Here is a 43,290-nt window from a genome sequence, read left to right as displayed (position 1 = left end):
CCGCGCCCAAATCGCTCAACTAGAGGTCCAGCAGCGCGGTCTCCGGCGACTCGATCAGCCCACGCAGATCGGTCAGGAAAGCCGCCACCTGGGCACCGTCGGCGATGCGATGGTCGAAGGCGCACGTCAACGTCATTGTCGGACGGGCAACCACGGTGTCGTCGACCACCACGGCGCGCGGCTTCAACGAGCCCATGCCGAGGATCGCGGCCTCCGGGTGGTTGATCACCGGGACGCCGTCGTCAAGACCGAGCGCGCCGAAGTTCGACACCGTGAACGTCGAACCGCCCAACTGCGCGGGCGTCAGCGTGCCCGCCCGGGCCCGCTGCACAACATCGTCGACGGCCGCGGCAAGTCGCCTGGTGGAACACCCGCGGGCGTCGACGACCGGAACCAGCAGGCCGCGCTCGGTAGCCACCGCGATACCGAGGCGGACGTCGGGATGAAGCCGGATCTCTGGTTCGGCTCCGGATTCCATCCAGGTGGCGTTGAGCATCGGGTGCCGGCCCAAAGCAATCACCAACATCCGCAACGTCAGCACGAAGGGCGCCACGTCCAGCGTGTCCCGAAGCCGCAGCAGCGCGGTGCCATCGACCTGGACACTGGCGTGTGCGTCGGGGATCTGGCTGCGCGACAACGACATCTGGGTAGCCATGCGGGCTTGGACACCGCGCACGGGGACCGTCCGCGGTGGCGCTGCCGGCTCCGACGTACCCGCCGCGGCCAGCACGTCGTCGCGGGTGATGATGCCGTCGGCGCCCGAACCGCGCTGCAGCCCCTGAAGATCCACCGCGAGATCGGCCGCGAGCTTGCGAACCTTGGGCGCGGCGCGTGCTCTTCTGCTGCGGTCCAATCCGTCGTCGACGCCGTAGCCGACCAGAACCGGCGATCGCGCCTCGGTTTCGATGCGCACCAGCAGCGTGCCCACCGCGAGCGTCTCCCCCTCCGCACCGCCTAGTTCGACGACCCGCCCGACATAGGGGCTCGGGATCTCCACCTCGGCCTTGTTGGTCTCGACCGTGCACAAGGTCTGGTTGAGTTCGACGACATCGCCGACGCTGACGGCCCAGCTGGTGATCGTGGCGTCCTGCAGCCCCTCACCGAGATCCGGAACCAGGAAGTCGCTCATGGCCGTTGCATCGTTCTCGCGACGCAGTCCAGCAGGCGGTCCACCCCGGGCAGCCACAGTTTCTCCAGCCGGGCCGGCGGATACGGTGTGTCGAAGCCGGTGGCCCGCTGCACCGGCGCCTCGAGGTCGTAGAACAGTTCTTCGGAGATCCGCGCCGCCAACTCAGCGCCGAACCCCAGCGTCCGCGGGCCTTCATGCAGCACCACCGCGCGACCGGTCTTGGCGACCGACGCCGCAACGGTGTCGAAGTCCAGCGGGCTCAGCGATCGAAGGTCGACGACTTCCAGGCTGCAGTCGGCGATCTCGGCCGCGTGCAATGCGGTGCCGACCAGCCCGCCGTAGGTCAAGACCGTGACGTCCGCACCTGCGCGGCGGATCGCCGCCGTGCCGATCGGCGGGGCGGGTACCGCCAGGTCGACCACCTCGCGCCCCCAGTAGCGGCGCTTGGGTTCGAGGTAGATCACCGGATCCCGGCCGGCGATCGCATGCCTCAGCAGCCAGTAGGCGTCCGACGGGGTCGAGGGCACAACGACTTTCAGCCCGGCAGTGTGCACCCAATAGGACTCGGTGGACTCCGAATGGTGCTCGACCGCGCCGATGCCGCCGAACGACGGGATTCGGACCGTGACCGGCATGTCGACCTGACCACGGGTCCGCATCCGATACTTGGCGAGGTGGCTGACTATCTGGTCGAACGCGGGATAGGAGAACCCGTCGAACTGGATCTCCGGAACCGGCACGAAACCGCGGATGGCCAGGCCCACCGCGATCCCGATGATCGCCGATTCGGCCAGCGGGGTGTCGAAGCAGCGTTGCTCACCGAACGTTTCGGCCAAGCCCTCGGTGATCCGGAAGACGCCCCCCAAGGTCGCGACGTCTTCGCCGAACACCAAGACGCGCTCGTCGCCGGCCATCGCGTCGTGCAACGCACGGTTGATCGCCTGCGCCATGGTCAGCGCGGTGACGTGGGGCAGCTCGGTCAGGACGGGCCGGCCCGGCTCACCCGTCCCGTCGCCGCGCGTCGGGGGTCGGTCGATGATCTGCGTCATCTCATGCCTCCTATGCCAATTCGGCGCGCAGTTGGGCGCGCTGGGCGGCCAGCACCGGGGTGATCTCGGCGTACACGTGGTCGAACACCTCGTCGACATCGACGTCGGGCGCACCGACCACCCCGTCGCGCAGCTCGGCGCGCAGCCGCGCCGAGCGTGCCTGCACCCGCGCCTCGAGCCGCTCGGTAAGCGTCCCGGTGCGCTGCAAATAGGTGCGGTAGCGCGAGATCGGGTCGCGGGCAGACCATTCGGCGAGTTCGCCGGTCGTGCGGTACCGGGTGGCGTCGTCGGAGGTGGTGTGCGGTTCCATCCGGTAGGTGACCGCTTCGATCAGGGTCGGCCCGCCACCACCGCGGGCCCGCTCGGCCGCTTCGACCATCACCGCGTAGCAGGCCAGGATGTCGTTGCCGTCCACTCGGATTCCCGGCATTCCGTACCCGGCCGCCCGGTGCGCGATGGTGGGCCCGGCATATTGGCGGCTGGCCGGCACCGAGATCGCCCACTGGTTGTTCTGGATGTAGAAGATGCACGGCGCCTTCTCGACGGCCGCCAGGTTCATCGCCTCGTGCGAGTCGCCTTCACTGGTGGCCCCGTCACCGAGGAAGGCCACCGTGAGCGAATCCTCGCCCAGCCGTTGGGCTGCCATCGCCGCGCCCACCGCGTGGAGTGCATTGGTGGCGATGGGGATCGCGATCGGTGCGCAGCACTTCGCGGTGAAATCCAGGCCACCGTGCCAGGCGCCGCGCCACACGGCGGCCAGTTGCGTGGGAGCGATACCGCGCACCAGGAACACGCCAAGCTCACGGAACTGAGGAAACAACCAGTCGGTCTTACGCAGACAGGCCGCCGCACCGACCTGGGCGGCCTCCTGGCCACGGCACGATGCGTAGAGCGCGAGCTCACCCTGACGCTGCAAGTTGACGAATTCGACGTCGAGATCGCGGGTGACGACGAGATTCTCGTACAGCCAGGCGAGAGTTTCCGGCGGCAAGTCGCGACGATAGCGCGATTCCGCAGTCGCGGTTCCATCCTGCGCGACGAGTTGAACCGGTTGATCCATAACCGCCTCCTCTGCCGGTGCAGAGGCGGTCGGAGCAAACCTGTTGTGGCAGGCTCCAGCTAGCGGCCGGGGTCGGGCGCTAGCTGGACGATGCGCTCTGCTCGCCGAAGCACCGGTGCATCCACCATTATGCCCTCGAATTGGAAGACACCGCGTTCATCGCGGGCCGCCTCGAGGACGTGTCGCGCCCAACCTACCTGTTCAGGGCTAGGAAGGTAGGCCTCCCTTATCGCCGCGATCTGACTAGGATGGATCGCCACTTTGGCGTCGAAACCGACCGCGACCGCATCGTCGGCCTCGGCCCGCAGACCGTCGAGATCCTTGATGTCGAGGTACACCGAATCCAGCGCGAGCCGCCCGTATGCCTTGGCGGCCAGCAAGCTCTGCGAGCGGACGTGCACCGCGACGTCGCGGTAGGAGCCGTCGGGGTGCCGGTTGGCGGTGCCGCCGAGAACGGCGAACAGGTCCTCGGCTCCCCACATGACGGCCAGCGTGTTGTCGGCCCGGCTCGACTCCACGACGTGGAGCGCACCCAGCGGGGTCTCGATCAGGACGACGACATCCAACGGAGCCAGGGCGGCCACTTGCGCACCCGATTCGGTCTTGGCCAGCATCACCGTGGTGTACGGCGTGCGGGCCAGCGCCTCGAGGTCGAGCCGATGATCGGCGGTGGTCGCCGGGTTTATTCGCACCACGGTGCGCCCGGGGTCGAGCTGGGTTGCCACCAACGCCTCGCGGGCGGCGCCGCGGTCCTTGGCCGCCACCCCGTCCTCGAGATCCAAGATCACGACATCGGCTGCAGCGGCAGCCTTTTCGAATCGCTCCGGGCGGTCGGCGGGGCAGAACAGCCAAGCCGGCCCCGGATTGTCGAGTGCCATCAGGCCGGCCTCTTTCGCACCATCGTCTTGCGGGTGGCGGTCGCCACCACCTCACCGTGCTGGTTACGCGCGGTGTGGGCGAACGTGACGATGCCCTCCCCGGGCCGGCTCCGAGATTCCCGCTTGTCGGTGACGACGGTCTCGGCATACATCGTGTCGCCGTGGAACAACGGCTTGGGGAATGCGATGTCGGAGAAGCCGAGGTTGCCGACGATGGTGCCCTGGGTCAGCTGCGTGACAGACAGACCCACCAATGTGGACAACGTGAACATGGAGTTGACCAACCGCTGATGGAACGGCGGCAACGCATCGGAGAATGCCGCATCCAGATGCAATGCCTGGGTGTTCATCGTCAGCGTGGTGAAGAAGACGTTGTCGGCCTCGGTGATGGTGCGGCCGGGCGCGTGCACGTACCGCACCCCGATCTCGAATTCCTCGAACCACAGGCCGCGCTGGACGACGACCTTCTCCTCGGTAGGATCGCTCACCTACAGCCCCATCTGCCGGGCGATGATCATCAGCTGCACTTCTGTTGTCCCTTCCCCGATTTCGAGGATCTTGCTGTCCCGGTAGTGGCGGGCCACGGCGTATTCGTTCATGAAACCGTACCCGCCGTGGATCTGCGTAGCGTCACGGGCGTTGTCCATGGCCGCCTCGCTGGCCACCATCTTCGCGATCGCCGCCTCCTTCTTGAACGGCTTGCCGGCCAGCATCAACGCCGCCGCGTCGTAGTAGGCGGTGCGTGCCGCGTGCGCGCGGGCCTCCATGCGGGCGATCTTGAACTCGATCGCCTGGTACTTGCCGATCGGCTGACCGAACGCGGCACGCTCGGCGGCGTATTTCGCGCTCTCGTCGACACAACCCTGCGCTGCGCCGACCGAGAGCGCCGCGATCGCGATCCGGCCCTCGTCGAGGATCCGCAGGAAGTTGGCGTAACCGCGGCCCCGTTCGCCGAGCAGGTTCTCGGCCGGAACCCGCACGTCGTCGAAGGTCAGCGGGTGGGTGTCCGACGCGTTCCAGCCGACCTTGTCGTAGGCCGGTTCGGCGGTGAAGCCGGGCGTCGGCACCGGCACCAGGATCGACGAGATCTCCCGGTTGTCCCCGGAGCCGCCGGTGACCGCGGTGACCGTGACCAGCCGGGTGATGTCGGTGCCGGAGTTGGTGATGAACTGCTTGGAGCCGTTGATGACCCAGTGCCCGTCGTCGAGTCGGGCGGTGGTCTTGGTGGCGCCGGCGTCGGTGCCACCGCCGGCCTCGGTCAGGCCGAACGCGCCGAGTGCCTGCCCGCTGGTGAGCTGCGGCAGCCATTCCTGCTTCTGCGCCTCGTTACCGAAGCGGTAGACCGGCATCGCGCCCAACGACACCCCGGCCTCCAGCGTGATCGCCACACTCTGGTCGACCTTGCCGAGTTCCTCCAGCGCCAGACACAGGGCGAAATAGTCGCCGCCCATGCCGCCGTACTCCTCCGGGAACGGCAGGCCGAACAGACCCATCTCCGCCATCCCGGCGACGACCTCGTAGGGGAAGGAATGCTCGGCATCGTGCTGCGCCGCCACCGGTGCGACGACCGAGCGGGCGAAGTCACGCACCGTGTGGGCGAGCTGCTGGTACTCGTCGGGAAGCGTTCCCGTGGAAAGGAAGTCGGTCATTATTGTGCTTTCTGTTCATGAGCCGCGGTGACCTTCGCCAGCAGCTGCCCCACCTTGACCTGGTCGCCCACGGCGACATGCAGTGTGACCACACCGTCGACGGGCGCGGTCAGTGAATGCTCCATCTTCATCGCCTCGACGGCGACCACCACGGTGCCGGCAGTGACCTCGTCACCGTCGGACACGCCCACCGCCACAACCGATCCGGGCATCGGACTGACCAGTTCGGCGTCGCCACCAAGCTCGTCGCCAGGCCGCACGGGTGCCTCACGGACCTCCTCCAGCGCCACCGTACGGCCTTCACCGGCCAGCCAGATCTGGTGTACGTCGGTGGCCACCGTATAGGTGCCGCGCAGTCCGTCGATCGTCACGGAGAGGCCATCACCGGCCAACTGGGCTGACAGCGAACGAGGTTCGCCGTCCTCGATGCGGACAACCGCGTGATCGGGTGTACCGGTGATGTGGACGTGATCGGTTCGCTCGCCGCTGCGCAACCGAATGCTCGTCGGCGCGGGCGCCCCGATTCGCCAGCCGGACGGCACATCCCACAGGTCCGCCGGCTCCACCGGCCAGCGCTGTAGCCAGCGATAGGCCGCGGCGGCGATGAATGCGTCGTCGTCGACCGGCCGCCCGGCGAACGAGGTCCGGTCGATCAGGCCGGTGTCGAGCCGGCCCGCCGCCACGTCGTCGTCGGCCAGCAGGAAACGCAGGAACTCGACGTTGGTGCCGACCCCCAGCACCGCGGTCTGCGAGAGCGCACGGTCGAGGGTGCGCAGCGCGGCCGCGCGGGTGTCGCCGTGCGCGATCACCTTCGACAGCATCGGGTCGTAGTCGCTGCCGACCGTCATCCCCTGGGCTAGACCGGAGTCCACCCGGATCCCCACGCCCGAGGGCTCCCGCAGGGCCAGCACCGGCCCGCCGGTCGGGAGGAAGCCGGCGGCGGGATCCTCGGCGTACACCCGGGCTTCGATCGCATGCCCGGTCATCGTGATGTCGTCCTGGGCGACGGGCAGCTTCTCCCCCGCCGCGATGCGTACCTGCCACTCGACGAGGTCGTACCCGGTGACCAGCTCGGTCACCGGATGCTCGACCTGCAGCCGGGTGTTCATCTCCATGAAGAAGAACTCGTCGGGGTGATCGGCCGAGACGATGAACTCCACGGTGCCCGCGCCGATGTAGTCGACGCTACGGGCGGTGTCGCAGGCCGCGGCGCCGATCCGCGCGCGCGTGTGGGCGTCCAGCAGCGGCGAGGGTGCCTCCTCGATGACCTTCTGGTGGCGGCGTTGCAGACTGCATTCGCGTTCGCCGAAGTGCAGTACGGTTCCGGTGGTGTCGGCGAGCACCTGAACCTCGATGTGCCTGGGCCGCAGGACGAATCGCTCGAGGAACAACGTGTCGTCGCCGAACGCGGCAGCCGACTCGCGCCGAGCGGCGGCCAGCGCCGCCGGCAGCTCACCGGCGTCGTCGACGCGCCGCATACCTTTACCACCACCCCCGGCGGAGGGCTTGACCAGGATCGGGAAGCCGATGCCGTCGGCCGCCTCGATCAGTTCGGCGTCGGTCAGTCCGGGCCGGGCGATGCCCGGCACCACCGGCACCCCGAAGGCCGACACCGCGGCCTTGGCGGCGATCTTGTCGCCCATCGTGCGGATCGCGCCCGACGGCGGCCCGATGAACGCCACCCCGGCGCGTTCTAGAGCCGCGGCGAAATCCGAGTTCTCGGAGAGGAAGCCGTAACCGGGATGGACGGCCTGCGCGCCGGTGCGCACGGCCGCGGCCACCACCGCGTCGATGTCCAGGTAGCTCTGCCGTGCCGGCGGCGGCCCGATCCGCACCGCGACGTCCGCCTCGACGACATGGCGGGCACCGGCGTCGGCGTCACTGTAGACGGCGACTGTGTGGATGCCCATCGCCTTGCACGTGCGGATGACGCGAACCGCGATCTCACCCCGGTTGGCGACTAGGACACTGGTAAACATCGTCACATCCTGAAGACGCCGTAGGACACGGCCTCGACGGGAGCGTTGGCGGTTACCGACAGTGCCAGTCCCAGAACGGTTCTGGTATCAGCCGGATCGATGACGCCGTCGTCCCACAGCCGTGCGGTCGAGTAATACGGATTGCCCTGGTGTTCGTATTGAGCGCGGATCGGCGCCTTGAAGGCCTCCGACTCCTCGGGGGTCATGTCGCCGCGCACGGTAGCCAGCACCGACGCCGCCTGTTCACCGCCCATCACCGAGATCCGGGCGTTGGGCCACATCCACAGAAACCGCGGCGAATAGGCCCGTCCGCACATGGAGTAGTTGCCGGCACCATAGGAGCCGCCGATGACCACGGTCAGCTTGGGCACCCGGGCGCACGCCACGGCCGTCACCATCTTGGCACCGTGCTTGGCGATACCGCCGGCCTCGTAGTCACGGCCGACCATGAAGCCGGTGATGTTCTGCAGAAAAAGCAGTGGCACCATCCGCTTGTCGCACAGTTCGATGAAATGTGCTCCCTTGAGCGCTGATTCGCCGAACAGCACGCCGTTGTTGGCGACGATGCCGACCGGATGACCGTGGATATGCGCGAATCCGGTGACCAGAGTGGTGCCGTATTCGGCTTTGAATTCGCTGAATTCGCCGCCGTCGACGATGCGGGTGATCACCTCATGCACGTCGTAAGGCACTCGGGCGTCGACCGGGACCACGTCGTAGAGCTCGTGCTGGTCGGCGATCGGAGCGACCTCGGGTCGCACGTCCCACGGCCGCGGCTCGCGCGGACCCAGCGTGGCCACGATGCGGCGAACGATGCGCAGGGCGTCGCGGTCGTCGTGGGCGAGGTGGTCGGTCACGCCGGAGGTCTTGGAGTGCAGATCGCCGCCGCCGAGTTCTTCGGCCGTCACCACCTCGCCGGTGGCGGCCTTCACCAGCGGTGGGCCGCCCAGGAAGATGGTGCCCTGATTGCGCACGATCACCGCCTCGTCGCTCATCGCGGGAACGTAGGCGCCGCCGGCCGTGCACGAGCCGAGCACGGCGGCGATCTGCGGGATGCCGGCCGCGCTCATCGTGGCCTGGTTGAAGAAGATGCGGCCGAAGTGGTCGCGGTCGGGGAACACCTCGTCCTGGCGGGGCAGGAATGCACCGCCCGAGTCGACCAGGTACAGGCACGGCAGCCGGTTCTGCAGCGCTATCTCCTGGGCGCGCAGGTGCTTCTTGACCGTCACCGGGTAATAGGTGCCGCCCTTGACCGTCGCGTCGTTGGCCACGATCATGCATTCGCGTCCGGAGACCCGGCCGATTCCGGTGATGATGCCGGCGGCCGGGCATTCGTCGTCGTACATCCCGTCGGCGGCCAGCGGTGCGACCTCGAGCAAGGCGCTGCCGGGATCCAGCAGGCCGTCCACCCGGTCACGCGGTAACAGCTTGCCGCGCTCGACATGTCGGGCCCGCGCGCGCTGCGACCCGCCGAGCGCCGCCGCGGCCAGCTTGCCGCGCAACTGCTCGACGAGCTGCAGGTGCGCCTCACGGTTGGCGGCCGCTGCTGTCATCAGTCTCTGTCCCGTCGCAAATTGAGTTAATGACGACTAACTCGTGTAAGGTTAGTGAAGATTAACCGAAACGTAAAGACATGCCGCCGGAGACCCCCATCGAGACGCCCACCCGCCGCAGCAGGCAGAAGTCGGATCGCCGATCTGCCCTGTTGTCGGCTGCAGAACGGCTCATGGCGGAGAAGGGCTTTGCGGCTGTCCGGCTCGAGGACATCGGGGCTGCGGCCGGCGTCAGCGGCCCCGCGATCTACCGGCACTTCCCCAACAAGGAAGCGCTCCTGGTCGAACTTCTGGTCGGAATCAGCACCCGGCTGCTGGCCGGCGCGCGCAGCGTCGTCGCCGAAGCGGACGACCCGGTCGCGGCGCTGACCGGGCTGATCGAATTCCACCTCGACTTCGCCCTGGGCGAGTCGGATCTGATCCGCATCCAGGACCGCGACCTTGCACATCTGCCGGCCTCGGCGCAACGGCAGGTCAGGCGGGCCCAGCGCAGCTACGTCGAAATCTGGGTCACCGTGCAACGCGAGGTGCATCCCGATCTTGCGGAGGCCGACGCCCGGCTGATGGCCCACGCGGTGTTCGGTCTGCTCAACTCGACCCCACACAGCATGAAGCCCCTGGCGGCCAAGGAGGCCGACCAGGGGCGTTCACGCGACGTCCTACGGGCTATGACGATGGCGGCCCTGTCGTCCGCCGACCATCACACCCGGTCCGCTGTCGGTCAATACCAGTAGCGCCGGCCGGCGACCGGACGCCCGATGCTGCCCAACAGCCACAGAACCGCGCCGACCACCAGCAGGATGATGCCGATGGTCCACAGGATCTGAATCTTCAGGACGAACCCAAGGATGAGCAGGATTGCTCCGAGAACGATCATTGCTTCCTCCAGATAATCACGTGCCGAACAGTTTTCGTCGTTACTGGCTGGGCTGCGGCAGGTTGCAGCTTGCGACTACGGGATTGACTCCCGCATAGTTCAACGGGCCGGCCACCACCGTCAGGGCGATCGACCCAGCCGTGGCGCAGTTGGCTTGGCTGTTGGAGAAATATCCGCGCTGCCAGGTAGCGAAGACTCCAATCACCAGCCATACGATCACAATCACGCCCAGGATTCCGCGGCCTCGCATGGTGGATCCTCCTCGTTCGTCCGCAGCACTTGGCGCACAAGGTTTTACCCGCCCGAAATTTTCCTAAACATCACGACCGTCAAAAGCTGCGGCCAGCCAATCGGCCACCGCCCTGGCCAGCGCGGCATGGTTCTCGCGCTTGACGATCTCGTGCCCGTCGTCCTCGAAGAGCAGATAGCGCACGGCCCGGCCACGGGCGCGCAACGCCTCGACGATCTGCTCGGATTCGCTGACCGGCACATTGGTGTCCGTGCCGCCGTGCACCACCAGCAGCGGCGCCGTCAGCTTGTCGACTCGCTGCAGTGGCGACAAGGCCGCCAACAGATCGCGATCGGCGATCGGATGGCCGTATTCGGGATAGGACGCCGCCGCGATCCATGGCTCGGTGTTGCGGAAGAAGGTGTTCAGGTCGCTCATGCCGCAGATGCTGACCCCGGCCACGAACAGATCGGGGTGGAACGTCAACGCGGCCATGGTCAGATACCCGCCGTAAGACCAACCGGCGCAGGCGATTCTGCCCGCATCGGCCAGACCATGGGAGGCCAGATAGCGGGCGCAGTCGGCGACGTCGTCGATCGCGGCGAAGCGCTTTTCCTTGTCGTCGGCGTGGACGAACTCGCGGCCCTGACCGCCCGACCCGCGCACGTTCGGGGCGAATACCGCAATCCCCTCCTCGAGCAATCCCGGGAAGATCTCGCTGTGCGAGGGACGCGCCTGGCCTTCCGGCCCGCCGTGCAGGTAGATCATCGTGCCGGCCTGTTCGACACCCGGCGGCGGGCAATAGAGCCACCCGGACAGCGAACGACCGTCACGCGCGGCGAGGGTGTGCAAACGGGGGCGGCCGGAGACCGGACCGATGCTGGGTTTGCGGTCGATGCGTTCCCACTCCCGCGACCGGGGGTCCACCAACTCGACTGTTCGCGGCAGGTCGGGCCCCTGCAGCGTCATCGCGACCATGGATCCGCCGGCGCTGATCGACAATTCGCCGGCCACCAGGTTGGGTAGCGCGATGGGCTCCGACAGCGTGTTGTCGGCGTATTCGAGGATCTGTAATTCGCTGCAGCCGTTGATGTTCCACAGAAGTGCGACGGTCGACAGATCGTCACTGACCACGAATTCGTCGAGATCGTGACCGGGACGCTCGGCAACCACGTGGTACGCCACGCCGTCGGGGGTGACGGTCACCTCGAGCAGGCGGCTGTGCGCAGCACCGTTGTCGCTACGGATCAGCGCGCGCACATAACCGTCGGCGAGGTCTGGACCGTAGGTGTAGGCCGGGTGATACAGCGTGGTGTCCTCACCGTCCGGCCCCGATCGCAGCCGCCGCGGATGGTGGTCGTCGAGGATCACACCCATGTCGGTGCACGAACCGGGATCGGAAGGCAGCAGCGCGATTTCGGTGGATCCGGTCAGCATGATCAGTTCCCGGTAGCCGCGGGGGCCCACCCGGATCAGCGCCGAACCCGCCCACGCGTCAACCAGCCGTCCGCCGGTGCGGCGATCCAGGACCGTCACGGTACCGTCGGCCGGGTCGATCAGACTGGATTGCCCGATCCCGTCCTCACCGGTCAGGATCGCGCAGACCCGGGCGCCGTCCCACGCGATCAGTTCCGCCGTCCCATCCATCCCCGCCGAGCCCATCCCGTCGATCCGGCGGGCCATCCGATCGTCGGGGTCGGTGGTGACCACCCAGATCTGGCTGCGGGTGCTGCCCTCCGGGGCCACCTGACAGGCCAGCCAGTGCCCGTCGGCGGAGTGGATGACCCTGGTCACCGGCCCCTGCACGGGCAACTCGACGTCGCGCGACGAACTGGCCCGCCAGCCGCGCAGGAACCGCTGGACGGCGCGCGGATATCCCCCGTCGTCGACGATGTGGGCGAACGCCGTCGCGTCCGGCGACAGCGATGCCCCGTACGTCGCGCGCACGTCCTGTTCCACGCCACCTCACATTCTCCGGTCGTCAGGGCGACCAGTTACCCGGTAACACGTTCCACGTCGCTCACCAGTGGTAAACACGTTGCTGAGCTACAGGGCAACGACGGGGGCTGCCACGCGCAGGTAGCCTGGGCAACCATGAGGTGGGAATGAACGATCCGCGTCGACCGGAGTGGTCTGACCCGACGCAGTCGGCCGCGAGCGGCTATCCGCCCAGCACCGATCCCGCCTACTCCGGTCAGTATTCCGGACCCGGCTACGGTGCGCCCGGCTACGGGTCGCCGATGCAACCCACCGAGCAGCTGCCGTCCTACTGGCACCAGGGCGGAGGCTATCCGCCCAGCGAGCCGCCGCAGCCGCCGCCGGGCCCGCCCAAATCGCCCAAGTGGCTGTGGATCGCTGCCGGTGCCGCGGTACTGCTGGTGGTGGGACTGGTGATCGCACTCGTGATCGTGAGCAGTTCGGCCAGGGAGACGACGGTCGTCGCACCGCTGCCGCCGCTGTCGGAGACCACGACCGCGCCGCGGGCCACCACGTCGATACCGACGAGGACGCTGTCGCCGCTGCCGACCACCACCCCGGGCACGCCCACGGTGCCCGGTGGCGGCACCACCAGCCCGACCGGCACCGACACCGTCGTCTACAACGTCACCGGTGACGGCCGGGCCATCAACATCACCTACGTGGACACCGGCGGGGTGATGCAGACCGAGTTCAACGTGATGCTGCCGTGGAGCAAGGAGGTCAGCCTGCCTGCCCCCGCGCGCACCTCGGCCAGCGTCGCGGTCGTCAACGTCGGGCGCGACGTGACCTGCGACGTGTCGGTCAACGGCGTACAGGTGCGGGAGCGCACCGGGCGCGGACTGACGATCTGCACCGGAGCCGGCTGACCGCGACGCGCTACGGCCGGTGGTGCGGAACCTTCACAGCCAGCATCCCCAGCAGACCGACCGCCAGCACCACGCACAGCCCGGCCAGACCGGCGCGGTCGGCGTGGAAGGCATCCACGAACACGAAGAACAGCCACGGCGCCAGGAACGACGCCGCCCGACCGGTGGTGGTGTACAGCCCGAAGGCCACGGCCTCCTTGCCGTCACTGGCCATCCGCAACAGCACGGTGCGCGCCGAGGTCGTGATCGGGCCGACGCACAGGGCCAGCAAGAGCCCGCAGACCCAGAACACCCCCGGCCCGGACAGCGACAGCAGCGTCACCCCGACCGCGATCATCGCGGCCAGCGACACCACGATCACCGGCTTGCCGCCGATCCGGTCGTCGACGTGGCCACCCAGTACCGCGCCGAGGGCGGCCATGGTGCTGGCGATCACCCCGAAGATCAGCACGTCGGCCTGCGAGATCCCGTAGACGCTGACCCCGAGGACGGCCCCGAACGCGAACACCCCGGCGATGCCGTCCCGGAAAATCGCGCTGACGATCAGGTAGTAGACCAGGTTGCGGTCGCGCCGCCACTCCCCCCGCAGGTCGTTCCAGAGCCGTCGATAGCCGCCCAGCAGGCCGACCGCCTGCGACTCCGGGTCGCCGGCCGGGGCCAGCGTGTGGGCGGTGATCAGCAGCGGCAACGCGAGCACGACGAACCACGCGGCCGTCATCAGCATCGCAGCGCGCACATTCTGACCGTCGGCCACCGGGACGCCCAGCAGACCGCGGTTCGGGCCGGACCCGGCGATGAACGCGACGTAGAGCACCATCAACAGCGCGACGCTGCCGAAGTAGCCGGCCGCCGCACCCAGACCCGAGATACGCCCGGAATTCTGCGGCGTGGTCAGCTGCCGCAGCATCGCGTTGTACGGAACGCTGGCCAGGTCACCGCACGCGGCGGTGAACGCCAGCAGCACCAGGCCCGCGGCGAAGTACGCCGGGTCGGCCCGGATGAGGCTCATCGCCGTGGTGGACACCACCGCGAGCGCGCTCAGAATCGTCAGCGCGGCGCGGCGCCGATGCGGGGCCTGGACCAGGACACCGGTGAGCGGGGCCAGCACCGCGACGGTCAGACCGGCGATGGCCAGCGCCCGGCCCAGCCAGCTGGCCGGGGAGGTATCACCGGGCAGGTCCTGGCCGACCGTGCTGGTCAGGTACACCGAGAAGACGAATGTCGCGACGATGGCGTTCATGCCGGTGGAACCGCAGTCCCACAACGCCCAGGCGACCACCTTCGACCGGCCGGCGGTCGGGGCAACCGACGGGGGCCTGCTCATGCGGGTCACCCTACGATGGCCCCATGCCTGTACCCGCACCCGCCCCGGACAGCCGAGCCGTCGTCACCGGTGCCTCTCAGGGCATCGGCGAGGCGCTGGCCACCGAACTCGCCGCGCGCGGCCACCACCTGATCGTCACCGCGCGCCGCGCCGACGTGCTGCACACGCTGGCCGCACGGCTCACCGAGCGGTACGGCGTCACCGTCGAAGTACGGCCGGTGGATCTCGCCGACCCGCAGGCGCGGACCGCACTGGCCGACGAGCTGGCCGGCCGCGACATCTCGATCCTGTGCGCCAACGCCGGCACGGCCACGTTCGGGCCGGTGGCGAAGCTGGATCCGGCCGCCGAGCGGGCGCAGGTTCAGCTCAACGTGCTCGGGGTGCACGACCTGGTGCTGGCGGTGCTGCCAGGGATGCTGGCCCGCAAGGCCGGCGGGATCCTGATCTCGGGGTCGGCCGCCGGGAACTCGCCGATCCCGAACAACGCCACCTATGCCGCGAGCAAGGCCTTCGCCAACACCTTCAGCGAGTCGCTGCGCGGGGAGCTGAAAGATTCCGGCGTGCACGTCACGCTGCTGGCGCCGGGACCGGTGCGCACCGAGCTGCCCGATCCTGCCGAGCAGTCGCTGGTGGAGCGGTTGATCCCCGACTTCTTGTGGATCAACACCGAATACACGGCGCGGATCTCGCTGGATGGGCTGGACCACAACAAGATGCGGGTGGTGCCGGGGCTGACGTCCAAGGCCATGTCGGTGGCCTCCGGCTACGCCCCGCGCGCGATCGTCACGCCGATCGTCGGCGCGGTCTACCGCAAACTCGGCGGCGACTAACGCCTCCGGCGCCTTCTCGCCCAAACCGCCATTCCGCAGCAGAAGTGCGAGTAGATGCCGCCAAAACGTCGATCTCGGCGTCCGCGAACTAACGCCTCCGGCGACCCGTCCCGAAGATGCTGCGGGTGATCTCCCGGCCGATCACCGTGCCCGCCGACCGCATCGCGCTCTTGAAGGCCGGGCTGTTCATCACCTGATCCAGCACGCCCGGCTCGGCCTTCTGCGGCTTGGGCATCGGCGGCAGGTCGATACCGGTCGGCAACAGCGGCGGCAGATCGACCGGTTCCACCGGCGGCGGTGCCAACTTCGCGGCCAGCATCTCGTAGGCGGACTCGCGGTCAACGGTCTGTCCGTACTTGAGAAACAGCGGACTGGACTGTGCCACGGCCTTGATGTAGTCGGGTCCGATGGTGTCCATCAACGACTGCGGCGGGCGCATCCGGGTCCACGCCACCGGCGTCGGCGCGCCGCGCTCCGAAAGCACCGTGACGATGGCTTCGCCGATGCCCAGCGAGGTCAAATCGGTTTCCAGGTCGTAGAACTGGGTCTTGGGATAGGTGCGCACCGTCCGCGACAGGGCCTTCTGATCGTCCGGAGTGAATGCGCGCAACGCGTGCTGAACGCGCGCACCCAGCTGGGACAGCACGTTGTTGGGCACATCGGTGGGCAACTGGGTGCAGAAGAAGACACCCACACCCTTGGAGCGGATGAGTTTGACGGTCTGCTCGACCTGCTGCAGGAAGGCCTTGGACGCGTCGGCGAACAGCAGATGGGCCTCGTCGAAGAAGAACACCAGCTTGGGCTTGTCGATGTCGCCGACCTCGGGCAGGTAGGTGAACAGATCGGCCAGCACCCACATCAGGAACGTCGAGAACATCACCGGGCGGGCGGCCTGATCGCCGAGCTCGAGCAGGGTGATCACCCCGCGGCCCTGCGCGTCGACCCGCAGCAGATCGGCCGGATCGAGTTCGGGCTCCCCGAAGAACGTGCCGCCGCCATCGGCCTCGAGGTTGACCAGCGCCCGCAGGATGACGCCGGCAGTCTGCGGAGACACCCCGCCGATGGTCTTCAGCGTCTCCTTGCCCTCATCACTGGTCAGGTAGGTGATCACCGAGCGCAGGTCCTTCAGGTCCAGCAGCGGCAAACCCTGCTGGTCGGCCCAGTGGAAGATCAGCCCGAGGGTGGATTCCTGAGTAGCGTTGAGCCCCAAGACTTTCGACAACAAGATCGGGCCGAATGCCGAGATCGTGGCGCGCACCGGGACCCCGATACCGCCGGTGCCCAGCGACAGGAACTCGACGGGGAACGGCGCACCGGTCCAGCCGTCGTCTCCGGTGTCCTTGGCGCGCGCCAGGGTGCGTTCGCTGGGCTCCCCCGGCCGGGACAGGCCGGACAGATCGCCTTTGACGTCGGCCATCATCACCGGCACCCCGGCGGCGGACAGTTGTTCGGCGATCACCTGGAGGGTCTTGGTCTTGCCGGTGCCGGTGGCTCCGGCCACCAGGCCGTGCCGGTTCATCATCGCCAGCGGGATGGTGACCTGTGCGGCGGGGTCGACGACACCGTCGACGACGACCGAACCGAGGTTGAGTGCCTGCCCCGTGGTGGCGTAGCCGGCCGCGATCTGCTCGGCAGGAGTCGCTGTCGATTCGCTCGTCATGAGCGGACCTCCGTTGTCGCTCGGGTGATGGCCGATAGCACATTACTTGGCCCGCTGGGCTTACTGTTGAGCGCTGTGCGCGATGAATTGGTGTGGATCGACTGCGAGATGACCGGGCTGGACCTGCGGACCGACAAGCTGATCGAGATTGCCGCTCTGGTGACCGACGCCGAGCTCAACGTCCTGGGCGAGGGTATCGACGTCGTGATCCACGCCGGTGACGAAGCGCTGGACGGCATGATCGAGGTGGTCGCCCAGATGCACAGCCGGTCCGGACTCACCCAGGAGGTGCGCGCGTCGACCATCGACGTGCCGGCCGCCGAGGAACTGGTGATGGACTACATCCGCAGCCATGTAAAGCAGGCCAAGACCGCGCCGCTGGCCGGGAATTCGATCGCCACCGACCGCGGCTTCATCGCACGCGACATGCCGACGCTTGATTCCTATCTGCACTACCGGATGATCGACGTCAGCTCGATCAAGGAGCTGTGCCGGCGCTGGTATCCGCGGATCTACTACGGCCAGCCCGAGAAGGGCCTCGCACACCGGGCGCTGGCCGACATCAAGGAATCGATCCGCGAGCTGAAGTACTACCGAAGCACCGCGTTCGTCCCGCTGCCGGGGCCGTCTACCAGCGAGATCGCTGCCGCGGCCGCGCAGATCGACCGGCCCGACGCTGCGGATTCGGCTGAAGCGGCAGACAACGGCTAGTATCGACGACGCTGCTGCCGTCCTCACGACGGTATCCAGCGATGGTGGCTGTAGTTCAGTTGGTAGAGCACCAGGTTGTGATCCTGGCTGTCGCGGGTTCGAGTCCCGTCAGCCACCCGATGTCAGGGGCCCGAAAGGGCCCCTGATTTTTTTGCCTTCACTCACCTGCGCACCGGAATCCGCGATCAGCAGGCCGCATCCCCCTCAGGCGGAGCGCAACCGACGCCTCGGGCCCTTTCAACGACCGACAGGCCGCTTCCAAGCGTGACCGCGGCAGCTACCGACCAGGGTCAGGGTTCTCGGCGCAGCCGCCTTCCCGGCGCACGGCTCCACCGTTGCCGGGCGACCCGTCACCGCGACCGTCCGGGCACCAATTTCATTCCTTATGGAAATTAAAGCGGTGCGCACTATATGCAAAGCCCATCTACGCATTTCCTAAGAAATATCACCGAATTCAAATAAATCACATGTCCAGCCCAGTTAACTGTCCTTTCATCACGAAAGGCCGTTTCCACTGGAAGTCCCTCGCAGCGGTGCGAACCTAGCAACCCCACGACCGGGTCTGGCCGGGTCCTCATTTCCGCGTTCGCTGGCCGGAATCGGGCGGACGAAGGCAGAACGGGACTCCCGGCGGGCGGACGTCGCCGGGCAGCCCGCGACACGACCGCGAGACCATCACCGTCGACAGGCTGACCAACCGGCACACGCTGCAGAGATGATGCGAGGGCACAAGCGGTCCCACCTGGCGCGCGCCGGCGACGACAGCAAATCCCATCCGCAGGATCCCGCGGAATTCACACCGCGTTGAGGTTTGCCACCGCGGACCCGTGAATCTGGTCGCGCCGGGCTCCACCCCGTCAGTGCGCTGGCAGCAGCGCCGTGACCGGCACCTATTGCAATTAACCGGATCCGCCCCACCGATTTCGGCGTTCTTCCGCACGGTCGCGGTGCTGATCCCGCCCGTCGAGTGCGGAAAACCATGGTGATCACGTTTTGTTATCCGACTATGCGCGATAATTTAACAGCGCTGAGTTACCGTCGAGTAATGGCTCGCAGAGCTTAGCTGGGGAGGGCTGCAGTATGGATAGCGATCAGGTGGGGCTTGACCTATGGGTGGACAGGCTGGACGCGTTCATCCTGGCGATGGACGCGATCGACGCCGACGATCCGTTCGACTTCTGCGCGGACGCCTGGGAGATCTGGCAGAGTGCCGTCGCCGCGGATCCACCGCCTGAACGCAGCGCGGCGGTGCTCGTCGCCCTGGGCGGTCTGCAGGCGGTGGCACACGCCATGACGGCGTCGACACTCGACTTTTACCGCACGGCTGACGCCGGCCAGCGCGCCTCCGTCGCGACGGTGAACCGATCGCTCAAAGCGTGCCTTGGCACCCCGCGGCGGGAGTCGACGCGGTGGTTGTGCGACGGCGCGCCGGCCGCAGATGAGGTCAGCGCACGCAGCGCCACGCTGGTGGCCAGCCTGCAGACGACCAAGACGCCCGGTGCGGCGCCGATTTCAGACAGCGGGATCGTGTTCGACAAGGTGTGCGCGCTCACCGACACCGAGAACCGGCGTTATCGGGAGGCCTACGACCGGCTGCGCACGATGCTGGGCCGAGAGTCGTTGCGCCACATCGCCGATGAGAGCGACGTCCTGTCGGATGTGGTGCTCGGTATCGTGCTGGATCTACAGGCCAGCCGAGGGTCCACATTCGACGAACAGGTCATGGCCGAGCGCACGGACACACTTCGGTCGGCGGTGTTGTCGGTCACCGGGGCGATTCGCGCCCACCGCGAGCAGTCGGTGGCGGCCGCGAGGCGCACCTTCGGCCGCGATAGTGCGCCCGCCCGGACCGTCGAGGCACTGTTCGACGAGCTGGCGCAGACGTCGGACAGCTACCGCTGGCTGTCCGCACTGCACGAACCTCTGCAGCGCGGCGACACCGACGTGCTGCGCTACCACCTCACCGCACGCCGGCACGGCGCGCCGGAGGTGGATGTCCGAATGGATCGCAACTTCCTGGCGCACGCTGCGATGTCCACGGCGGGGACGTGGTTGCGGCCGGGCCGGCCGGTCACACCCTCCGAGGATGCCAGTGTTCTGGAGATGGTCAAAGCGGTTGGGCCCGTGCTGGATTCCGCACAACAGCGGCTGGACGCCATCCTGTACCCGGACGTCACCCGGGATGTCGTCGCAGTGCGCGAACTCGTCGCCCGATTCGGAGGTAAAAAGGGGCTCGACGCGCTGAACGCCGCCCCCGGGTCCACACACAAGCCATGGATGCCGCCACACCTGTCGCCGCGGGTGCTCTCCTTCGTGCGAACCTTCGACCAACCAGCGCACCTGGTGTAACGGACCTCACTGCGGGGTCAGCAAACTTTGGTGGTTCAAAATGCGGCCCGGCGGGTACAGGGTCGTATGCCGCGGAATTCCGCAGCACAAGGACTCGTCGTCCGGGGGGACGCGATGGCGAAGGGACGCAAGACCATGAGTGTTCGGGTAGTGGCAGACTCCGACGGATCGCTTCGTCCGGGCATCTGGGTGGACAGGCTGCGCGCGTTCATCGCGGCCCTCGACGCCATCGACGCCGACGAGCCGCTGAATTACTGCGAACAAGCCTGGGACATCTGGGAGTGCTCTGCCACGGCGGATTTCCCGCCGGCGTCACACCCGGCCATGCTGATCGTCCTCGGTGTGCGCCAAGCGCTGGCCAGCGTGATGGCCTCGGCCTACCGGACCACCGCCGAGGCCCGACAAGGATTCACGCTGGCCGACGTGCACGACTCGCTGATCGAAGAGTTGGGCGCCGTGCGGCGCGAGTGCGAGCGCTGGGAGCGCGAAGGTCTGCCGTCGGCCGCCGAGGTCAGGGCTCGCAGCGCCTCCGCTGCGACCGGTTTGAACGCGGCCACCAAGCGGTCGGCCTGAGCACTAGTCGTTGGCGTTGCCGGCTTTCCACTGCGACCACGGAATGTTCCAGTCGCCCAGTCCGTCGGTGCCGGGCAGAACCGAGCCGACGGTACCGCGCACCTCGACGATGTCCCCGCGTTTGGTGTTGTCGTAGAACCACTTCGCGTTGCTCGGGCTGGCGTTGAGGCAGCCGTGGCTGACGTTCGAGTACCCCTGCGCGCCCACTGACCACGGCGCCGAGTGGACATAGATGCCGCTGTAGGACATCTGGGTGGCCCAGTCAACCTCGGTGCGATACCCGTTGGGCGAGTTGGACGGAACCCCGTACGTGGACGAGTCCATGATCATGTGCGACAACCGGTCGCCGATGATGTAGACGCCGTTGTTGGTGGGCGTGCTGTTCTTGCCCATCGAGATCGGCATGGTCTTGATGACCTCGCCGTTGCGCCGGATGGTCAACGTCTTGGTGCTGTCGTCGGCGGTCGCGATCACCTCGTCGCCGATGGTGAAACGCGACGTCAGGTTCTGCTGCCCGAACAGGCCGTCACCGAGATCGACACCGTAGGTGTTGACCGCGACGTCGACGGTGGTGCCGGGCTTCCAGTAGTTCTGCGGGCGCCAACGGACCTCACGATTGTTCAGCCAGTAGAAGGCGCCCTCGACGGGCGGGTTGGTGGTCACCTTGATCGCGCGCTCGGCGGCGAGCCGGTTGGGGATGTTCTCGTCGAAGCGCACCGCGATCGGCTGCCCGACCCCGACCACCTCACCGTCACCCGGCAGCAGGTACGGCATCGTCAGGTTTTCCGGTGACTGTGTCTCGAAGGTCAGCTGCTCGGTGGTCACCCCGCCCAGGCCCAGGGACTGGGCACTGAGCGTGTAGCTCTTGTTGTAGCCCAGCGGCTCGCTGGTCGACCAGGTGACGCCGTCGGGGCTGAGCTTGCCCGCGACCTGCTTGCCCGCCTCGTTGACCATCGTCACCGGGCCCAGCACGCCGCCGGTGGCGCTGACCGTGACCGGCCGGTCGAGGGGGACGTCGACCGCGCCGTCCTTGACCGAGGCGGTCAATTCCGGCACCAGCAGGTCTCCGTAGGGTGTGCCCTTGTCGGCGATGACCTTGACCGGGGCGGGCGCCGGTTCACCGCTGCTGCACGCGCTGAGCCCGATCAGCAGCATCGGAACGATCGCGAGCGCGGCCAGCCGGCTTCGCCGCGACCGCGTACGTTGGGTCGAACCGACCTGCCACATATCGCTCTCTGTCTCGCTAGCTGTGCAAACGCTGGGTGTGATTGGCAATAGTCTAAGGGAACTTCGCCGCTGGTGGCGACCGTACAGGTCAGCGCCGCGGGGACCGGCCACCAGCGGAATTTCATGTTCGGCAGTGGTGTTTGTTATTGTCGCTCACGCGGTTCACGCGCCGTTAGCTCAGTTGGTAGAGCAGCTGACTCTTAATCAGCGGGTCCGGGGTTCGAAACCCTGACGGCGCACAGCATAAGAGCCCCGGTTCATCCGGGGCTCTTTGCCGTTTCAGGGGGCGATGGCACCGGCCTTATTTCAACGCACCACTGGTGCGCGCCGAAAACATTGCGCGCGTTGGTGTGACGATCCCCGGCCACCGGACGGGGGTCAGCGGGGGTGTGGCACCGGCGTCCCGGACGCCACCCGCACGTCGACGCTGAAGTACTGGATACTCGGCGCCTCGGCGAGCACGATCTCCTTGAGCTTGGCGAACACCTTGTCCAGCGCCTCGAGCGCGTCGGCCTCCCCCGGCACGATCGATACACCGACGTCGAACCAGTGACCGCCGTACCGGCTGAGCCCGTGCGCAAAGCCGGGCAAATCGGTGTGGTCGTCGGGATTCCACGACACGACTTCGACTGCCTCATCACTCATGGCTTTCATCTTCACGGCCCCACCGCCGTCGCGGTAAGGGACTTTGGGCCCCGAACTCGCGCAACCGGTCTCCGGAATCAGGCGGCGAGATACGCTGCCGGCGGAGAAGGAGGCAGCGATGGCCGATGTGGCGGCGCGCTTTTCGGAGATCGTCGGCACGGCCCACCTGCTGACCGGCGACGCCATCTCCGAGGACTACGGCCACGACGAGGCGCTGACCATCCCGCCGCAACGTCCCGCCTTCCTCGCCAAGCCGGCCACCGCCGAGGAGGTCGCCGCATTGCTCAAGGCCGCCACCGAACTCCGGGTGCCGGTGACCGCCCGGGGCTCGGGCTGTGGGCTGTCGGGTGCGGCTCAACCGGTGGCCGGCGGCCTGCTGATCTCATTCGAGCGGATGAACGCCGTCCTCGAGATCGACACCGACAACCACGTCGCCGTGGTTCAGCCCGGCGTGACGCTCACCGAACTGGACGCCCAGACCGCCAAGGTGGGACTGAGTTACACCGTGTACCCGGGTGAACTCTCGTCCAGCGTCGGCGGCAACGTCGGGACCAACGCCGGCGGGATGCGGGCGGTGAAGTACGGCGTCACCCGCCACAACGTGCTCGGCTTGCAGGCGGCCCTGCCGACCGGCGAGATCATCCGCACCGGCGGCAAGATGTCGAAGATCTCCACCGGCTACGACCTCACCCAGCTGATCATCGGTTCGGAGGGGACGCTGGCCCTGGCGACCGAGGTGACCGTCAAGCTGGTCCCGCGGCCGGCCCACAGCGCCACCGTGCTGGCCCCGTTCGGCGATTTCGACCAGGTCATGTCCGCGGTGCCCAAGCTCATTTCCAGCGGGCTGAACCCGACCATCGTCGAGTACATCGACAACGTCGTGATGGCCGCGATCGTCAACGCCGAGAATCTGGAACTGGGCATCCCCGAAGCGATCCGGGAGAGGTCTGCCGCCTACCTCGTGGTGGCGCTGGAGAACAACCACACCGATCGCCTCGACGAGGACGCTGCGGAGCTGGGCGCCATGCTCAGCGACTGGGGCGCATTGGACGCCTATGTGCTGCAAGGCAATTCGGCCCGCAAGCTGATCGTGGCGCGCGAGAACGTATTCTGGACCGCCAAAGCCATCGGCGCCGACGACATCATCGACGTGGTGGTACCCAGAGCCTGTATGCCGGAATTCTTGCGACGGGCCCGAGACATCGCCCTGGCCGAGGGCGTCGGCATGAGCGGGTGCGGGCACGCCGGGGACGGCAACGTGCACGGCGTGCTCTTCTGCAAGGACCCACAGCTGCGCAAGAAGCTGCTGACCGAGATCTTCGCTTTTGCCATGTCACTGGGCGGCGCGATCTCCGGCGAGCACGGCGTCGGGCGGGCCAAGGCGGAATATTTCTGCGAGCTCGAGGACCCGGCCAAGCTGGCGTTGATGCGACGGATCAAGGACAGCTTCGACCCGGCCGGCATCCTCAACCCGGGCGTCGTATTCGCCTGATCGCAACCAGCGAGCCCTTGCCGCAAGGTTGCCCGGGCCGCGGCAGCAGCCGCGGCAAGCCGACGTGAGATGCGTCGCTGCGAAACGCCTGGACAACCCGTCTAGACGACTGACTGACCAGCAGATATGCCAACGGAGAGATAACCGGACGGCGGTCACCGCGACGGATTCACCCCATTGTGCTGCAACGATGCGAAAGGCGGTGTTATAGTCGCCGTTAGCTGAACTGACCACCAGCTGACCTCGGACGCAATGTCCAAGATGAAGTGAGGACTTAGCCGCATGGCGCCGGATGACCTTGTTGCCCACCCCACGGGCGAGGTAGCTCCGCAAGCCTGCCCCCCGGCGGTCCCGATGCACGTGCAAAGCTGCAGCCGGATCGGCATGGTCGCCAATCCCCCGGGCTTTCGGCGCTCGTTCGGCGACTGGTTGCGCCGCCGCTGATCGGCTTGCTGCCGCTTCGGCTGTGGCGCCGGATCCGGCGCACCCGCAGCTAGCCGTTGCGGATTCGGCGGACCACCAGCACCACCGTCACCACGCTGACCCCGGCCAGCGCGGCGGCCACCGGCGGCCTCTTCACGAAGCGCACCAGTGCGGCCTTGACGTCGTCGGCGAGGCGCTGGGGGTTGGCCCGCTCGGCCAGCGAGTCCACTGTCAACGCCAGCCGATCGCGCGCCTGGTCGATCTCGGCCTTGATGACCTCGGGATCCCGGTCCGCCACTTTCGTCCTCCAAACTGCCGCCCTGCCGAACTACCCTAGATCAACCCGGGCCAACCCCGATGCACCGGGAGATGAAGGAGTCAACCAGGTGAGCGAGACCGCACGCCTCGACGTCGGCGACAAAGCGCCGGCGTTCAGCCTGCCCGACGCCGAGGGCAAGACAGTCAAGCTGTCCGACTTCAAGGGCCGCAAGGTGATCGTCTACTTCTACCCGGCCGCGATGACCCCGGGTTGCACCAAGCAGGCCTGCGATTTCCGTGACAGCCTGGCCGAGCTCAACGGCGCCGGTATCGACGTCGTCGGCATCTCCCCGGACAAGCCGGAGAAGCTGGCCAAGTTCACCGAACGCGACCAGCTGACGTTCCCCCTGCTGTCCGACCCGGACAAGAAGGTGCTCACCGAGTGGGGCGCCTACGGCGAGAAGAAGATGTACGGCAAGACCGTCCAAGGCGTGATCCGGTCGACCTTCGTGGTCGACGAGAAGGGCAACATCGAGGTGGCCCAGTACAACGTGAAGGCCACCGGCCACGTCGCCAAGCTGCGGCGCGACATCTCGGTCTAAATCCTTCGACAATGTGGCGCCCTGTTGGTTCGATACCGGCATGACCGAAGGTAGCGACGCGATGTCGGGGCTCACCAAGAGCGTTTGGAGCGACAGCGATCTCGACCAGATGCTTTGGCACGACGCGACCGTTCACGCGATTGCATTACATGCTGAGGGGCCACCGGGGAATTTCGTGTCGCGGCTCCTGATGGACCTCGACTACATCGTCGCGTGGCCACCGGCAGAGTCACAGTTGTGCACGCCGTTCCTCGTCGCCCCTGCCACGCTGGTCTTCGACGACGTCTGCGACATCGACGGCCAGATCAGCAGCCCGAGTCCTAACCTGACGATCGATCGCGTGATCCGATCGCCGGGCGATGGTCCGTTGGCGCGCCTAGCGCGATGGCACATCGAAGGCCACGAGTTCGCATTGAAGTTCCGCGCATTGGGTTACCGCCTCTACCTCCGACAGCCACCTACCCTCATCGATCGGCAGGACTTGTCCCTTGCCGAGCGGGGCGGGTTCGCTTTCACGGAAGTCGGTTACGAACTCTCGGTCTGACGTGTGCCCAGCTTTCCCAGCAGCAGCGCCTCGGTGATCGCGGCGCGCTCCAGCACGCCGAGGTGCAGGCTCTCGTTGACGCTGTGCGCCTGGGTGCCGGGGTCCTCGACGCCGGTGACCAGGATGGTGGCGTCGGGGAACGCGGCGGCGAACTCGGCGATGAACGGAATCGAGCCGCCCATCCCCATATCGACGACGTCGGTACCCCAGCCCTGCCGGAAAGCCGCGCGGGCGGCGTCGTAGACCGGGCCGCTGGCGTCGATCGCGTAGGGCTGCCCGATGTCGCCCGGGATGACCTTGACGTGCGCGCCCCAGGGAGCGTGCCGCTCGAGGTGGCGGCGCAGCGCATGCAGGTGTGCCGCCGCGTCGCCGCCGGGCGCCACCCGCATGCTGACCTTGGCGCTCGCGCGCGGGATCAGGGTGTTGGAGGCTTTGGCGATCGGGGTGGTGTCGATGCCGATGACCGTGATCGCGGGTTTGGCCCACATCCGCTGCGCCACCGGCCCGGACCCGATCTCGCGCACCCCGTCGAGCAGACCCGATTCGGTGCGCACCCACTGCGGGCCGCGGTCGACATCGGCGGCGGTGGTCTCGTGCAGGCCCTGTACGGCGACGTTGCCGTCGTCGTCGTGCAGGCTGGCCAGCAGCCGCACCAGAACGCTGAGCGCGTCGGGCACCACGCCACCCCACAGCCCCGAGTGCAGGCCATGGTCCAGGGTGGCGACTTCGACCACACAGTCGACCAGCCCGCGCAGCGAGACCGTCAGCGCGGGGATCTCGGTGGTCCAGTTGTCCGAGTCGGCGATCACGATGACGTCGGCGGCCAGCTTGCCGGAGTGGGCAGCCAGCAGCCGGCCCAGCGACGGCGAGCCGGACTCCTCCTCCCCCTCGACGAACACGGTGACACCGACCGGCGGATTGCCGTCGTAGGCGCGGAAGGCCGCCAGGTGCGTCGCGATGCCGGCCTTGTCGTCCGCGCTGCCGCGGCCATAGAGCCGCCCGTCCCGCTCCACCGGTTCGAACGGATCCGAATTCCATTGCCCCGGTTCACCTTCGGGCTGAACATCGTGGTGGGCGTACAGCAGTACGGTCGGCGCACCCGGCGGGGCGGGATGGTGTGCGATCACCGCAGGTGCGCCGCCTTCGGCGACGATCTCGACCTGATGAAAGCCGGCCTGGCGCAGCAGGTCGGCGACCGCACGGGCACTGCGGTGCACCTCGTCGCGGCGGGCGGGGTCAGCCCACACCGACGGGATGCGCACCAGGTCTTCGAGATCGGCCCGCACCGAGGGAAGGACGGCCCGCACACGGTCGACGATATCGGTCATGGCCACGACCCTACCCAGCACGAGCAGAGGCAGAATCGCACGGATTCGCGGGGAATCGTGCGAGTGTGCGTCTGCTCGCGGCTACAGCGTCTCCAGGATGGCCACCGCGGCGGCGGTGTCGCCTTCATGGGTGAGCGACACGTGGATCGTCACCTCGGCCAGGTGCTCGGCAATGGCACCGGTGAGACGGACCTTGGGCCGGCCCCACATGTCGGTGATCACCTCGATGTCGCGGTGGATCCCCTCCGGCAGGACCGGGCGCTGAGCGAATCGGGAGCCCGACCACGCCTTGATGACGGCCTCCTTGGCGGCCCACCGAGCCGCCAGGTGCCGTGCCGCCACCGAGCTCTTGTCGGCGGCGTCGCGGCGCTCACCTGGGGTGAAGGTCTCGGCAAACACCGTTCCCGGCTGATCCACCTGCTCGGCGAAGTCGGGAATGGAGACCACATCGATCCCCACACCGACTATCGCCACGCGAGCACCCTAACGGATGCACCCATGCTCATCGCACGTAGGTGTCGCCCTCGCCCAGCCGTGACGCCGGGTCGAGCAGCATCGCCGCCTCCTGCCGCTTCTCCGGCACGTCGTGGTCGAACCGGCGATCGGCGGGCTTCTCGTACATCGGCCGTCCGCCGGCGATGGCCGAGGCCAGTCGCCGCTGACCGGCCAGCACCCGCTCGCGGGACCGCTTGGTGTAGTCCGCACGCTCCTGCTCGCTCAGCGTCGCCAGGAATGCCTGCGGATGCACCAGCGCGATCAGACCCGACACGTGGCCGAACCCGAGGCTGGTGACCAGGCCCGCCTTCAGCGGGAACTTGTCGCCCAGGCGCAGGGTGTCACGCACCCACACGAAGTGCCCGGAGCCGGCCAGCTCGTCGTCGACGCAGTCCAGGCTGCGGTTCGGCGGGATGACACCGTCGCGCAGGATCTGGCACAGCCCCATCATCTGGAACACCGCCGCACCGCCCTTGGCATGGCCGGTCAGGCTCTTCTGGCTCACGACGAACAGCGGGGCGCCGGCGGCCCGGCCCAGCGAGTCGGCGAGCCGCTCGTGCAGCTCCGTCTCGTTGGGATCGTTGGCCAGCGTCGAGGTGTCGTGCTTGGAGATCACCGCGATGTCGTCGGCGCCGACCCCCAGCTTGGCCAGCGAACGGGCCAGCTGCGAATCCTTGCCGCCGCGCCCGGCGCCCAGTGCGCCCAGGCCCGGGGCCGGGATCGAGGTGTGTACACCGTCGCCGAAGCTCTGGGCGTAACCCACCACCGCGAGCACCGGCAGACCCATCTTCAGCGCCAGGTCGCCGCGCGCCAGCAGGATGGTGCCGCCGCCCTGTGCCTCCAGGAAGCCCAGCCGGCGCCGGTCGTTGGCGCGGGAGAACTTCGAGTCGCTGATCCCCTTGGCCCGCATCGTCTCGGTGTCGGCGGTGGCCGCCATGTCACCGAAGCCGATGACGGCCTCCACGGTCATGTCGTCGAAGCCACCGGTGACCACCAGTTCGGCCTTGCCGAGGCGGATCTTGTCCATGCCCTCCTCGACGGACACCGCGGCGGTGGCGCACGCGCCGACCGGGTGGATCATCGACCCGTAGCTGCCGACGTAGGACTGGATGACATGTGCGGCAACGACGTTGGGCAGCACCTCCTGCAGGATGTCGTTCGGCTTGGCCTGACCGAGCAGGTTGCCGTGGTACATCGTCTCCATCGACGTCATACCGCCCATGCCGGTGCCCTGCGTCGAGGCCACCAGGCTGGGGTGCACCCAGCGCATCAGCTCGGTCGGGGTGAAGCCGGAGGACAGGAACGCGTCGACGGTCGCGACGATGTTCCACAGCGCCACCCGGTCGATCGAGCTGGCCATGTCCGGGCTGATGCCCCAGACCGTCGGGTCGAACCCGGTCGGGATCTGCGCCCCCACCGTCCGCGACAGCTTGGTCTTGCGGGGCACCCGAATCTCGGTGCCGGCCTTGCGGATCACCTCCCAGTCCGAGGAGTCCGGAACCGGGCGGATGACGGTGTGCTCGGGGTCGAATTCCACGAAGGCACGGGCGTCGGCCTCCGACGAGACCACGAACCGGAAGTCCTTGTCCAGGAAGACACTGACCAGAAGCGGCGTGGTGTGGTCGGACTCGAGGGCCCCGTCGCCGACGAACTCGCGGATGCCGCAGCGTTCCACCACCGCGTCGTGGTAGCGCTCGACCAGCTCGGCCTCGTCGACCAGCTCGCCGGTGGCGGTGTCGTACCAGCCCGGCTTGGGATCGTCTTCCCAGGTGACCAGGCCGGTGGTCCAGGCCAGTTCGAGCACGCCGGCCGCCGATAGCTCGTTGTCGACCTCCATCTCGAAGCGGGTACGCGACGAGCCGTACGGCCCCAGTTCGGCACCGCCGACGATGACCACCAGGTCCGCCGGGTCGACGTCGAGGTCGGCCCACTCCGGCGGCGTGCCGGCGGTGTGGCCGCGCGGCGGTGACGGCAGGGCGGCGATGGTGCCGGCCGCCGGCTCGTCGTCGGAATCGGCAGTGTCGCCGGCCATCTCCTCACGCGCCTTGGCAGCCAACTCGGCCATGTCGAGTTCGACGTCGCCGAGCCCGCCGGTCAGGTCGACCTTCAGCGCGGCGCGCGCCGCGGCGACCTTGGCCTCCACCGTGCACAGATCGAGCAGCATCGCTGCCATCTCCTCCGTGCTGTAGGTGGTCACGCCCGCCTCTTCGACCGCACCGACGATGGCGTCGTTGTGGCCCATCAGCCCGGTGCCCTTGGTCCAGCCGATCAACGCGTGCGCGAAGCTGACCCGCTGGGCCCACGAGGTTTCGGCGTTCCAGCGGTTGACCACCGCGTCCAGCGCGGACTTCGACTCGCCGTAGGCGCCGTCACCGCCGAACATGCCGCGGTTGGGCGAGCCGGGCAGCACCACGTGCAGCCGCGAGGCGATGTCGCGTTCGGCACCGATGGAGGACAGCCCGCCGATGAGCCGCTCGACGGCCCACAGCAGGACCTTCATCTCCATCTCGGAGCGAGAGCCGGCCTCCGACAGGTCCCCGGCCACCCGCGGGGCGGCGAACGGGAACAACAGCGTCGGGGTCAGCGCGTCCTTGATGTGGATCGATTGCGGCCCAAGGCTCTCGGTTTGCTCGGTGCCGACCCATGATGCCAGGGCGTCGATGTCGGCGTAGGAGGCCATGTTGGCTGGCACCACCCACAGCGAGGCGCCGTAACGGGCGTGGTCGCGGTAGAGCGTCTTGTAGAACGCCAGCCGATCGTCGTCGAGCTTGGATGTCGTCGCGATCACCGTGGCACCGCCGTCGAGCAGGCCGGCGACCACCGATGCGGCGATCGAGCCCTTGGAGGCACCGGTGACCACTGCGACCTCGTCGCTGTAGTGACCCTTGTTCGGATTCTCGGCACCGGCGGCGATCCGGCCGAACAACGAGGCGTGGATGGTGCGACCGGCCGCCAGAGCCTTGCCCTGCCACCAGTTCGCCTGGGTGGCAACGACATTGCCGGCGCCCTCGAAACGCTCCGAGAGCCGCAGCCAGTCGGCGTCGATGTCGCCTTCCTCGGCCAGCCACAGCTTGACCAGATCCTCACGGGCGCTGGCCCAGCGGTCGTCGAGCAGCACCGCCTTGCGGGCGTCGAACGCCGGAGCCACCAACCGAGGCCAATCCGAGCCCAGTTCGGCCGTCACCAGGTCGATGAGCTCGGCATCGGTGGCCGAAGGCGCGGCCGACACCGGGTTGTCCAGACCCAGCTGCCCGAGCACCAGGCGAGCGGCCGAGGCGAGCACCCCGTCGCGACCGGTGACCTGCTCGGCGAACTCGTTGAGCGCGGCCGAGTCGACCACGCCACCACCGGCACCGCCGGCCGACGGCAGCGACACCGCGATGCCCTTGCGGGCGGCCACCGAGGCGACCGCGGCGTCGATGGCCTTGTCCACGGCGGCCGCATCGGCCAGCGCACCCTCGTGCAGGCCGCCGAGTGCACCACCGCGCACGCTGCTGCCCTCGCGGGTACCCAGCGCCAGTTCGGCGGTCACATGCTTGGCCCAGCCGTCGCCGAGCTCCCAGGTCTTCTTGACCCGCTCCGCGATGGCGGCCGGACGCTTGCCCGAGGGGCCGAGCACCGTGCGCAGCTGATCGTTGATCGAATCCGACAGCACCGGGCCGAAAGGCTTGTAGGTGCGGGCCAGCTTGGCCACCTGACCGCGTAGCGACCCCAGGTCCGCCTCGGCGGCACCGTCGATCGCACCCAGGTTCAGTTCCGAACCGAGGTCGACCAGCAGCTGGTTGCGCCGCGAGGACGCACCGTCGGTGATCGACTCGATCGAGTCCAGCGGCTCGATCTGATCGATGCGCATCTTGGCGCCCAACGCGATCAGCGCCAGGGTGGCATCGCCCGCATCGAACGCGATGTCGTCGGGGCGCGGCCCGCCGGCCGGTGCGGCCGCCGGAGCCGGAGCCGCCGGAGCGGCGTCGGCCGCGGCAGCCTCGGCCGGCGCCTCGGCGGCGGGGGCTTCGGGCTCGTCGTCCGGCTCGGGGTCGGTATCGGTGGCGAACAGCACCGCGGCGTCGCGCTCGGAGTTGAGCACTTCGACTGTGCTGTGGGCGAATTCCGGCAACTTCAGGGTGTTGCTGGCCAGGCCGGCCACGGTCGGTGCGGACTTCACGCCGATCTCGACGAAACGCTCGACGCCGAGACCGCCTGCGGCTTCCTCGATGAACAGCAGGTCCTGGGTCTCGATCCAGCGCACCGGGCTGGCGAACTGCCAGGCCAGCAGTTCGATGACGACCTTGCGGCACAGATCGTGCGGCCGTTCGTTGCGCCAGGTGTCGTAGTCGGCCAGGATCTCGTCGAGCGGCTCGGCCGGCACCAGATCGCGGATCTCCTGGATGAAGTCGCGATCCAGGGTGAACGGCCGCGGCACCAGGTTCGGGATGTAGCGCCCGACGATCAGAGCCGGGTCGGCATCCTCGGGCATGACCCGCTCCAGCGCGCGACGGAAGTCGTCGACGCCGACGCGCAGCACGTCGGAGTGGAACGGCACGTCGATGCCGGGAACCAGGATGAACGACCGCTTGCCGCCGGTGATCTCCCGGCGCCGTTCGACCTCTTCCTCCAGTGCCTCCAACCCGCGCACCGTGCCGGCGATCGCGTACTGCGAACCGCGCAGGTTGAAGTTCACGATCTGTAGGAATTCGTTTGTCCGCTCGGCGATCTCGGCGACGAAATCCTTGACGTCGGCGTCCGGCAGATCGATCTGCGACGGCCGGATGGCCGCCAGTCGGTAGTTGGACCGGCCCATCTCGTCGCGCGGGACGATGTCGTGCATCTTGCTGCCGCGGTGGAACACCACCTCCAGCAGCGCCTCCAGCTTGTAGACGCCCGAGACGCAGGCCAGCGCGGTGTACTCGCCCACCGAGTGACCGCAGGCGATCGCGCCCTCGACGAACGCGCCCTGCTCGCGCATCTCGGCAACCTGCGCGGCCGCCACCGTGGCCATGGCGACCTGGGTGAACTGCGTCAGGTAGAGCACGCCTTCGGGGTGCTGGTAGTGCACGCCGGAGGCGATCAGGCTGGTCGGGTTGTCGCGCACCACGTGCAGCACCGAGAAGCCCAGGGTGTCGCGGGTGAACTTGTCGGCGGTGTCCCACACCTTGCGGGCGGCCTTGGACCGGGCCCGCACCTCCATGCCCATGCCCTTGTGCTGGATGCCCTGCCCCGGGAACGCGTACACCGTCTTCGGGGCCGCCAGCCGGGCGGTGGCACTCATCACCAGGTCAGTACCAACCTTGGCGGTGACCTCCAAAACCTCGGCGCCCAAGTCGATTCCGACCCGATCGACACGGAAGTCGATGTCGTCGCCGGGCTTGACCATGCCCAGGAACCGCGCGGTCCACCCGATCAGCTTGGCCGGCGGGACCGGCTTGCCGTCGGTGGCGGTCACCACGTGCTGTGCGGCGGCCGACAACCACATGCCGTGCACGATCGGCGAATCCAGGCCGGCCAGCAGCGCGGCGGCCTGATCGGTGTGGATCGGGTTGTGGTCACCGGAGACCACGGCGAACGGCCGCATGTCGACCGGGGCGCCGATGGTGACGTCGCGGCGACGGCGGCGCGGGGTGTCGGTGGCGTTCAACGACACCGCTCCCCCGGCGCGAACCGGATCGGTGAGTTCCTTGGCGCCGGTACGCCCACGAATGGCGAACCGCTCCTCGAGGACCGCCAGGATCATGCCCTTGGCGTCGGTCACGTTCACCGTGACCGGGACGACACGGCCAACCTCGGTGTCGGTCGCGACCGAAGCCGTTGCGGTGACCGTCAATTGGGTCGGTTCCTTGGGCAGCGGCTTGAGCAGCTGTGCGGCGTGGTCGAGGTGCACCAGGCTCAGCAGACCCTCGACGACCGGGAAGCCGGTCTCGGTGGCAGCGCCGCCGATCGCGGCGAACACCGCGGGCCAGCACCGGCCGACCAGCGCGTCCGGCACGGTCGACAGGGTCGGCGCCAGCGGCGAGCCGAACGTCGCGGTCACACCGGTGTGGTCGGCCACCCGCTCGGGGTCCCAGCCGACGGTGACGGTGGTGGATCCGCCCGTCACCGGCGGCAGTGCCTCGGGGCCGTCCACACCGGCGGCGATGGCCAGCACGGCGCGCATCGCGGCGGCGGCGTCCTCGGTGCGCACCACCGGGGTGCCGCCGTCCATCACCGTGGCCGGCAGGGTGAAGGCGATGTCGATCCAGGTGCCCGACAGCGGGACGCTGAGCACCACCCGGTCGGCACCGGTGACCTCCAGCCGAGCACCGGTGGAATGGTTTGTCGCCGAACGATTGTCGTGCACCAGCCACTCGGACGGCGCCGCGATGCGGTGCACCGGATTGGTCGCGGTGCGCCCGGCCCACAGCACGTCCGGGGAGTCCAGCACGATGGCCAGCGGTCCGGTCGCATCGGTGCGGACCCGCAGCCGCGCGGCCACCGGCTCGGGCGTGGCACCCGCAGCCAGCAGCTGATCGACAGCGGTCTTCTCGAAGCGGTCGAGCAGCTCGCCCACCGGCTCGTCGACCCGGTCGATACCGGCGACGGCCTGGGTACCCGGGATGATGCAGACCTGGTCGGCGGTGTAGCGGGCGTCGTGGGCCTGCCACAGCGAGTCACTGCGCCACCAGCGCCGCACGTCCTTGTCGATGACCGGGACGAAGTTGACCGGCTTGCCCGGGGTCTTGCACAACTGGACGAAGAACGGCACGTCGGCCGGGTGCAGCAGCACCGCCTCGGCCTCGGGGTACTTCGACATCAGCGCGGCCACGGCCCGGTCCGGGTTCTCCAGCAGCCACTCGCCGTCGGCTGTCGACGCATCGAACAGGGTCTCGATCGGACCGCTGTCGGTCGCGTTGAGCCGGGCCTCGGCACGCTGCAGCATCTCGGCGAAGCGGTCCCGCCAGGTGATGTCGAGCCACGGCGAATCGGCGGTCTTGGTGTCGGCGGTCGAGTCACCGGCACCGATCGCCAGCTCCAGGTAGCGCGCCAGCCACTGCAGGTAGGTCATCTCGGCGACGTCGCCGAAGTACGGCTTGGCGGTGACCGCCATGGCGGTGATGATCTCGTCGCGGCGTGCCGCGACGGCGTCGGCGTCACCGGCGACCTCGTCGAGCAGCCGGCCACAGCGGGAGGCCGCGTTGTCGATCTCGTGGATGTCGGCGCCGAGCTGACTACGCCCGGAAGCCATGCCGTTCACGGCTTTTCCGGCGCCGACCCAGTGGTCGGTACCGGCGGTGTCGACCAGCAGCTGCTTGACGGCAGGCGACGTGGTGGCTTCCAGGCAGGCCATCGCGGCGGTGCCGACGAGGATGCCGTCGACGGGCATCAGCGGGTAGCCGTAGGCCGCCGACCACCGGCCGGAGAGGTATTCCGCGGCGCGTTCGGGCGTGCCGATACCGCCACCGACGCAGACCGTGATGTTGGCGCGGCCGCGCAGTTCGGAGTAGGTGGTCAGCAGCAGGTCGTCGAGGTCTTCCCAGGAGTGGTGACCACCGGCGCGGCCGCCCTCGATGTGGACGATCACCGGCTTGGTCGGCACCTCGGCGGCGATCCGGATGACCGAGCGGATCTGCTCGACGGTGCCGGGTTTGAACACCACATGGGCGATACCGACCGTGTTCAGCTCGTCGATCAGCTCGACGGCCTCTTCGAGGTCGGGGATGCCGGCGCTGACCACCACACCGTCGATCGGCGCGCCGGACTGGCGGGCCTTCTGCACCAGCCGCTTGCCGCCCAGCTGCAGCTTCCACAGGTAGGGGTCCAGGAACAGCGAATTGAACTGGATCGTCCGGCCGGGCTCCAGGAGCTCGATCAGTTCCTCGACGCGCTTGTCGAAGATCGGCTCGGTGACCTGTCCGCCGCCGGCCAGCTCGGCCCAGTGCCCGGCGTTGGCCGCCGCGGCGACGATCTTGGCGTCGACGGTCGTCGGGGTCATGCCCGCCAGCAGGATCGGCGAGCGGCCGGTGAGCCGGGTGAACTTCGTGGACAGCTTGACCGAGCCGTCGGGCAGGGTGACCACCGAGGGCGCGTAGCTCGACCACGGCTTGGCCACGTCGGGCACCGCGCCGACGGTGAACAGGTTGCGCTGCCCGCCGCGGGTGGCGGCCGGCACGATGCCGATGCCCAGGCCGCGGATCACCGGAGCGGTGAGCCGGGTCAGGATGTCACCCGGTCCGAGGTCAAGAATCCACCGGGCGCCGGCGTCGTTCAGCGCGGTGACCTCCTCGACCCAGTCCACCTGCTGGACCAGGATCGCGTCGGTCAGGGCGCGGGCCAGCTCGACGTCCAGTCCCACCGCGGCGGCCCAGCGGCCCACGATATCGATGCCGTCGGCCAGGCGCGGCGTGTGGAAGCCCACCTCGACCGCGACCGGGTCGAAGACCGGGTTGAAGACCGCGCCGCCGCGCACCTTGTTCTTGCGGTCGGCGGCTTCGGCCTCGGCGATCTGCTCGCAGTAGAGCTCGAATCGGGACAGCTGTTCGGGCGTGCCGGTGATCACAACCGAGCGCCGGCCGTTGCGGATCGAGAGCACCGGCGGCAACACCGTGCGGACGTCCTGAGCAAACTCCTCGAGCAGTTCGTAGATGCGCTCGGGTTCGGCGTTGGTCACCGAGACCATCGGCGGGCGGTCACCGAGGACCGAGATGCCGCGGCGACGGGCCACCAGGGTGCCTGCGGCACCGATCAGCTGGGCCAGGGCCAGCAGCTGAACATCCTGGGCGCCGGCGGCGCGCAGCGCCTCGACGGCGAGCACGCCCTGGGAGTGACCGGCGACGGCCACCGGCGGCGCGGCGGCCAGATCCATGCCCTGACGGGCCAGCGCCCGGATCGCGGCGATCTGGGTCAGCAGGACGCCGGGAACCGACACCGCCGCCGAGGTGAGCTGCTTCGCCGAGGGCACGGGTTCGTCGGCGGCCAGCGCGCGCACCCAGCGCAGCGGCTCGAAGCCGATCGGACGGACCACCACCAGTTCGTCGGCGACGGGCTCGAGCAGCAGCTCAGCCTCACCGGCCAGGGTTGCGAGCTCGGATTCGATGCCGGCCGAGGTGACCAGCTCCTCGAGGGTGTCCAGCCAGGCACTGCCCTGCCCGCCGAAGGCGACGGCATAGGGCTCGCCGGCGTTGAGTCGGTCGACGAGCGCGTGGGTAGTGGCCTGCTTCGCGCCGCCGCGCCATGATCCGTCGCCCGTGGACAGCCTGTCGTGCTCGTGGATCGTCACCTTGTGTATCTCCCTGTCGTGCTCATCGTCGCGTCGTGGCGTTTCGGTTTCGTATGTGTCGGCGTGTCAGACCTGCGCTGCCCTGCGGAGGGGTCGTCGGCGATTCCCCGTCGAATCACGGCGTCCGCGCGATCGCCCGGGTGGGGTTCGGCGGTGCATCCGGCTGTACTAAGAGTGGCATAAGAACCGGCTCCATTTTCCGCCCGATATTGGTTACTGGCGAGTTCTACGCACGGGTAACGGCACGATGGGTAACACAGTGCCGAACAGCCGCCGAGACCATCCGGGACAAACGTCCTGCATGTAGGTGGTTACGGTCGAGTAGGTGCAATAGCGCTGATCAGCGCACGATTGTTATCGAATCGTTACCTACTGATCGCCTGTCAGCGATCGCGCGCCGCAGCCCCCGGCCAAGCACTTGCTCGGTTTTTCAGTCCACAAATGTTCACCAGAATGGCGTCAAGAAATTTGCTGGCAAATCCTTACCAGCCGGTAAGTTTTGCGTATCGCCTCAGTCCCACTGGCCGAATTGCGGCTTGAGGATGTTGTTCACGTCCACACCGACGCCGCCCACCTTGCGCTTGTCGATCTCGACCTGGTGCAGGTGCGCGGCCGGGTGCGTATACCCCTTCGGCGAACCCCAGTTGTGCTGCCAGAACCAGGAGCCGAGACCGTCCTGCAGCGCCCAGTCGATGGTCTTGGAGTTGGCATAGATCCCCACCCGCTGATGCCCGATCACCGATTCCCAGGCCCGCAGGTACGGCGCGACCTGCGTCTTGTACTGCTCAGGCGTGGGATCGTCGTCGATGGAGACATAGATCGGGGCGGCCACCGGCCCGCCGGCGGCGGTGTGCAGCGCCCAGCCGCGCTTGGCGTGGATCAGCCCGGCCTGTTCACCGCCGAGCCAGTCCGCGGTGTCCTGCTTGCCGAACTGGTAGTTGGACACGATCTTCAGGCCGGCCTGGTACAGATCGCGAGCCTCAGGCAGCTGGATCGGCTTGCCCAGCATCCACTCCCCGCCGGGGCGCCGGTCGGAGACATAGCGGATGGCCCCCAGCGCACCGGAGGCTTTGAGGTCACTGGCGCTGATGACCCCGGCGGCATAGTCCAGCAGCACACCGAGCGGCGCCGCGGTCGCGGTAGGCGGGGCCGCAGTCGCGCTCGGCGGGGCCAGCACCGACGCCAGACTTCCCAGACCCAGTGCGGCAGGCGTGGCGGCGGCCAGTTTCAGCACGTCGCGGCGCGACACGGACACGCGCCCCAGGATACGACAACTGCCTCAGCTATCACATGAACGCCACCGGTCACATCTGCATCATCTGCCTGCGACCGGGGTTTGATCGCGAATCCGGTGGCGTGGACGCGCCCCGACCGGCGAAGTCCATCATGGCGCTGCGATTCGACAACGTGATCCGTAGGATCCACCCATGCCATCCGCCCTGCCGCAGATCGAGTTGCGCGGGGTGCGGAAGGTGTTCGGCGACGTGACCGCCGTCGAGGGCGCCGACCTGACCGTTGGTGACGGCGAATTGTTCGCGATCCTCGGCCCGTCGGGATCGGGAAAAACCACGGTGTTGCGGATGATCGCCGGCTTCGAGCAGCCCACGGCCGGCACCGTTCACCTCGGCGGCGCCGATGTCACCGCGCTGCCGCCGGCCAAGCGGGACACCAACACCGTCTTTCAGGACTATGCGTTGTTCCCGCACATGACCGTGGACCAGAACGTCGAGTACGGGCTGAAGGTCAAGGGCGTGCCGAAGGCGCAGCGACGCGACCGCACGGCGGCCGCACTGGACATGGTGCGGCTGTCCGGGTACGCGGGGCGCAAGCCCGCGCAGCTCTCCGGTGGTCAGCAGCAGCGCGTCGCACTGGCCCGCGCGCTGGTGGGCCGGCCCAAAGTTCTGCTGCTCGACGAACCGCTGGGCGCACTGGATCTCAAGCTGCGCGAGCAGATGCAGGTGGAGCTCAAGGCGATTCAGCGCGAGGTCGGCATCACGTTCGTGATCGTGACCCACGATCAGGACGAGGCGCTCACGCTGTGCGACCGGCTCGCGGTGTTCAACAACGGCCGGATCGAACAGGTCGGCGCGGCGCGCGAGGTCTACGAGAACCCGGCCAACCGGTTCGTGGCGGATTTCGTCGGGACCTCCAATGTGGTCGACGGCGCGACCGCCGAAGCCATCGTCGGCCGGCCCGGCACCTTCGCGATCCGGCCCGAACGGATCGTGCTGCTCGCGCCTGGCGAGGCCGTCCCCGACGGAATACGCAGCGTCTCAGCACAAGTCGCGGAAGTGGTGTACGCGGGCCCGATCACCCGGGTGGCCGCCGACGCCTCCGGTGTCCGGCTGACCGCCACCCTGCTGTCGGCGGAGGCCTCCACCGAAATCGCTCACGGCGCACCAATCGTGCTGGCCTGGCCAGACAGTGCCATTCGAACCCTGTCCGAAGAGAAGAGGAGCTCGCCATGAGAACCACCACCCGTCGCCTCGGCGTTGCGCTGGTCGCGTGCGCCGCATTGGTCTCCGCCTGTTCGAGCTCCACCACGTCCGGCGGCGGAAGCTCCACGGCACCGCCGAAGATGGAGCCGCTGTCCGCGCTCGGCACGGGCGAGGGCCAGCTGAACCTGATCGCCTGGCCCGGCTATGCCGAGGACGGCTCCAACGACCCGAAGGTCGACTGGGTACACCCGTTCGAACAGAAGACCGGCTGCAAGGTCAACATCAAGATCGGCAACACCTCTGATGAGATGGTGCAATTGATGCGCACCGGCCAGTACGACGGCGTCTCGGCCTCCGGTGACGCCACTCTCCGGTTGATCTACGCCGGCGACGTCGCGCCGGTCAACACCAAGCTGGTGCCCAGCTACGACACCATCTCGGCGTTCCTCAAGGACAAGCCGTGGAACTCCGTCGACGGCCAGATGTACGGCATCCCGCACGGCTGGGGCGCCAACCTGCTGATGTACAACACCGACGTCGTCAAGGACGCCCCCGACACCTGGGGCGCGGTGTTCCCCGGCGCACCGGAGTACAAGGGCAAGGTCACCGCGTACGACTCCCCCATCTACATCGCCGACGCCGCGCTGTACCTGTCGAAGACCAAACCCGAACTGGGGATAAAGAATCCGTACTCGCTGACCGAGGACCAACTCAATGCCGCGGTCGATCTGCTGAAGGCTCAGCACGCCAACATCGGCGAGTACTGGTCGGACTACACCAAGGAGGTGCAGGCCTTCGAGTCCGGCACCTCGGTGATCGGAACCAGCTGGCAGGTGATCGCCAACATGCTGACCGCCGACAACAAGGTCAAGATCGCCACCGTGTTGCCCAAGGAGGGTTCGACCGGATGGTCGGACACCTGGATGGTGTCGTCGAAGGCCAAGAACCCCAACTGCATGTACCAGTGGATGGAGTGGATCACCTCACCGGAGATCAACGCCCAGGTCGCCGAGTACTTCGGCGAGGCGCCGGCGCAGACCAAGGCCTGCGAGTTCACCAGCGACAAGAACTTCTGCGCCACCTACCACGCGACCGACTCCGCGTACGCGGAGAAGATCAGCTACTGGACGACACCGCAGAAGCAGTGCGTGGACGGCAGCGGTGACAACTGCACGGCCTACAGCGAGTGGGTCGACAAGTGGCAGCAGATCAAGGGCTGACCCACGGGGTGACCCGGCGGATCCGGCTGGCCTTCCTGCTCGTTCCACCACTGGCCTGGCTGGTGGTGGCCTACCTCGGATCGCTTGGCGTCCTGCTGCTTTCGGCCTTCTGGAGCACCGACACCTTCACCGGTGCGGTGGTGCGGTCCTACACCAGCGACAACATCGTGCGAGTCCTCACCGACGCGGTGTTCCGCACCGCGACACTGCGGACGATCGGAATCGCCCTGAGCGTCACGGTGATCTGCATCGTGCTGGCGGTTCCGCTGGGGCTCTACATGGCCAAGGTCGCCTCGCCCCGGGTACGACTGGCCCTGGTGGTCGCGGTGACCACGCCGCTGTGGGCCAGCTACCTGGTCAAGGCCTACGCCTGGCGGATGCTGCTCTCCCCGGAGGGCCCGCTGCACTGGCTGGCGGGCTACACCCCCGGCTACGGCCTGATCGCCACGGTGCTCACGCTGGCTTACCTGTGGCTGCCGTACATGGTGATCCCGGTGTTCGCCGCGTTCGAACGAGTGCCCATTCCGCTGATCGACGCAAGCGCCGACCTGGGCGCCTCGGATCTGACCACACTGCGAACCATCGTGGCGCCGTTGGTGTTTCCCGGAATCGCCGCAGGGTCGATCTTCACGTTCTCGCTGTCGATGGGTGACTACATCGCGGTCACGATCGTCGGTGGCAAGACCCAGATGCTGGGCAACATCATCTACGGACAATTGGTGACCGCCAACAACCAACCGTTGGCGGCCGCACTGTCGCTGATCCCGCTGGCCGGGATCGTGCTCTATCTGATGGCGATGCGGCGCACCGGAGCATTGGAGAACGTCTGATGTTGTCAACCGGGATGCGTCGTCTGGTCCGGAGCTGGGCCGTGCTGGTGCTGATCTTCCTGTACGCCCCGCTGCTACTGGTGGTGCTCAACGCGTTCAACTCGTCGAAGACCTTCGCCTTTCCGCCCACCGGTTTCACGCTGCGGTGGTGGGCGGACGCCTGGGCCAGTGCGGGCATGTGGCACTCCTTGGCCAATTCGGTGGTGGTCGGCCTGTGCGCGACAGCGCTGGCGCTCGTCTTGGGCACCATGGCCGCGTTCGCCGTGCAGCGCTACGAGTTCTTCGGCCGGCACACCGTCAGCCTTCTGGTGGTGTTGCCGATCACGCTGCCCGGCATCGTGACCGGTATCGCGCTCAACGCGACGTTCACCTCAGTGCTCGGCATGACGCTGGGGCTGGCGACGGTGATCGTCGGGCACGCGACGTTCTGCATCGTGATCGTGTTCAACAACACCCAGGCGCGGCTGCGCCGCCTGGGCACCGGTCTGGAGGATGCGTCGGCGGACCTGGGCGCATCGGGCTGGCAGACGTTTCGCTACGTCACGTTCCCGATGATGCGCGGCGCGCTGCTGGCCGGGGCGATCCTGGCGTTCGCGCTGAGCTTCGATGAGATCGTCGTCACCACGTTCACTGCCGGGCCGACTGTACAGACGCTGCCGATCTGGATCTTCGGCAACCTGTTCCGGCCCAACCAGGCTCCGGTAATCAACGTCGTCGCCGCGACGTTGACGCTGCTCGCGGTCATCCCGGTCTGGCTCGCGCAACGCTTCGGCGGTGACCCGGCCGCCACCCGGGTATAGCTCGCCACGGTCACCGCGGCCGGCGGCGGGAATAGTCGGGCGGCGGAATCAATTTGCATCGCGAGAGATGATGGGTGGGCGAATCGGCGAAAGGGTGATGGGCAGTGCGGGCCTGGATTGTGTGGTCGACGGGATTGTTGGCCTACATCGTGGCCGTCCTGGACCGCACCACTCTGGGGGTTTCCGGCCTCGATGCCGCCAGCCGGTTCTCTGCCAGCCCCGGAGTCTTGTCCACCTTCGTCGTGCTGCAGGTCATCGTCTACGCAACCGCGCAGATCCCCGCCGGTGTGCTGCTGGACCGCTACGGGTCCAAGGTGATGATCCTGACCGGCGGCGCGCTGATGGTCGCCGGCCAACTCACCCTGGCTCTCACGTTCTCGCTTCCCACCGCGATCGCCGCCCGGGCGGTCGTCGGACTCGGTGACGCGTTCACGTTCATCTCGGTGCTGCGGTTGGTCCCGCATTGGTTCGCACCGCGACAGATCCCCCTGGTGACCCAGTTGACCGGTATCTCGGGCCAACTCGGACAGGTGCTGTCCGCGGTGCCGTTCCTGGCCTTGCTGGTCGGCTCGGGGTGGACGACCGCCTACCTCTCCGTCGCGTCGCTGGGCGTGTTATCCCTGGTGCTGACCCTGTTGCTGGTGAAGAACACCCCGAGCGGGGTCACCGTCGACGACCCGGTGGTCAGCGTGCGCGAGACGCTGGCCAGCGTGAAGACCGTGTGGATGCGGCCCGGCACCCGGCTGGGATTTTTCACCCACATGGGCACCCAGTTCTCCGTCACCGTGTTCGCGCTGATGTGGGGTGTCCCGTATTTGACGGTGGCGCAGAATCTTTCGCGCGGCGCGGCGGGCACGCTGCTGACCATCTCGGTGGTCGCCGCGATCGTGTCCGGTGTGGTGATCGGCATCTTCACCGGTCGCCATCCGCACCGGCGCTCGCGGCTGGTACTGGGCATCATCGGCAGCAATGCGCTGGTGTGGACGGTCGTCCTCGCTCTGCCCTCACCCACCCCGCACTGGTTACTGGTTGTGCTGATCGTGGT

Annotated in this window: 33 protein-coding genes, 2 tRNA genes and 1 pseudogene; 16 read left to right on the top strand and 20 right to left on the bottom strand. The window is 67.9% G+C overall.

The genetic code is table 11. The features are described 5' to 3' along the window. Nucleotides 1-19 precede the first annotated feature (19 nt). From MSZK_RS27010 to MSZK_RS26975, 8 genes are read right to left on the bottom strand one after another with little or no spacing between them, the layout of a single operon-like run. Entirely contained in the window at nucleotides 20-1,129 is a 1,110-nt protein-coding gene (locus tag MSZK_RS27010) for a dihydrolipoamide acetyltransferase family protein (RefSeq protein WP_099251618.1), read from the bottom strand. Next, complete coding sequence (locus tag MSZK_RS27005; RefSeq protein WP_099251617.1) at nucleotides 1,126-2,178, bottom strand: alpha-ketoacid dehydrogenase subunit beta; 1,053 nt, start codon at nucleotides 2,176-2,178, stop codon at nucleotides 1,126-1,128. The genes MSZK_RS27010 and MSZK_RS27005 overlap by 4 nt, the downstream gene beginning before the upstream one ends. 10 nt (nucleotides 2,179-2,188) lie before the next feature. Continuing rightward, the gene (gene pdhA, locus MSZK_RS27000) at nucleotides 2,189-3,238 is read right to left on the bottom strand and encodes a pyruvate dehydrogenase (acetyl-transferring) E1 component subunit alpha (RefSeq protein WP_099251616.1); all 1,050 of its coding nucleotides are present in this window, start codon (nucleotides 3,236-3,238) and stop codon (nucleotides 2,189-2,191) included. Between the two features lie 59 nt (nucleotides 3,239-3,297). Next, nucleotides 3,298-4,116, bottom strand: coding sequence for a CoA ester lyase (locus MSZK_RS26995; protein ID WP_099251615.1), 819 nt, complete (start codon nucleotides 4,114-4,116; stop codon nucleotides 3,298-3,300). Beyond that, nucleotides 4,116-4,604 carry a MaoC family dehydratase gene (locus MSZK_RS26990; protein ID WP_099251614.1) on the bottom strand — a complete coding sequence of 163 codons (489 nt, stop codon included), beginning with the start codon at nucleotides 4,602-4,604 and terminating at the stop codon, nucleotides 4,116-4,118. The genes MSZK_RS26995 and MSZK_RS26990 overlap by 1 nt, the downstream gene beginning before the upstream one ends. Then, the gene (locus tag MSZK_RS26985) at nucleotides 4,605-5,765 is read right to left on the bottom strand and encodes an acyl-CoA dehydrogenase family protein (protein WP_099251613.1); all 1,161 of its coding nucleotides are present in this window, start codon (nucleotides 5,763-5,765) and stop codon (nucleotides 4,605-4,607) included. Beyond that, entirely contained in the window at nucleotides 5,765-7,744 is a 1,980-nt protein-coding gene (locus MSZK_RS26980; protein WP_099251612.1) for a biotin carboxylase N-terminal domain-containing protein, read from the bottom strand. The genes MSZK_RS26985 and MSZK_RS26980 overlap by 1 nt, the downstream gene beginning before the upstream one ends. Nucleotides 7,745-7,746: 2 nt before the next feature. After that, nucleotides 7,747-9,297, bottom strand: a complete 1,551-nt coding sequence (locus MSZK_RS26975; protein WP_099251611.1) for a carboxyl transferase domain-containing protein — start codon at nucleotides 9,295-9,297, stop codon at nucleotides 7,747-7,749. A gap of 80 nt (nucleotides 9,298-9,377) precedes the next feature. Here MSZK_RS26975 and MSZK_RS26970 point away from each other — a divergent pair, with 80 nt between their 5' ends. Continuing rightward, complete coding sequence (locus MSZK_RS26970; protein ID WP_099251610.1) at nucleotides 9,378-10,031, top strand: TetR/AcrR family transcriptional regulator; 654 nt, start codon at nucleotides 9,378-9,380, stop codon at nucleotides 10,029-10,031. Here MSZK_RS26970 and MSZK_RS26965 read toward each other — a convergent pair. From MSZK_RS26965 to MSZK_RS26955, 3 genes are all read right to left on the bottom strand, one after another. Then, nucleotides 10,019-10,174: a DUF6131 family protein gene (locus MSZK_RS26965; protein WP_099251609.1), complete on the bottom strand. Its 156-nt coding sequence runs from the start codon at nucleotides 10,172-10,174 to the stop codon at nucleotides 10,019-10,021. The genes MSZK_RS26970 and MSZK_RS26965 overlap by 13 nt on opposite strands. A gap of 40 nt (nucleotides 10,175-10,214) precedes the next feature. Further along, nucleotides 10,215-10,424 (bottom strand): hypothetical protein, encoded by a 210-nt coding sequence (locus tag MSZK_RS33255; protein WP_099251608.1) that lies wholly within the window; start codon nucleotides 10,422-10,424, stop codon nucleotides 10,215-10,217. A gap of 63 nt (nucleotides 10,425-10,487) precedes the next feature. Then, complete coding sequence (locus MSZK_RS26955) at nucleotides 10,488-12,362, bottom strand: S9 family peptidase (protein ID WP_099251607.1); 1,875 nt, start codon at nucleotides 12,360-12,362, stop codon at nucleotides 10,488-10,490. A 146-nt stretch (nucleotides 12,363-12,508) separates the two neighbouring features. Here MSZK_RS26955 and MSZK_RS26950 point away from each other — a divergent pair, with 146 nt between their 5' ends. Then, entirely contained in the window at nucleotides 12,509-13,249 is a 741-nt protein-coding gene (locus MSZK_RS26950; protein WP_099251606.1) for an MmpS family transport accessory protein, read from the top strand. Between the two features lie 10 nt (nucleotides 13,250-13,259). Here the strand turns inward: MSZK_RS26950 and MSZK_RS26945 are convergent, their stop codons facing one another. Then, nucleotides 13,260-14,573 (bottom strand): MFS transporter, encoded by a 1,314-nt coding sequence (locus MSZK_RS26945; protein WP_099251605.1) that lies wholly within the window; start codon nucleotides 14,571-14,573, stop codon nucleotides 13,260-13,262. A gap of 23 nt (nucleotides 14,574-14,596) precedes the next feature. On the opposite strand from MSZK_RS26945, the gene cmrA reads away from it, so the two are divergent. Continuing rightward, nucleotides 14,597-15,403 carry a mycolate reductase gene (gene cmrA / locus MSZK_RS26940; RefSeq protein ID WP_099251604.1) on the top strand — a complete coding sequence of 269 codons (807 nt, stop codon included), beginning with the start codon at nucleotides 14,597-14,599 and terminating at the stop codon, nucleotides 15,401-15,403. An 88-nt stretch (nucleotides 15,404-15,491) separates the two neighbouring features. Here the strand turns inward: cmrA and MSZK_RS26935 are convergent, their stop codons facing one another. After that, nucleotides 15,492-17,063, bottom strand: coding sequence for a helicase HerA-like domain-containing protein (locus MSZK_RS26935; RefSeq protein ID WP_099251603.1), 1,572 nt, complete (start codon nucleotides 17,061-17,063; stop codon nucleotides 15,492-15,494). Nucleotides 17,064-17,138: 75 nt separating this feature from the next. Between MSZK_RS26935 and orn the strand changes: the two genes are divergently transcribed. The 4 genes from orn (at nucleotide 17,139) to MSZK_RS26915 (ending at nucleotide 20,696) form a co-directional block, all read left to right on the top strand. Beyond that, nucleotides 17,139-17,774 carry an oligoribonuclease gene (gene orn / locus MSZK_RS26930; RefSeq protein WP_199203511.1) on the top strand — a complete coding sequence of 212 codons (636 nt, stop codon included), beginning with the start codon at nucleotides 17,139-17,141 and terminating at the stop codon, nucleotides 17,772-17,774. A gap of 44 nt (nucleotides 17,775-17,818) precedes the next feature. Continuing rightward, nucleotides 17,819-17,891: transfer RNA gene (locus MSZK_RS26925), tRNA-His, on the top strand. A gap of 963 nt (nucleotides 17,892-18,854) precedes the next feature. Then, nucleotides 18,855-20,123: a hypothetical protein gene (locus MSZK_RS26920; RefSeq protein ID WP_142390014.1), complete on the top strand. Its 1,269-nt coding sequence runs from the start codon at nucleotides 18,855-18,857 to the stop codon at nucleotides 20,121-20,123. 135 nt (nucleotides 20,124-20,258) lie between these two features. Then, a complete protein-coding gene (locus MSZK_RS26915) occupies nucleotides 20,259-20,696 on the top strand; it encodes a hypothetical protein (protein ID WP_142390013.1) in 438 nt (145 codons plus the stop codon). Nucleotides 20,697-20,699: 3 nt separating this feature from the next. Here MSZK_RS26915 and MSZK_RS26910 read toward each other — a convergent pair whose 3' ends face one another. After that, nucleotides 20,700-21,923, bottom strand: a complete 1,224-nt coding sequence (locus MSZK_RS26910; RefSeq protein WP_099251599.1) for an Ig-like domain-containing protein — start codon at nucleotides 21,921-21,923, stop codon at nucleotides 20,700-20,702. 166 nt (nucleotides 21,924-22,089) lie between these two features. Between MSZK_RS26910 and MSZK_RS26905 the strand changes: the two genes are divergently transcribed. Continuing rightward, nucleotides 22,090-22,162: transfer RNA gene (locus tag MSZK_RS26905), tRNA-Lys, on the top strand. A gap of 139 nt (nucleotides 22,163-22,301) precedes the next feature. Here the strand turns inward: MSZK_RS26905 and MSZK_RS26900 are convergent. Then, the gene (locus MSZK_RS26900) at nucleotides 22,302-22,568 is read right to left on the bottom strand and encodes a hypothetical protein (RefSeq protein WP_142390012.1); all 267 of its coding nucleotides are present in this window, start codon (nucleotides 22,566-22,568) and stop codon (nucleotides 22,302-22,304) included. Nucleotides 22,569-22,686: 118 nt separating this feature from the next. Here MSZK_RS26900 and MSZK_RS26895 point away from each other — a divergent pair, with 118 nt between their 5' ends. Next, the gene (locus MSZK_RS26895; protein ID WP_099251597.1) at nucleotides 22,687-24,060 is read left to right on the top strand and encodes an FAD-binding oxidoreductase; all 1,374 of its coding nucleotides are present in this window, start codon (nucleotides 22,687-22,689) and stop codon (nucleotides 24,058-24,060) included. Nucleotides 24,061-24,553: 493 nt separating this feature from the next. On the opposite strand, the gene MSZK_RS26890 is transcribed toward MSZK_RS26895, so the two are convergent. After that, nucleotides 24,554-24,781 (bottom strand): DUF3618 domain-containing protein, encoded by a 228-nt coding sequence (locus MSZK_RS26890; RefSeq protein ID WP_099251596.1) that lies wholly within the window; start codon nucleotides 24,779-24,781, stop codon nucleotides 24,554-24,556. Between the two features lie 88 nt (nucleotides 24,782-24,869). On the opposite strand from MSZK_RS26890, the gene bcp reads away from it, so the two are divergent. Together bcp and MSZK_RS26880 are read left to right on the top strand one after the other, a co-directional pair. Continuing rightward, the gene (gene bcp / locus MSZK_RS26885; protein ID WP_099251595.1) at nucleotides 24,870-25,343 is read left to right on the top strand and encodes a thioredoxin-dependent thiol peroxidase; all 474 of its coding nucleotides are present in this window, start codon (nucleotides 24,870-24,872) and stop codon (nucleotides 25,341-25,343) included. A gap of 40 nt (nucleotides 25,344-25,383) precedes the next feature. Further along, a complete protein-coding gene (locus MSZK_RS26880; RefSeq protein WP_099251594.1) occupies nucleotides 25,384-25,887 on the top strand; it encodes a hypothetical protein in 504 nt (167 codons plus the stop codon). Here MSZK_RS26880 and MSZK_RS26875 read toward each other — a convergent pair. The 4 genes and pseudogenes from MSZK_RS26875 to MSZK_RS26860 all read right to left on the bottom strand — a co-directional run. Continuing rightward, nucleotides 25,869-27,300: pseudogene (locus MSZK_RS26875) on the bottom strand (dipeptidase); the annotation flags it as partial. The gene MSZK_RS26880 and the pseudogene MSZK_RS26875 sit on opposite strands and share 19 nt — an antisense overlap. After that, the gene (locus tag MSZK_RS26870) at nucleotides 27,297-27,689 is read right to left on the bottom strand and encodes a holo-ACP synthase (RefSeq protein ID WP_059017865.1); all 393 of its coding nucleotides are present in this window, start codon (nucleotides 27,687-27,689) and stop codon (nucleotides 27,297-27,299) included. The gene MSZK_RS26870 and the pseudogene MSZK_RS26875, both read right to left, overlap by 4 nt. 28 nt (nucleotides 27,690-27,717) lie before the next feature. Further along, nucleotides 27,718-36,957 (bottom strand): type I polyketide synthase, encoded by a 9,240-nt coding sequence (locus MSZK_RS26865; protein ID WP_099251592.1) that lies wholly within the window; start codon nucleotides 36,955-36,957, stop codon nucleotides 27,718-27,720. A gap of 511 nt (nucleotides 36,958-37,468) precedes the next feature. Beyond that, nucleotides 37,469-38,212 carry a glycoside hydrolase domain-containing protein gene (locus MSZK_RS26860; protein WP_099251591.1) on the bottom strand — a complete coding sequence of 248 codons (744 nt, stop codon included), beginning with the start codon at nucleotides 38,210-38,212 and terminating at the stop codon, nucleotides 37,469-37,471. 172 nt (nucleotides 38,213-38,384) lie between these two features. Here MSZK_RS26860 and MSZK_RS26855 point away from each other — a divergent pair, with 172 nt between their 5' ends. From MSZK_RS26855 to MSZK_RS26835, 5 genes are all read left to right on the top strand, one after another. Continuing rightward, complete coding sequence (locus MSZK_RS26855) at nucleotides 38,385-39,425, top strand: ABC transporter ATP-binding protein (protein ID WP_099251590.1); 1,041 nt, start codon at nucleotides 38,385-38,387, stop codon at nucleotides 39,423-39,425. After that, nucleotides 39,422-40,615 carry an ABC transporter substrate-binding protein gene (locus MSZK_RS26850; RefSeq protein ID WP_099251589.1) on the top strand — a complete coding sequence of 398 codons (1,194 nt, stop codon included), beginning with the start codon at nucleotides 39,422-39,424 and terminating at the stop codon, nucleotides 40,613-40,615. The genes MSZK_RS26855 and MSZK_RS26850 overlap by 4 nt, the downstream gene beginning before the upstream one ends. Beyond that, nucleotides 40,594-41,445, top strand: a complete 852-nt coding sequence (locus MSZK_RS26845; protein WP_099251588.1) for an ABC transporter permease — start codon at nucleotides 40,594-40,596, stop codon at nucleotides 41,443-41,445. The genes MSZK_RS26850 and MSZK_RS26845 overlap by 22 nt, the downstream gene beginning before the upstream one ends. After that, nucleotides 41,445-42,245, top strand: coding sequence for an ABC transporter permease (locus tag MSZK_RS26840; protein WP_099251587.1), 801 nt, complete (start codon nucleotides 41,445-41,447; stop codon nucleotides 42,243-42,245). Before MSZK_RS26845 ends, MSZK_RS26840 begins: the two co-directional genes overlap by 1 nt. A 104-nt stretch (nucleotides 42,246-42,349) precedes the next feature. Then, the coding region (locus MSZK_RS26835) for a nitrate/nitrite transporter (protein ID WP_099251586.1) at nucleotides 42,350-43,290 on the top strand (941 nt) is incomplete at its 3' end.

Source organism: Mycobacterium sp. shizuoka-1 (assembly GCF_002723835.1).
Lineage (GTDB): Bacteria > Actinomycetota > Actinomycetes > Mycobacteriales > Mycobacteriaceae > Mycobacterium.
This window is presented reverse-complemented; position numbering and strand designations above follow the sequence as displayed.

Excerpts from the sequence above, each read along its gene's own strand:
- MSZK_RS27010 (WP_099251618.1), bottom strand. The coding sequence starts at position 1,129 with ATGAGCGACTTCCTGGTTCCGGATCTCGGTGAGGGGCTGCAGGACGCC.
- MSZK_RS27005 (WP_099251617.1), bottom strand. The coding sequence starts at position 2,178 with ATGACGCAGATCATCGACCGACCCCCGACGCGCGGCGACGGGACGGGT.
- pdhA (WP_099251616.1), bottom strand. The coding sequence starts at position 3,238 with ATGGATCAACCGGTTCAACTCGTCGCGCAGGATGGAACCGCGACTGCG.
- MSZK_RS26995 (WP_099251615.1), bottom strand. The coding sequence starts at position 4,116 with ATGGCACTCGACAATCCGGGGCCGGCTTGGCTGTTCTGCCCCGCCGAC.
- MSZK_RS26985 (WP_099251613.1), bottom strand. The coding sequence starts at position 5,765 with ATGACCGACTTCCTTTCCACGGGAACGCTTCCCGACGAGTACCAGCAG.
- MSZK_RS26980 (WP_099251612.1), bottom strand. The coding sequence starts at position 7,744 with ATGTTTACCAGTGTCCTAGTCGCCAACCGGGGTGAGATCGCGGTTCGC.
- MSZK_RS26975 (WP_099251611.1), bottom strand. The coding sequence starts at position 9,297 with ATGACAGCAGCGGCCGCCAACCGTGAGGCGCACCTGCAGCTCGTCGAG.
- MSZK_RS26970 (WP_099251610.1), top strand. The coding sequence starts at position 9,378 with ATGCCGCCGGAGACCCCCATCGAGACGCCCACCCGCCGCAGCAGGCAG.
- MSZK_RS26965 (WP_099251609.1), bottom strand. The coding sequence starts at position 10,174 with ATGATCGTTCTCGGAGCAATCCTGCTCATCCTTGGGTTCGTCCTGAAG.
- MSZK_RS33255 (WP_099251608.1), bottom strand. The coding sequence starts at position 10,424 with ATGCGAGGCCGCGGAATCCTGGGCGTGATTGTGATCGTATGGCTGGTG.
- MSZK_RS26950 (WP_099251606.1), top strand. The coding sequence starts at position 12,509 with ATGAACGATCCGCGTCGACCGGAGTGGTCTGACCCGACGCAGTCGGCC.
- MSZK_RS26945 (WP_099251605.1), bottom strand. The coding sequence starts at position 14,573 with ATGAGCAGGCCCCCGTCGGTTGCCCCGACCGCCGGCCGGTCGAAGGTG.
- cmrA (WP_099251604.1), top strand. The coding sequence starts at position 14,597 with ATGCCTGTACCCGCACCCGCCCCGGACAGCCGAGCCGTCGTCACCGGT.
- MSZK_RS26935 (WP_099251603.1), bottom strand. The coding sequence starts at position 17,063 with ATGACGAGCGAATCGACAGCGACTCCTGCCGAGCAGATCGCGGCCGGC.
- MSZK_RS26920 (WP_142390014.1), top strand. The coding sequence starts at position 18,855 with ATGGATAGCGATCAGGTGGGGCTTGACCTATGGGTGGACAGGCTGGAC.
- MSZK_RS26915 (WP_142390013.1), top strand. The coding sequence starts at position 20,259 with ATGAGTGTTCGGGTAGTGGCAGACTCCGACGGATCGCTTCGTCCGGGC.
- MSZK_RS26910 (WP_099251599.1), bottom strand. The coding sequence starts at position 21,923 with ATGTGGCAGGTCGGTTCGACCCAACGTACGCGGTCGCGGCGAAGCCGG.
- MSZK_RS26900 (WP_142390012.1), bottom strand. The coding sequence starts at position 22,568 with ATGAGTGATGAGGCAGTCGAAGTCGTGTCGTGGAATCCCGACGACCAC.
- MSZK_RS26895 (WP_099251597.1), top strand. The coding sequence starts at position 22,687 with ATGGCCGATGTGGCGGCGCGCTTTTCGGAGATCGTCGGCACGGCCCAC.
- MSZK_RS26880 (WP_099251594.1), top strand. The coding sequence starts at position 25,384 with ATGACCGAAGGTAGCGACGCGATGTCGGGGCTCACCAAGAGCGTTTGG.
- MSZK_RS26855 (WP_099251590.1), top strand. The coding sequence starts at position 38,385 with ATGCCATCCGCCCTGCCGCAGATCGAGTTGCGCGGGGTGCGGAAGGTG.
- MSZK_RS26850 (WP_099251589.1), top strand. The coding sequence starts at position 39,422 with ATGAGAACCACCACCCGTCGCCTCGGCGTTGCGCTGGTCGCGTGCGCC.
- MSZK_RS26840 (WP_099251587.1), top strand. The coding sequence starts at position 41,445 with ATGTTGTCAACCGGGATGCGTCGTCTGGTCCGGAGCTGGGCCGTGCTG.